At 61.0% G+C, this 57,506-nt stretch carries 49 protein-coding genes (2 of these 49 only partly in view); 19 read left to right on the forward strand and 30 right to left on the reverse strand.

All coding sequences use genetic code 11. The features are described from left to right. The 3 genes in view from RLEG4DRAFT_RS32365 to RLEG4DRAFT_RS47320 are tightly spaced (each overlapping or abutting the next) and all read right to left on the reverse strand, a layout consistent with a single transcriptional unit that may run on beyond the window. Positions 1-827: the 5' portion of an error-prone DNA polymerase gene (locus RLEG4DRAFT_RS32365; RefSeq protein ID WP_003583162.1), read on the reverse strand. It extends 2,638 nt beyond the left edge of the window; only the first 827 of its 3,465 coding nucleotides appear in the window; its start codon is at positions 825-827; its stop codon lies beyond the left edge, outside the window. Then, positions 824-2,368 carry a Y-family DNA polymerase gene (locus tag RLEG4DRAFT_RS32370; RefSeq protein WP_280805591.1) on the reverse strand — a complete coding sequence of 515 codons (1,545 nt, stop codon included), beginning with the start codon at positions 2,366-2,368 and terminating at the stop codon, positions 824-826. The genes RLEG4DRAFT_RS32365 and RLEG4DRAFT_RS32370 overlap by 4 nt, the downstream gene beginning before the upstream one ends. Further along, positions 2,280-3,224 (reverse strand): ImuA family protein, encoded by a 945-nt coding sequence (locus RLEG4DRAFT_RS47320; RefSeq protein WP_003583166.1) that lies wholly within the window; start codon positions 3,222-3,224, stop codon positions 2,280-2,282. Before RLEG4DRAFT_RS47320 ends, RLEG4DRAFT_RS32370 begins: the two co-directional genes overlap by 89 nt. 162 nt (positions 3,225-3,386) lie before the next feature. On the opposite strand from RLEG4DRAFT_RS47320, the gene RLEG4DRAFT_RS32380 reads away from it, so the two are divergent. Beyond that, positions 3,387-3,824, forward strand: a complete 438-nt coding sequence (locus RLEG4DRAFT_RS32380) for a metallopeptidase family protein (protein WP_003583167.1) — start codon at positions 3,387-3,389, stop codon at positions 3,822-3,824. 25 nt (positions 3,825-3,849) lie between these two features. Here the strand turns inward: RLEG4DRAFT_RS32380 and RLEG4DRAFT_RS32385 are convergent, their stop codons facing one another. Together RLEG4DRAFT_RS32385 and RLEG4DRAFT_RS32390 are read right to left on the reverse strand one after the other, a co-directional pair. Then, a complete protein-coding gene (locus RLEG4DRAFT_RS32385; protein ID WP_003583169.1) occupies positions 3,850-4,056 on the reverse strand; it encodes a DUF1737 domain-containing protein in 207 nt (68 codons plus the stop codon). Then, on the reverse strand, positions 4,056-4,961 hold the full coding sequence (locus tag RLEG4DRAFT_RS32390; protein ID WP_003583171.1) for an HpcH/HpaI aldolase/citrate lyase family protein: 906 nt from the start codon (positions 4,959-4,961) through the stop codon (positions 4,056-4,058). The genes RLEG4DRAFT_RS32385 and RLEG4DRAFT_RS32390 overlap by 1 nt, the downstream gene beginning before the upstream one ends. Positions 4,962-5,074: 113 nt before the next feature. Between RLEG4DRAFT_RS32390 and RLEG4DRAFT_RS32395 the strand changes: the two genes are divergently transcribed. The 3 genes from RLEG4DRAFT_RS32395 to leuD all read left to right on the forward strand — a co-directional run bounded on the left by RLEG4DRAFT_RS32395 (position 5,075) and on the right by leuD (position 6,568). Next, positions 5,075-5,308: a hypothetical protein gene (locus tag RLEG4DRAFT_RS32395; protein WP_003583172.1), complete on the forward strand. Its 234-nt coding sequence runs from the start codon at positions 5,075-5,077 to the stop codon at positions 5,306-5,308. A gap of 95 nt (positions 5,309-5,403) precedes the next feature. Continuing rightward, positions 5,404-5,826 (forward strand): VOC family protein, encoded by a 423-nt coding sequence (locus tag RLEG4DRAFT_RS32400; protein ID WP_003583173.1) that lies wholly within the window; start codon positions 5,404-5,406, stop codon positions 5,824-5,826. Positions 5,827-5,959: 133 nt separating this feature from the next. Beyond that, the gene (gene leuD, locus RLEG4DRAFT_RS32405; protein ID WP_003583174.1) at positions 5,960-6,568 is read left to right on the forward strand and encodes a 3-isopropylmalate dehydratase small subunit; all 609 of its coding nucleotides are present in this window, start codon (positions 5,960-5,962) and stop codon (positions 6,566-6,568) included. Between the two features lie 63 nt (positions 6,569-6,631). Here leuD and RLEG4DRAFT_RS32410 read toward each other — a convergent pair whose 3' ends face one another. Then, positions 6,632-7,564, reverse strand: coding sequence for a pyridoxal-phosphate dependent enzyme (locus tag RLEG4DRAFT_RS32410; protein WP_003583176.1), 933 nt, complete (start codon positions 7,562-7,564; stop codon positions 6,632-6,634). 166 nt (positions 7,565-7,730) lie between these two features. On the opposite strand from RLEG4DRAFT_RS32410, the gene leuB reads away from it, so the two are divergent. Next, complete coding sequence (leuB, locus tag RLEG4DRAFT_RS32415; protein WP_003583178.1) at positions 7,731-8,843, forward strand: 3-isopropylmalate dehydrogenase; 1,113 nt, start codon at positions 7,731-7,733, stop codon at positions 8,841-8,843. Positions 8,844-9,078: 235 nt separating this feature from the next. After that, entirely contained in the window at positions 9,079-9,831 is a 753-nt protein-coding gene (gene lpxE / locus RLEG4DRAFT_RS32420; RefSeq protein WP_210161339.1) for a lipid A 1-phosphatase LpxE, read from the forward strand. A gap of 42 nt (positions 9,832-9,873) precedes the next feature. On the opposite strand, the gene RLEG4DRAFT_RS32425 is transcribed toward lpxE, so the two are convergent. The 5 genes from RLEG4DRAFT_RS32425 to RLEG4DRAFT_RS32445 form a co-directional block, all read right to left on the reverse strand. Then, on the reverse strand, positions 9,874-11,760 hold the full coding sequence (locus tag RLEG4DRAFT_RS32425) for an MFS transporter (protein ID WP_003583181.1): 1,887 nt from the start codon (positions 11,758-11,760) through the stop codon (positions 9,874-9,876). Between the two features lie 176 nt (positions 11,761-11,936). Further along, positions 11,937-13,202 carry an FtsX-like permease family protein gene (locus tag RLEG4DRAFT_RS32430; protein WP_003583183.1) on the reverse strand — a complete coding sequence of 422 codons (1,266 nt, stop codon included), beginning with the start codon at positions 13,200-13,202 and terminating at the stop codon, positions 11,937-11,939. Then, positions 13,199-13,891: an ABC transporter ATP-binding protein gene (locus tag RLEG4DRAFT_RS32435; protein WP_003583186.1), complete on the reverse strand. Its 693-nt coding sequence runs from the start codon at positions 13,889-13,891 to the stop codon at positions 13,199-13,201. The genes RLEG4DRAFT_RS32430 and RLEG4DRAFT_RS32435 overlap by 4 nt, the downstream gene beginning before the upstream one ends. A gap of 6 nt (positions 13,892-13,897) precedes the next feature. Then, positions 13,898-14,359, reverse strand: coding sequence for a hypothetical protein (locus tag RLEG4DRAFT_RS32440; RefSeq protein WP_003583187.1), 462 nt, complete (start codon positions 14,357-14,359; stop codon positions 13,898-13,900). A gap of 99 nt (positions 14,360-14,458) precedes the next feature. Continuing rightward, positions 14,459-16,213 carry an alkaline phosphatase gene (locus RLEG4DRAFT_RS32445; protein WP_003583189.1) on the reverse strand — a complete coding sequence of 585 codons (1,755 nt, stop codon included), beginning with the start codon at positions 16,211-16,213 and terminating at the stop codon, positions 14,459-14,461. 86 nt (positions 16,214-16,299) lie between these two features. Between RLEG4DRAFT_RS32445 and RLEG4DRAFT_RS58745 the strand changes: the two genes are divergently transcribed. The 3 genes from RLEG4DRAFT_RS58745 to RLEG4DRAFT_RS32460 all read left to right on the forward strand — a co-directional run bounded on the left by RLEG4DRAFT_RS58745 (position 16,300) and on the right by RLEG4DRAFT_RS32460 (position 18,655). Continuing rightward, positions 16,300-16,515 (forward strand): hypothetical protein, encoded by a 216-nt coding sequence (locus RLEG4DRAFT_RS58745; protein ID WP_003583191.1) that lies wholly within the window; start codon positions 16,300-16,302, stop codon positions 16,513-16,515. Positions 16,516-16,626: 111 nt separating this feature from the next. Further along, positions 16,627-17,661 carry an aspartate-semialdehyde dehydrogenase gene (locus RLEG4DRAFT_RS32455; protein WP_003583192.1) on the forward strand — a complete coding sequence of 345 codons (1,035 nt, stop codon included), beginning with the start codon at positions 16,627-16,629 and terminating at the stop codon, positions 17,659-17,661. Between the two features lie 169 nt (positions 17,662-17,830). After that, positions 17,831-18,655 (forward strand): lytic murein transglycosylase, encoded by an 825-nt coding sequence (locus RLEG4DRAFT_RS32460; protein ID WP_037094971.1) that lies wholly within the window; start codon positions 17,831-17,833, stop codon positions 18,653-18,655. Positions 18,656-18,753: 98 nt separating this feature from the next. On the opposite strand, the gene RLEG4DRAFT_RS32465 is transcribed toward RLEG4DRAFT_RS32460, so the two are convergent. The 3 genes from RLEG4DRAFT_RS32465 to pdxY form a co-directional block, all read right to left on the reverse strand. After that, entirely contained in the window at positions 18,754-20,367 is a 1,614-nt protein-coding gene (locus RLEG4DRAFT_RS32465; protein WP_003583194.1) for a GGDEF domain-containing protein, read from the reverse strand. 96 nt (positions 20,368-20,463) lie between these two features. Then, complete coding sequence (locus RLEG4DRAFT_RS32470) at positions 20,464-21,105, reverse strand: carbonic anhydrase (protein ID WP_003583195.1); 642 nt, start codon at positions 21,103-21,105, stop codon at positions 20,464-20,466. A 72-nt stretch (positions 21,106-21,177) separates the two neighbouring features. After that, positions 21,178-22,053: a pyridoxal kinase PdxY gene (gene pdxY / locus RLEG4DRAFT_RS32475; protein WP_003583196.1), complete on the reverse strand. Its 876-nt coding sequence runs from the start codon at positions 22,051-22,053 to the stop codon at positions 21,178-21,180. Positions 22,054-22,328: 275 nt separating this feature from the next. Here pdxY and RLEG4DRAFT_RS32480 point away from each other — a divergent pair, with 275 nt between their 5' ends. Together RLEG4DRAFT_RS32480 and RLEG4DRAFT_RS32485 are read left to right on the forward strand one after the other, a co-directional pair. Further along, a complete protein-coding gene (locus tag RLEG4DRAFT_RS32480; RefSeq protein WP_003583197.1) occupies positions 22,329-27,104 on the forward strand; it encodes an NAD-glutamate dehydrogenase in 4,776 nt (1,591 codons plus the stop codon). 26 nt (positions 27,105-27,130) lie between these two features. Beyond that, the gene (locus RLEG4DRAFT_RS32485) at positions 27,131-28,519 is read left to right on the forward strand and encodes an MFS transporter (protein ID WP_171898254.1); all 1,389 of its coding nucleotides are present in this window, start codon (positions 27,131-27,133) and stop codon (positions 28,517-28,519) included. Positions 28,520-28,555: 36 nt separating this feature from the next. Here the strand turns inward: RLEG4DRAFT_RS32485 and purH are convergent, their stop codons facing one another. From purH to htpX, 4 genes are all read right to left on the reverse strand, one after another. Then, the gene (gene purH, locus RLEG4DRAFT_RS32490) at positions 28,556-30,172 is read right to left on the reverse strand and encodes a bifunctional phosphoribosylaminoimidazolecarboxamide formyltransferase/IMP cyclohydrolase (protein ID WP_003583199.1); all 1,617 of its coding nucleotides are present in this window, start codon (positions 30,170-30,172) and stop codon (positions 28,556-28,558) included. Positions 30,173-30,266: 94 nt separating this feature from the next. Further along, positions 30,267-31,940, reverse strand: a complete 1,674-nt coding sequence (locus RLEG4DRAFT_RS32495) for a heparinase II/III family protein (protein WP_037094464.1) — start codon at positions 31,938-31,940, stop codon at positions 30,267-30,269. Positions 31,941-32,122: 182 nt separating this feature from the next. Beyond that, complete coding sequence (locus RLEG4DRAFT_RS32500; protein ID WP_003583201.1) at positions 32,123-33,511, reverse strand: RsmB/NOP family class I SAM-dependent RNA methyltransferase; 1,389 nt, start codon at positions 33,509-33,511, stop codon at positions 32,123-32,125. Next, on the reverse strand, positions 33,502-34,464 hold the full coding sequence (htpX, locus tag RLEG4DRAFT_RS32505) for a zinc metalloprotease HtpX (protein WP_003583203.1): 963 nt from the start codon (positions 34,462-34,464) through the stop codon (positions 33,502-33,504). Before htpX ends, RLEG4DRAFT_RS32500 begins: the two co-directional genes overlap by 10 nt. Positions 34,465-34,571: 107 nt before the next feature. Between htpX and RLEG4DRAFT_RS32510 the strand changes: the two genes are divergently transcribed. Next, positions 34,572-34,796: a DUF1674 domain-containing protein gene (locus tag RLEG4DRAFT_RS32510; protein ID WP_003583205.1), complete on the forward strand. Its 225-nt coding sequence runs from the start codon at positions 34,572-34,574 to the stop codon at positions 34,794-34,796. A 108-nt stretch (positions 34,797-34,904) separates the two neighbouring features. Here RLEG4DRAFT_RS32510 and acs read toward each other — a convergent pair whose 3' ends face one another. Next, complete coding sequence (gene acs, locus RLEG4DRAFT_RS32515) at positions 34,905-36,860, reverse strand: acetate--CoA ligase (protein ID WP_003583206.1); 1,956 nt, start codon at positions 36,858-36,860, stop codon at positions 34,905-34,907. 229 nt (positions 36,861-37,089) lie between these two features. Here acs and RLEG4DRAFT_RS32520 point away from each other — a divergent pair, with 229 nt between their 5' ends. Further along, positions 37,090-37,797 (forward strand): DUF1013 domain-containing protein, encoded by a 708-nt coding sequence (locus RLEG4DRAFT_RS32520; protein WP_003583207.1) that lies wholly within the window; start codon positions 37,090-37,092, stop codon positions 37,795-37,797. Between the two features lie 79 nt (positions 37,798-37,876). On the opposite strand, the gene RLEG4DRAFT_RS32525 is transcribed toward RLEG4DRAFT_RS32520, so the two are convergent. The 3 genes from RLEG4DRAFT_RS32525 to RLEG4DRAFT_RS32535 all read right to left on the reverse strand — a co-directional run bounded on the left by RLEG4DRAFT_RS32525 (position 37,877) and on the right by RLEG4DRAFT_RS32535 (position 41,721). Then, a complete protein-coding gene (locus RLEG4DRAFT_RS32525; RefSeq protein ID WP_003583208.1) occupies positions 37,877-38,812 on the reverse strand; it encodes a flagellin in 936 nt (311 codons plus the stop codon). A gap of 256 nt (positions 38,813-39,068) precedes the next feature. Next, the gene (locus RLEG4DRAFT_RS32530) at positions 39,069-40,979 is read right to left on the reverse strand and encodes a propionyl-CoA synthetase (RefSeq protein WP_003583209.1); all 1,911 of its coding nucleotides are present in this window, start codon (positions 40,977-40,979) and stop codon (positions 39,069-39,071) included. A gap of 82 nt (positions 40,980-41,061) precedes the next feature. After that, positions 41,062-41,721: a YggS family pyridoxal phosphate-dependent enzyme gene (locus RLEG4DRAFT_RS32535; RefSeq protein WP_003583210.1), complete on the reverse strand. Its 660-nt coding sequence runs from the start codon at positions 41,719-41,721 to the stop codon at positions 41,062-41,064. Between the two features lie 200 nt (positions 41,722-41,921). On the opposite strand from RLEG4DRAFT_RS32535, the gene leuS reads away from it, so the two are divergent. The 3 genes from leuS to holA are packed head-to-tail and all read left to right on the forward strand — an operon-like array spanning position 41,922 to position 46,114. Continuing rightward, on the forward strand, positions 41,922-44,552 hold the full coding sequence (leuS, locus tag RLEG4DRAFT_RS32540) for a leucine--tRNA ligase (RefSeq protein ID WP_003583211.1): 2,631 nt from the start codon (positions 41,922-41,924) through the stop codon (positions 44,550-44,552). After that, positions 44,542-45,063 carry an LPS assembly lipoprotein LptE gene (locus RLEG4DRAFT_RS32545; protein ID WP_003583212.1) on the forward strand — a complete coding sequence of 174 codons (522 nt, stop codon included), beginning with the start codon at positions 44,542-44,544 and terminating at the stop codon, positions 45,061-45,063. The genes leuS and RLEG4DRAFT_RS32545 overlap by 11 nt, the downstream gene beginning before the upstream one ends. Before the next feature lie 10 nt (positions 45,064-45,073). Beyond that, the gene (gene holA, locus RLEG4DRAFT_RS32550) at positions 45,074-46,114 is read left to right on the forward strand and encodes a DNA polymerase III subunit delta (protein WP_003583213.1); all 1,041 of its coding nucleotides are present in this window, start codon (positions 45,074-45,076) and stop codon (positions 46,112-46,114) included. 182 nt (positions 46,115-46,296) lie between these two features. Here the strand turns inward: holA and RLEG4DRAFT_RS32555 are convergent, their stop codons facing one another. The 8 genes from RLEG4DRAFT_RS32555 to hemE all read right to left on the reverse strand — a co-directional run bounded on the left by RLEG4DRAFT_RS32555 (position 46,297) and on the right by hemE (position 55,156). Next, the gene (locus RLEG4DRAFT_RS32555) at positions 46,297-47,178 is read right to left on the reverse strand and encodes a ParB/RepB/Spo0J family partition protein (protein ID WP_003583215.1); all 882 of its coding nucleotides are present in this window, start codon (positions 47,176-47,178) and stop codon (positions 46,297-46,299) included. A gap of 27 nt (positions 47,179-47,205) precedes the next feature. Next, positions 47,206-48,000, reverse strand: a complete 795-nt coding sequence (locus RLEG4DRAFT_RS32560; protein WP_003583217.1) for a ParA family protein — start codon at positions 47,998-48,000, stop codon at positions 47,206-47,208. Positions 48,001-48,019: 19 nt separating this feature from the next. Next, positions 48,020-48,637, reverse strand: a complete 618-nt coding sequence (rsmG, locus tag RLEG4DRAFT_RS32565; protein ID WP_003583218.1) for a 16S rRNA (guanine(527)-N(7))-methyltransferase RsmG — start codon at positions 48,635-48,637, stop codon at positions 48,020-48,022. Between the two features lie 25 nt (positions 48,638-48,662). Next, positions 48,663-50,540, reverse strand: coding sequence for a tRNA uridine-5-carboxymethylaminomethyl(34) synthesis enzyme MnmG (mnmG, locus tag RLEG4DRAFT_RS32570; protein ID WP_003583220.1), 1,878 nt, complete (start codon positions 50,538-50,540; stop codon positions 48,663-48,665). 61 nt (positions 50,541-50,601) lie between these two features. Next, positions 50,602-51,921 carry a tRNA uridine-5-carboxymethylaminomethyl(34) synthesis GTPase MnmE gene (gene mnmE / locus RLEG4DRAFT_RS32575; protein WP_003583222.1) on the reverse strand — a complete coding sequence of 440 codons (1,320 nt, stop codon included), beginning with the start codon at positions 51,919-51,921 and terminating at the stop codon, positions 50,602-50,604. Positions 51,922-52,110: 189 nt separating this feature from the next. Then, positions 52,111-53,376 (reverse strand): transcription termination factor Rho, encoded by a 1,266-nt coding sequence (gene rho / locus RLEG4DRAFT_RS32580; protein WP_003571435.1) that lies wholly within the window; start codon positions 53,374-53,376, stop codon positions 52,111-52,113. Between the two features lie 197 nt (positions 53,377-53,573). Further along, positions 53,574-54,113 (reverse strand): protoporphyrinogen oxidase HemJ, encoded by a 540-nt coding sequence (gene hemJ / locus RLEG4DRAFT_RS32585; RefSeq protein WP_003583224.1) that lies wholly within the window; start codon positions 54,111-54,113, stop codon positions 53,574-53,576. Next, complete coding sequence (gene hemE / locus RLEG4DRAFT_RS32590; protein ID WP_003583226.1) at positions 54,113-55,156, reverse strand: uroporphyrinogen decarboxylase; 1,044 nt, start codon at positions 55,154-55,156, stop codon at positions 54,113-54,115. Before hemE ends, hemJ begins: the two co-directional genes overlap by 1 nt. 400 nt (positions 55,157-55,556) lie before the next feature. Here hemE and RLEG4DRAFT_RS32595 point away from each other — a divergent pair, with 400 nt between their 5' ends. The 3 genes in view from RLEG4DRAFT_RS32595 to RLEG4DRAFT_RS32605 are tightly spaced (at most 33 nt apart) and all read left to right on the forward strand, a layout consistent with a single transcriptional unit that may run on beyond the window. After that, on the forward strand, positions 55,557-56,378 hold the full coding sequence (locus tag RLEG4DRAFT_RS32595; protein ID WP_003583228.1) for a pyruvate, water dikinase regulatory protein: 822 nt from the start codon (positions 55,557-55,559) through the stop codon (positions 56,376-56,378). A gap of 33 nt (positions 56,379-56,411) precedes the next feature. Further along, positions 56,412-57,011 (forward strand): Maf-like protein, encoded by a 600-nt coding sequence (locus tag RLEG4DRAFT_RS32600; RefSeq protein ID WP_003583230.1) that lies wholly within the window; start codon positions 56,412-56,414, stop codon positions 57,009-57,011. Beyond that, positions 57,004-57,506 carry the 5' portion of a shikimate dehydrogenase gene (locus tag RLEG4DRAFT_RS32605; protein ID WP_003583232.1) on the forward strand. The gene runs 355 nt beyond the window's last position, so the window shows 503 of its 858 coding nt (coding positions 1-503); it begins with the start codon at positions 57,004-57,006; its stop codon lies off the right edge, out of view. The genes RLEG4DRAFT_RS32600 and RLEG4DRAFT_RS32605 overlap by 8 nt, the downstream gene beginning before the upstream one ends.

Here is a 57,506-nt window from a genome sequence, read left to right on the forward strand (position 1 = left end):
ATCGCACCGGGATAGTCCCGGAAGATCCGGGCCATTTCACGTGAATCCTTGAGGTAGCGTTCGGCATTCGGCGCCAGCAGGAATCCGGCTTGCGCTATCTCGACATGCTCCCGGATCGCGATCACCACATCCGAAAGCGGCCGGCGTTCAGGATGATGGTAAAGCGGCTGGTTGGTCGCAATCAGCGGCACGCGATTGCGGGCCGCAAGCATGGCAAGCACCGCAAAGACCTGCCTGTCGCGGCCGTCATAGGCTGGCGCCAGCGCCATAAAAAAATCCTTGCGGAACCGCCTGCGAAACCGTCCGAGATAATCTTCCAGCGCCGACTGCCCGGCCTGGCTTTCGACCAGAGTGCGATCGGGAACGAGGGCAAGCATCATCTCGTCCCCCCATTCCATCAATTCCGCTTCCGTCAGAATGCATGTTCCCTTGACCGCTTCTTCCTTCAGATTGCCGGCGCTGAGAAGACGGCAAAGATTTGCCCAGCCCCGCCGATTGCATGGGTAGGCGATGATATCCGGCGTAGCATCGGAAAAGACCAGGCGGGCGCCCGGCTGGATCCGGATGGGATCGAGAATTTTTTCTCTTTTCCCTTCCTTCTCCGCCTGGGCCAAGATCGCATCTCTGTTTTTGTATCGCTCCTCGAGCTGCAGCGCCTGCGCATGCGCCCTGACCACACCGGCAACCGAATTCCGGTCCGCAATGCCGAGACCGCCGAGCCTGAGATACGCGGCCTGCACGACCATCTCTTCCGGACTGGAGGCGCCTTCGAGAAACGAAAAATTCGTTCTTACGCCGATCTCGAAAAATGCGGGCCCGCTTTTCATGCAAATACCCCATGCATGAACCAGCGGGGATCGATTTCCCGGCCATAAAAACCACGACGATAGATCCAGAAGCGATGTCCGGTCTCGTCCTCGATGCGGAAATAGTCGCGCGCCTCGGCGTCATCCCCATCGATCCACCATTCCATGGCGATCCGTTCCGGCCCTTCGCTTCTTGCCACCTGATGCTGCATGCGCCGCCAGCGGAAAATCTGCGGCGGACCATCCGGCACTTCGGCAAGCATGATCTCGACCGGCTCCGGCGTCGCAAAAAGCCGCAGCGGGCGCTCTTGACGGAAAGGAAGCTGAATGTCCTGCGCGGCCTTCCGCCTGGGAAGACGATCCATCACAGGAACGGTGATGACGGCGCGTTCCGGCACATGGCTCTCGCGCAGCTGGAAGCTTTGCAGGCAATCCGCACCCAGCCGGGCCGAGACCCGATCGACGAAGGCCGAAAGCGATATCTCTCCCTGACGGTCGCCCTCGAAATCCGCCTGTGCCTCGTTGAAGGCATCATGCCGCAACACATTCAACCGCAGGATTTCGAAACCATAGCCGGCATCGAGATCGTCATAAACCGTCTGCAATCGCTCGGAAAAAAGCCCGGCAATGAATTTTGGTTCGCGAAGCGGCTGCGAAGCGCCGACGGAGATACGAAAGACCCTGCCGTCGACGCGGAACAGCACCAGTTCGAACACCCGTCCACCGATCCCCCGCGTCTCCAGCGACGGCTGCAGCGACATGGCGACCTGCCGGGTGACGGCAAGGATCTGTTCTTCCGTCCCGATGGGTTCTATCAGGCGGCTTTCGGCCGAGAGGCTGGCAACCGGGCGCCGCGGCGAGACCGGCTCCTCTTCGCGTCCCAGCGCCTGGTCGAGACGCAGAAGCAGTCCCGGGCCGAACCGCCGGGTCAGCGGCGCGCGTGGGGCATCGATGACGTCGCCGACATATTTCAGGCCGAGCTTCCTCAGCGCATCGACGGTTTGTGCTTCCAGCCGCAAGGCGGCAACCGGCAAGGACATCAGCACATGCTCCGTCTCCTCGTCTTCGATCACCCCGCCATGCCCGAAGCGCGACGCGGCCCAGGAAAGGCCTGGCGAGGATGAGATCGCCCCGCGCGCATCAATCCCCATATGAAAAAGCCGCGACAGCACATCCTTGAGAAGCGCCTTTTCCCCGCCGAAGAGATGGGCGCAGCCGCTAATGTCGAGAAACAGGCCGTCCTTGCCGTCGAAGGCCACCAGCGGCGCATAACGGTCGCACCAGTCGGCAATGGCCTCCAGCAGCCGGCGGTCGGCCGCCGGATCCTCTTCCGCGACCTCGAGCGTTGGATACATGGCCCGCGCTTCGGCAACGCCCTGCTCCTTCCTCAGCCCCAGCCTCTCGGCCAATTCGTCCAGTGCCGTCAGCCGCATGGCATTGTTGAGCTTGCCGGAACAGACGATAGGCGGTGTCTCAGGACGCCCTTTCGAACGCCAGGAGAGCCCCCATCGCCTGCGGGCGATGCGGTCCGTTGGCAGATGCGGAAAGCTGAGCGCCAGAATGCGCTGACTGCTCGCCGGGAGGACGAACGAGGTTTGGCTCGGCGACAGGGAGAAATTCGCGTTCATGGGGGTTCCACTCCAGAAAAAAGCAGAGCGGGGCCGGATTGCGGCCCTTCTCCAGCGTGAGACGGAAAATCGGATTGCCGATGCTGCCGGAAAGCTTCGAGTCCCCAGTCAATGGCCGCAGAGCCGATGGAGCCGGTTCGACATGCAGGCGGAAAGCCGCACTGCTTGCCTCCTCCGCCCCGGCCTGGCGGACGATAAAGAGCGGACGGCGGGCAGCACGCGCCCGCAGACTGAGCCTGCGGCTTTCGGTCAGGCCGAAATGGGCGGGATTGCCGCGCACTTCGAAGATGACGGCCGAGAAAGCAGCGCTTTCCACCGCGGTCTCCACCAGCCAGAGCGCCTCGTCCAGCTTGCGCGGCGCCGCATGGAGAAACCGCTCCGGGCTCAATCCATAATCGCAAAGCCCGGGAGCATAGGGACGACCGGCCTCCAGCGTGCCGACAGCATCGCCGATCCAGAGCAGCGGCAGAAGCCTGCCGGCATCGGATTCCTGTTTCTGCAGCCGCGCGGCGACAGCCATCGCCAGCCCGCTTGCCGCACCGGCATCACGCGACAGAGCCGAGCGGAATTCGGTGATCGCATCGAGCGGCAGCCCGCCTTCCAGCGCCTCATCAAGACATTCCACCCCGAACGCCAAAGGCGGCAGACTGGGTCTCCTGGGTGTCTTTCCTCCTTCCGCCAGGGCTTCCCGCTCCGCTGCCGCAAGCGCCGGCGCCGGCTTCCCTTCCAGTCTGGCGATGGTTTCGCGGAGCGCAAAAAGCCGCTCGCGCGCCAGGGCGTGCTGCGCCATGGCGTTCTCCAATTCCGTCTTGTTCCTGTTATGTTCTTATAGATTCCAGAGAGCTAATGAAGAGTCAACGGCCATTTTCTATGAATTTATTCCTGCCTTTGATTCCGCACTCGAAAATCGGCGATAAAGGTTCTATATGGGCCCGCAAAGGAAGGAATATTCATGGCCCGCATAGACCTGAGCGATGATTGGCGGGACCGCCATGCACCTGCGATCAGCACCTTCGAGTCGCTGGCCATGGAGGCCTACAGCCATCTGCCGGATGAGTTCCGCCAGCTGACGACCAACCTGACGATCGAGATCGAAGACTTCCCCGATGACGACGTTTTCGAGGACATGGCGCTGGAAACCCCTTTCGATCTGCTCGGTCTTTTCGAGGGCAGGGGCATTTCCGAACGTTTCACCGTGGAAACCGGCGAGATGCCGAACCGCATCCGCCTCTACCGGCGCCCCATTCTCGACTACTGGGCCGAGAATGACGAGACGCTCGGCGATATCATCACCCATGTCCTGATCCACGAGATCGGCCATCATTTCGGGCTGAGCGACGATGATATGGAGCGGATCGAGGCAAGCGCCGAGGAAGCCGCCGAACGCTGAAACACCGCGCGTCCGGCAGGACGCGCTATTGCTCGGAGAGCTTCATCTCGGGATGGTAATCCTTGCCTTCGACAATCTTGACGACGGCCTGGCCGCACTGCATCGCGCCGGTTGCGGCATTGAAGCCATAGGTCGGCGAGCCCTCCAGCGACCAGCCCTTGTTGAGGGCGGCGGTGACCTTGTGGCAGAAGGAAGCATCGTCGGGACCGGTCAGGAAGCGGTAGAGTTTCATCAGGCGGACTTTCTTGCAGAAATCAGGCGAGCTTTATGAACCAGAGCTTCGGCCTGGACAAGATGCAGCCGTTCGATCATCCGCCCGTTCGCGTTGATGACGTTCAGCCCCTCGGCGGCCGGATCGGCAAAAGCAGCGATGATCGCCTCCGCTTCCGCAATCGCCGCCGGATCCGGACCGAAATGCCGGTTGGCGGCCTCGATCTGCGCCGGATGGATCAGCATCTTGCCTGCAAAACCCATGGCCCGGCCCTGCAGGCATTCGGCATCGAAACCCTGCTCGTCCCTGAAATCGTTGAAGACGCTGTCGATCGCATCGAGCCCATAGGCGCTGACCGCAAGCACGACCTGCATCAGCCACGGCACGAGATAGGTTCGTCCCGGCTGCGGCAGGACGCCCGTTTCCTTGCGCAGATCATTGAGCCCGACGACGAGGCAATCGAGCCGCGAGCCCGGCGTGCGGCCGGATTCGGCGATCGCTCCGGCATTCAGCACGCCGCGCGGCGTCTCGATCATCGCCCAGATGCGCAGCTGCTCCGGCGCATCCGCATCGGCGAGCAGATCGCCCATATCGGTGATATCAAGAGGTCCGTCCACCTTGGGAAGGAGAACGGCGTCGGGCAAAAGCGCCTTGACCAGATCCAGGTCCGCCGGCCCGAATTCGGATGACAAAGAATTGATGCGGATGATGCTTTCCTTGCCCTCAAGCGGCGGGCCGGCAAAAAAGGCGCGCAGATTTTCCCGCGCTTGCTCCTTGTTCTCGGGCGAAACGGAATCCTCCAGATCGAAAATAACCGCATCGCAATCAAGCGAATGGCTTTTTTCGAGGGCCCGGAGATTGATAGCGGGCACGCTCAGCACCGAGCGGCGCAGATTTAAGGAACGGCGAGGGATGGTTTGGCTCATCGATCATTAGTGCCAAGCTTCGCAAAGCCCGGCAAGACAACAAAAAGCCATGCTTGCCTTGCAGAGAGGAAAAAGAAAGACCACATTCCTTTCCGAAGAAAGGTCTCAAACCCATGCAGAACATTCGCTCCATCTTCCTCATGCTTGCCGGCGCCACCGTTTTCGTCGCCATGCTGCTTTTCACCTTCTCGGTGACGCTTGCTGTCGGCGGCATCCTGACCGTGCTCATGGTCGGACGTGCGCTTTCGATGAAGATGAAGCCCGCTCCGGTGCGCGCCAAGGCAAACAATGGTAAGCCGGAAATGCGCATCTGGAACGACGGCCGCGGCACGATCATCGATCTCTAAAAAAATCGACCGACACTGTCGGATCATGCTTCCATGATACGTCCTTGAAGCAGCCGGGCATTCCGCCGGCGCTTCAAAACGAATGGAGGACGAGCATGGATGCGACAACGGAAAACAATCCGGTTAAATTGCCTCCGGTCAAGAATGGCCTGCTGCCCTATCTAACGGTCGGTGGCGCGGTGAAAGCCGCGGAATTCTACAAAAAAGCCTTCGGCGCCGAAGAAGCCTATATCGTGCCGGTCGACGAGAGCGGCCGGACGATGCATGTGCATCTCTACATCAACGGCAGCTCCCTCATGCTGTCGGACGCCTATCCCGAATACGGCCATCCCTTCAAAGGCCATGAAGGCTTCGCCATCCAGCTGGTGATCGACGATATCGATTTCTGGTGGGATCGCGCCGTCGCTGCCGGCGCCGAGGTTGTCATGCCGGTCGAACTGATGTTCTGGGGCGACCGCTACGGCCAGCTTCGCGACCCGTTCGGTGTCCTCTGGGGCTTAAACGCACCGACCAAATAACCCAACGCCGACAATGGCGGGCCGCGCGAAACGTCGCGTGGCCGCCAATTTTTGAAGATTCTCCTTCATTTCGGCGGAAAACTGGACTAGATGCAAATTCAGGAAGTAGATTTGCTGAAATGGAGCATGGGTCATGGATAAATTCGTGAAGCTCACGGGCGTTGCAGCGCCCCTGCCGGTCGTCAACGTCGACACCGACATGATTATTCCGAAGGATTATCTGAAGACCATCAAGCGCACCGGCCTCGGCACCGGCCTTTTCGCCGAGGCCCGTTATAACGAAGACGGCTCCGAAAATCCGGATTTCGTGCTGAACAAGCCAGCCTATCGCGATGCCAAGATCCTGGTTGCCGGCGATAATTTCGGCTGCGGTTCCTCGCGCGAGCATGCGCCATGGGCGCTGCTCGATTTCGGCATTCGCTGTGTCATCTCGACCAGCTTTGCCGACATTTTCTACAACAACTGCTTCAAGAACGGCATTCTGCCGATCAAGGTCAGCCAGGAAAATCTCGACAAGCTGATGGACGACGCCTCGCGCGGCTCCAACGCCATCCTGACCGTCGACCTTGAGAATCTCGAAATCACCGGCCCCGATGGCGGCTCGATCAAGTTCGACCTCGACGAGTTCAAGCGCCACTGCCTGCTGAACGGTCTCGACGACATCGGCCTGACGCTGGAAAAGGGCAAGGCGATCGACAGCTTCGAAAAGAAGAACGCCGCTTCACACCCCTGGGCCGCTTAAGCCCCTGGCGAATTGCCGATCGATCAAGCCGGGCTTTGGCCCGGCTTTTTCTTTGATATCAGATCAGAGAAACTTCTCTTTCCAGAGCTTCAGCTTTTCAAGCGTCACGCCGATGCCGCCGCAGACTTCGATCAGCGGATTGTCGAAACGCTGAAGCAGCCCGGCATGCACATCGGAAACGGCAAGCGCCGCCCCGCAGGCCGGCTCGACCAGAATGCGATAGGCATCGGCAAATTTCAGGCAGGCGGCAACCGCATCGGCATCGCTGACGACAATGCTTTCGATCGGATGCTGTTTCGGCAGGTCGAAGACATGCTGGGCCACGTGCCGCGCGCCAAGCGAAGTGGCAATCGAGGTGATAGCGGGGAGGGTAATGCGCTCATTCGCCTTGAGGCTGGCGTTCAGCGAGGCCGCTCCTTCCGTTTCGACGGCGATAACAGGCACATCGGAAAGCCCGTTGCGCTTCAGCCCCTCGACAATGCCGGCAAGCAGTCCGCCGCCGCCGACGCTGGTGACGACGCAATCGAATTTTGCACCCTTCGCCACCACCTCGTCGATCAGCGTCGCATGACCGTCCCACAGAAGCGGATGGTCGAAGGGGTGCACATAACTCGCCTTGTTGCTCCGGGCGAGTTCGACCGCATGGGCATTGGCTTCGTCGAAAACCGAACCATGAACGAGCACATTGGCGCCGGTTGCGGCAATCGTCTGCCGAACATCGGCCGCCGTCGTTTCCGGCACGACGATGGTGACCGGCACACCGAGCGCCCGGCCGGCATAGGCTGCGGCAATACCGGCATTGCCGCCCGACGCACAGAAGATCTCGCGCGCACCATTTTCCACCTCATGCTGGCAAAGCCGGCCGACGCCGCGCAGCTTGAAGCTGCCGGAAGGCTGCAGCGCATCGAGCTTCAGCCAGAGCGGCTTGCCGCTGACGCTGTAGCCAGCGGCTGTCTGAACCAAAGGCGTATCGAGATGGAGAGATGCTGTCGGCATGGGAACATCCAAAGTGCAAAGGGAGGCAACCGTTTTAATCCGTTTGCGGGCGCAGGAGCAACCATCCCGACTGAGAACAAAGCGTACCGATTCCCGCCTTCTGTCGCTTGAAATGCCCATTTCCGGGGTCTAAGAAACCGCAACTTGTTTTTCCCAGGAGGGTTTCATGACTGTGCGCAATCTTTTCCTGCTGCCGGGTGACGGCATCGGTCCCGAGGCTATGGGCGAGGTCCGCAAGATCATCGCCTATATGAACGAGGCGATGAATGCCGGTTTCGCCACCGACGAAGGCCTTGTCGGCGGCTCTGCCTATGATGCGCATGGCGCGGCGATCTCGGAAGCCGACATGCAGAAGGCGCTTGCCGCCGATGCCGTTCTCTTCGGCGCCGTCGGCGGCCCGAAATGGGATAGCGTGCCTTACGACGTGCGCCCGGAAGCCGGCCTGCTTCGCCTGCGCAAGGATCTGCAGCTGTTTGCCAACCTGCGCCCCGCCATCTGCTATCCGGCCCTTGCCGCGGCTTCGTCGCTGAAACCGGAACTGGTCGAAGGCCTCGATATTCTGATCATCCGCGAGCTGACCGGCGGCGTCTATTTCGGCGAGCCGAAGGAGATCATCGATCTCGGCAACGGCCAGAAGCGCGGTATCGACACGCAGGTCTACGACACCTACGAGATCGAGCGCATCGCCGGCGTCGCCTTCGAAATGGCCCGCACCCGGCAAAACCGCGTCTGCTCCATGGAAAAGCGCAACGTCATGAAGTCGGGCGTGCTCTGGAACCAGGTGGTGACCGAAACGCACAAGGCGAAATATTCCGACGTCCAGCTCGAACACATGCTGGCCGATGCCGGCGGCATGCAGCTGGTGCGCCAGCCCAAGCAGTTCGACGTCATCGTCACCGACAATCTCTTCGGCGATATGCTCTCCGACGTCGCCGCCATGCTGACCGGCTCGCTCGGCATGCTGCCCTCGGCCTCGCTCGGGGCGCCTGACGGCAAGACCGGCAAGCGCAAGGCGCTCTATGAGCCGGTACATGGCTCGGCCCCCGACATTGCCGGCAAGGGCATCGCCAATCCGATCGCCATGATCGCCTCCTTCGCCATGTGCCTGCGTTACTCCTTCAATCTGGTGAAGGAAGCCGACGACCTGGAAAAGGCGATCGCCAACGTGCTCGACAAGGGCATCCGCACCGGCGACATCATGGCCGATGGCGCAAGACAGGTCGGCACCGTCGAGATGGGCGATGCGATCCTCGCCGAGTTCAAGTCGCTTTCCGCCTGATATATTTCACGTGAAACAGTACCCGGCCCTTCGCATCGCAGATGCGGAGGGCTTTTTCATCAAGCGTCGAGAAGCCGCAACCCGCTCGGTCGAATTCTCCGAAACGGACTATTCCTAGCCACAATCTCGTGTATTTTTGCGCCGGATTGCGAGCGCATAATCCCTGTGATAAGCGCGCCCTTAACGCCTCTTTCGGGCGCGGGGCGCTGAGGGCGAATTCGAACGGACGACGGCAATGCGGGCATTTTGGGCTTCCCTGGACAGGCGCTGGCGCCGGAGCAGCATCGGCATGCCGCCTTTGCGTTGGCAGGCCTGTCTTTTCATCACGCTCAATGCGGTGATCCTTTCGATGCTGCTCTTCGATGCGCCGATCGGCGCCAGCGAAGCTCCCGCGCCGGTGAAGCACCTCGGCGAGATCATGACCGGTTTCGGCGATTCCGCCTGGCTGATCTATACCAGCATTCTACTGTTCTTTCAGGGCCGGGCCGGCTACAAGCTCGTCAAGACGGCGCGCTCCAAGGCGCAGGCTCTCTATGTCAGCTGGATCGGCGCCTATCTTTTTGCCACGGTCGTCTTCTCCGGACTTCTCGCCAACCTGCTGAAGCGGGCGATCGGCAGGGCGCGTCCCGACCACTTCCATGATTACGGCATGTTTTCCTTCACGCCTTTTTCAGGCCATGCCGCTTTCGAAAGCTTTCCGTCCGGCCATTCCACCACGGTCGGCGCCTTCTTCGCGGCCTTTGCTCTGCTGTTTCCGCGCTACCGCGTTGTCTTCATCGCCTGCGCCATCTGGCTTGGCATGACGCGTGTCATGGTCGGCGCCCATTATCCGAGCGACGTCATTGCCGGCCTTGCCTTTGGCGGCTGGTTCTCACTGCTGACGGCGATCGTCTTTGCCCGCTGCGGCCTGCTCTTCAAGCTGGCGCCGGATGGCTGGCCGCTCGCCAAACACCTTTTCCCTGACATTGAAAAGCCCGGCGCCTTGTGAGCGCCGGGCCGTTTTCTCAAGTTTTCAGACGCGAGCGCGTCATCAATCCATTGCGTGGATATCCCTGTTCTTCGTTTCCGGCAGGAAGATCAGGCCGATCACCAGCGTGATCGACGCAAACACGATCGGATACCAGAGACCATAGTAGATATCGCCTGCGGCAGCGCTCATCGCGAAGGCCGTCGCCGGCAGCAGGCCGCCGAACCAGCCATTGCCGATGTGATAGGGCAGCGACATGCCGGTATAGCGGATGCGGGTCGGGAAGAGCTCGACCAGCAGAGCGGCGATCGGGCCGTAGACCATCGTCACATAGAGGACGAGGACGAACAGGATTGCGATCGTGCCTATCCAGTTGACGCGGGCGGGATCGGCAGTCATGGCGAAAGCGCCGCCATTGGCGACGTTGTAGACCGCCATGTCGGTGACGCCAGTGGCCTCATCTGCCGTCAGCAGCTTGGTTTCAACAAGCTTGGCCGCCGGCACGGTTTCCTTTTCGCCGGCGCGGACGGTGTCCGCATTGAGCGCCAGTTCCGGATTGGCGGCGATGAAGGCATCGAGCTTGGCATCCGGCACCTTGGCGGCACCGCGCTTCAGCGGATAGCCGGCATCGTGAAGGGCAATGTTGACGCCCTTTTCGAAGGCGGCGGTCATGCCCTTGGCCTTGTCGCCGGCAGCAACTACGTCGAAGCTCGGGATCGTCGCGTTGCCGACCTTAACGGTTGCCGGCTGTCCGGCAGTACCGGGCACGACGTCATAAGGCACCGAGTTCTTCGTCAGGAACGCCGTCGCCACATCGCAGGAGCTGGTGAACTTCGACGTGCCCGTCGGGTTGAACTGGAATTTGCAATCCGCCGGATCGGCCGTCACCGTCGCGCGGATCGAGGCCTGCGCTTCGGCAAGCGCCGGGTTCGCCGTCCAGGTCATCGCCTTGAACAGCGGATTATACGTCACCGCCGCGATGAGCAGACCCGCCATGATGATCGGCTTGCGCCCGATCTTGTCGGAGAGGCCGCCGAAGATGACGAAGAACGGCGTGGCGAGGAAAAGCGCGATGGCGACCATGATGTTGGCCGACTGCAGATCCACCTTCAGCACGTTCTGAAGGAAGAAGAGCGCATAGAACTGGCCGCCATACCAGACGACCGCCTGGCCCATGGTGGCGCCGAGAAGCGCGATGATCGCAATCTTGGCATTTCTCCATGTTCCGAAGGCTTCGGTCAGCGGCGCCTTGGAGCCTTTGCCCTCCGCCTTCATGCGCTGGAACGCCGGCGATTCGTTCATCTTCAACCGGATCCAGACGGAAATGCCGAGCAGGACGACCGACACCAGGAACGGAATGCGCCAGCCCCAGGCGGCGAACTGAACCGCACCCATCAGATATTGAACCAGGACGATGACGATCAGCGACAGGAACAGACCGAGTGTCGCCGTCGTCTGGATCCACGAGGTGAAGTAACCGCGACGCCCGTTCGGCGCATGTTCGGCGACATAGGTTGCCGCACCGCCATATTCACCACCGAGCGCCAGGCCCTGCAGCAACCGAAGGCCGATCAGAATGATCGGGGCTGCGATGCCGATTGTGGCGGCACCCGGCAGGATGCCGACGAGGAAGGTCGACAGACCCATGATCATGATCGTCACAAGGAAGGTATACTTGCGGCCGACGAGGTCGCCGAGACGGCCGAACACCAGCGCGCCGAAGGGGCGCACCAGGAAGCCGGCGGCGAAGGCAAGCAGCGTGAAGATGTTGCGCGTCGCCTCGGGATATTGGGTGAAATAGGTCGCGCCGATATAGGTGGCGAGCGAACCGTAGAGATAGAAATCATACCATTCGAAAACGGTGCCGAGCGAAGAGGCGAAGATCACCTTCTTCTCTTCGCCCGTCATCGGACCGGCCTTTGCGCCGTCGATGCTTGCGACATTTGCCATTGTCTGTCCTCCACAGAGTGATGAGCAACGCGCGCGACCCACTCTCCTCAAAGCAGACCCCTGGCCGCGACACGCCTGACAAGAGTGTGCCAGAAACGCCGGATCAAAAAGAGAGAGGCTTTGGGATTATGACTTTAGTCTAAGAAAGACATGATTATCCGGGAACGATCAACGCGCTATGCCCTCAGCGCCTGCGCCGGCGATTGCCGGTAGGCGAGCACCGCCGGCAGTGTGGCCAGAAGTGTGGCGAAGGCCAGCAGCAACGCCGCGAGCCCGGCGTCTTCGCGGGCGAAGCCGACCGGCATGGCGATCCCGCTCGTCTCAGAGAACATGCCTGAAAAGGTCAGTGCCGCGGCATAACCGAAGGTGAATCCAAGCCCGATGCCGACTGCTACCAGGAAGAAGAATTCCAGCCAGACAATGCCGAAGATCGCGCCGCGCGGCGCGCCGAAGGCCCTCAGCGCGCCGATCTGGCGGCGGCGCTGACCGATATGGATCACCGTGACCAGCACGAGCGAGGCTGCGACGAGAGCTTGCGCCCCGGCGGCGACCGCGACGAGGATCTGTTTGGCGTCGCCGAGCGTGGCGTAGAGATTGGTCAGTACCTCGCCGGGAAAAACCGCGACGGTATTGCCGCTGCGATAGTCCTGCCGCAGCTTGTAGGCGTCAGCGATCGTCTTCGGCTTGACGAGGATGGCTGGAAGGCCTGGTGAATCCGCAGTCCAGGTCTCGTCGAGCGCGGCATCCGGATCGGCTTCGCCATGATGCTCATGCGCATCATGAGCGGCACCGGCCTGCTGATGATCGTGCTCGGCGCCCTCCGTCGCATGCTCCTCCGCCACCATGCCGTGGATATGCCAGACGGCCTGGATCGGAACCAGAATGGCCCGATCCCAGGCGGTGCCGGTCGGCCGCAGGCGGCCGGCGATATGGTAGACGAGTTCGGTATGCGTCTCGCCGCCTTCTTCCGCCAGGCCGTGCATCGGCTTAATCTCGCCGCCGAGCGAAAGCTTGACGGCGGAGCCGATCACCGCCTCCCCCTCGCGCGCGAAAACCTTGCCCTCGGCAAGGCCGCCGGACAGGCTATGGGCCAGCACAGCTGTCGTGCCGACGATCGGGTAGCCGGAAAAGGAATCGCCGATGCCGATCGGAGCGGCCCAATCGACGCGGGGATCGGCGACAAGCCTGGCCAGCACCTCGCCCGGCATCAGCGGCAAAGGCGAGGGCTGCAGAAAAACGGAGGACAGCACCAGCTGCGTCTCGCTGCCGCCGGCGCCGATGACGAGATCGAACTTATCGGCGGCGCGTGCGCTGCCGAGACGAAGGGCCCGCTCCTGCAGCACGACGGAAACGCCGAGCGCGGTCGCAAGCGCCACCAGGAGCACAACCACCAGCGACCCCGCCCAGAGGCGACGAAGATCGGAAAGGATGAAGCGGATCATGCGGCCTCACCCGCCATTGTCGCGGAATCGTCGCTGATCCGGCCGGAACCGAAGGTGATGCGCCGTTCAAGCCGGCTGGCCAGGCGCTGATCGTGTGAAACGACGATCAGCGTGCTGCCTTCGGCAATGGCAAGATCGAGGATAAGATCGCCGACAGCCTCACCGCTTTCGGCATCGAGGCTCGCGGTCGGTTCGTCGGCGATGATGACGCCGGGCTTGCGAAGCAGCGCTCGGCCGATTGCCACGCGCTGCATCTCGCCGCGCGACATGGTTTCGATCTTCTGGCCGGGGCGGGAAAGACCAACGCTGCTCAAAAGCGCATGCGCCCGCTCGATGACATCCGCCGTGGCAGCCCTAGCAAGCCGCGCCGGCAGCAGCACGTTTTCCAGCGCCGACAGGCCGGGGAAGAGATGAAATTCCTGCATGACGAGGCCAATATTGGCGGCACGGAACCGGTCGCGCCGGCTTTCGGAAAAACTCGAAATATCCTCGCCGTTCCAACGGATGCGGCCTTGCCGTGTCCGTTCCAGCCCGGCAATGATATTGACGAAGGTGCTCTTGCCGGAGCCGGAGGCGCCGGTGATCGCGACCCTGCTGCCGGCATCGATCGACAGGCGGCCGATCGCCAGCGCCGGCGAGGACAGGCCCGGAAAGGTGACTGAGAGATTTTCGATATTAAGAGCGAGCATAGCGGTTCAGACGGCGAAATATTCGGCCTGGCGGATGCGCAACAGGCTGACGAAGCCGGTTTCCGGATCCGTCCACGAGCCGTATTCCAGCGTGCCGCGCACTTCGATCGTCTGGCGCGGCTGCACGAAGGTCTGCTTCTCCGAGAGATAGACGACGACGATATTGTCCGGCCAGTCCGCATCCGAGGAGCAGAAGGGGCAGAGCGACATCGGTATTTCTGTGAGTACGAAAAACTGCGCTTCGGCCTTCAGCGGCGGCGCCATGAAGCCCTTCATGCTGATTTCCTGGCCCGCGAGGCGCTTCACCTTGTCGGAGAATTCGAGGCCGAGAACACTGAACTTGCCGTAGAGCTCGTCGAAGGAGAGCGAAGGATCGGCAGCGCGAACCGCAGAAACGCTAAAGGGTAACGCAACCGCGGCGCCGATCAGCCGACGGCGGCTGAGATACAGCGAAGAGAATATGTCCATGGCGACCTCCAGGAAACAAATCCCGGCCGCTGAACGGCCGGGATCATGATCGACGAAAGAGGCAAGGCCGGCAAGCGCCCTTGGCGGATTGGCTTCAGATCAGTTCGTCTGCTTGGCGCCGAGAGCGAAAGTATCGGCGAGTACGCGGTAAACGTCGCTCTGTTCCAGGTAGCCATGGAAGCCTTCGGCGCCCGGACCGGCCGATTGCATGACGACGTCGTCGACTGCATGGACGCCGCTCTCGCTGCTCTTCGGAAGATTGCCCTGAACGAAGACGGCGCCGGGAACATCCTTATACTGTTCGTTGGCGACATATTCCTTCTTTTCGTTCTGGACAGCCGGAACGAAGGGGCCGTCGAGCTTCGGACGGAAGGTCTCGTAGTGGTCAGGGCCGTTATTGGCGCTGAGAAACAGGCGGCGGCTGACGTCGATCTTATCGGGATAACCGTCGCCGTTTTCGTCCTTGTAGTTCGGGAAGCCGGCCTCGGCATAGGTGCCGACCTTTTCGCGCATTTCCGTGCCGGGCTTCTCATCATCGACGGTGCCGATGATCGATACGCCATGCGTATGATCGCCGGTGACGACAATCAGCGTATCCGGATGCGCCTTCTGGAATTCGCGCGCAACGCCGATCGCCTTATCGAATTCGATGGTTTCGACGACGGCGCGATCCCAATCGAGCGGATGGGACATCTTGTCGATCGAGGAGCCTTCAACCATCAGGAAGAAACCGTCAGGATTCTTGGACAGGCGGTCGAGCGCGGCCTTGGTCATGTCGACGAGACCCGGCTGGTTCGGGAACTTGTCGACCGTGCCCTTCTTCAGGAATTCGCGGTCGAGCGTGACGTCCATATTGCCGGTGTGGAACAGGCCGAGGAGATTGCCGTCAGCCGATGCATTGGCTGCGAGCTCGTTCTTGTCGGTCACAAGCTTGTAGCCGGCATCCTGGAACTGTTTGATGTAATCCTGATTGTCCTTGCGCTTCGAACCCGCGACCTCTTTGCCGAGGAAATAGGCCGAGCCGCCGCCAAGCAGGACTTCCGGCTTGACCTCGAGCAGCATGCCGACGATGTCGGCCTTGTCGTTGCGGTTGCGGGTATGGGACACGACCGCAGCCGGCGTGGCATCCTCGACCTCGGCCGTTGCAACGATGCCGATCGACTTCTTGGTCGTGCGGCGAACGGCTTCCGCGAAGGTTTCGACACGCGGGTCATCGAGCGAGGCCGGCGTACGGTCCGCGTAGACGCCGATCGCGTTGACCGCCGTCTTGTGGCCCGTCATGTAGGCCGACATGGTGTTGGCCGAATCCGTGGCAACGGCATTCGTCGCCGACGTGCCGATGAAAGCCATGCGATCGAGATCGTCCATGTTCAGGCGGCCGTTCGCCTTACCTTCGGTCATGCCCTTGGACATGATGCGGGCGGCGGTGCGATGCGCAACCGAAAGCCCGTCGCCGAGCAGGAAGATGATGTTCTTGGCCTTCGGCTGAGCGGCGGTTTCGTAGACATTCCAGGTAACCGACTTCGTTTCGTCGCCGGCGGCGACCTCGACCTTGTAGTCGCCCGGAGTTGAGATCTTCAGGCCGCGCAACAGCAGAGCGGAGCCGAGAGCCTTGTCATCCTTGCCTTTTTCCAGCTCGATAAACTGCGCCTCGCCACCGAGGACCGTCTTGTAATCCTGGCCGTTGACGGTGATCTTCACGTCTTCAGGCTTGACCTGCTTGTTGAGCTCGACCTTGAAATCGAACGGCGAACCGACAAGAATCGTCGCGCGATCGAGCGGATAGACCGTCGTCGCCTGAGCGGCGCCTGCAAGCATGGTGGTGGCCGCAAAGGCGGCGAGAAGCGTACGCATGGAAAACCCCCGTTTTCGTTTGCAGAGAATAGAGAACCGGGCCGGGATATCTGCCGGCGATGACAACGGCATGACAAAAGGTCGCAGTGTCGCGACCACTCTCTCCGGCCATGGGCTTTCAGCGCAAAAACCTTGACTCCTGTGGAAAACCTTCTAAGAGCAACAGCGGAAAAGGAATCTCCATGGTTCGCGACGAACACGCCATTGCTGAGTGCAATGACCGGGCACGGGTTGCCGGGGTGGATATTGCCGTTCCGGTTTCTGCCAAAACCAAGGCCAAAACGACGACGAAAACCGTCTGACGTCTCTGGCCTGCCGCTCTCTCCCCGGCTCGGCTGGGGACAGGAAGACGCGATCCGTCGCGCCTTTCCCCTCACCGGACAAGAGGAGAGAAGAGAAAGAGAGCTTGAGAAATGGGTTTCAAAGTAGCAATTGCGGGAGCCACCGGGAATGTCGGCCGGGAGATGCTCAACATCCTCTCCGAACGCGGCTTCCCCGCCGATGAGGTCGTGGCGCTCGCCTCCTCGCGTTCGCAGGGCACCGAGGTTTCCTATGGTGACCGGACACTGAAGGTCTCCAATCTGGAGAATTACGATTTCTCCGATACCGATATCTGCCTGATGTCGGCCGGCGGCGAGGTTTCCAAGAAGTACTCGCCGAAGATCGGCCAGCAGGGCTGCATCGTCATCGACAATTCGTCGGCCTGGCGTTACGACGCCGACGTGCCGCTGATCGTGCCGGAAGTGAACCCGGACGCGATCACGCAGTTCACCAAGCGCAACATCATCGCCAATCCGAATTGCTCGACCGCCCAGCTGGTGGTGGCGCTGAAGCCGCTGCACGATTTCGCCAAGATCAAGCGTGTCGTCGTCTCGACCTATCAGTCGGTCTCCGGCGCCGGCAAGGACGGCATGGACGAGCTGTTCAATCAGACGCGCGCCGTCTTCGTCGCCGATCCGATCGAGAACAAGAAGTTCACCAAGCGTATCGCCTTCAACGTCATTCCGCACATCGATAGCTTCATGGAAGACGGCTATACCAAGGAAGAGTGGAAGGTGCTGGCCGAGACGAAGAAGATGCTGGATCCAAAGATCAAGGTGACCTGCACGGCAGTGCGCGTTCCCGTCTTCATCGGCCATTCGGAATCGGTCAACATCGAATTCGAAAACGAGATCACAGCCGACCAGGCCCGCGACATCCTGCGCGACGCGCCGGGCTGCCTCGTCATCGACAAGCGCGAGAACGGCGGCTACATCACGCCTTATGAATCCGCTGGCGAAGATGCGACCTACATCTCGCGCATCCGCGAGGATGCGACGGTCGAAAACGGCCTCAACATCTGGGTGGTCTCCGACAATCTGCGCAAGGGTGCGGCATTGAACGCCATCCAGATCGCCGAGCTGCTTGTCAATCGAGGCCTGGTCAAGCCGCGCAAGCAAGCAGCCTGATACCATTTGTAAACCATAAGATGTTAAGCCCTGCTCAGCGAGCGGGGCTTTTCCGGGGCAAATCCAACTGCATAAGCGCTCGCCAAAAGGTGATCGTGACAAAATCGCGAGCGGCTGGCATTCTCTTGCCCGCCTAAAATCTATGCAGATCGAGAGCGGGGTTTTCTCAATGCGCATGACAAAGTTGTTTCTGGCGGCCGTTGCGGCAATCGGCGTCCTCCATGCGGTGCCGGCGTTCGCGCAAGGACCGCAATGTGGCAATACCAGCGCCGGCTTCGACGCCTGGGTCGCCGATTTCAAACAGACGGCAGCGGCCAATGGCGTCAGCCAATCGGTGCTCAGCCGCGCCTTCGCCAACGTCAACTACAACAAGCCGACAATCGCCGCAGACCGCGGCCAGAAAAGCTTCAAGCTCTCCTTTGACGCCTTCATGCAGAAACGCGGCGGTGCCACCGTCATTTCCCGCGGCCGCAGCATGAAGGCTGCCAACCAGGCGCTTTTTGCCTCGATCGAACGCCGCTTCGGCGTTCCGGCCGGCCCGCTGATCGCGATCTGGGGCATGGAGACCGGTTTTGGCAGCTATATGGGCAACCAGCATACGCTGTCGGCCGTTTCGACGCTCGCCTATGACTGCCGCCGTTCGGACTATTTCACCGACCAGCTCTATGCCGCGCTCCAGCTCGTCTCCGAGGGGTATCTGAGCCCGCAGGCCAAGGGTGCTGCCCATGGTGAAATCGGCCAGACGCAGTTCCTGCCGCGCAACGTCGTGCGCTTCGGCGCCGACGGCGATGGCGACGGCCGCGTCGACATGGTCGGTTCCCGCGCCGATGCGCTGGCCTCGACGGCGAATTTCCTCAAGGGCCATGGCTGGCGCGCCGGCGCCGGTTATCAGCCGGGAGAGCCGAATTTCGTCGCCATCCAGGGCTGGAACGCCGCCAGCGTCTACCAGCAGGCGATCGCCTATATCGGCCAGCAGATCGACGCCGGCAGATAATGCATGTCGCCCGGTACAGCGGTTCCGGGATAACGTACAGAGCTTTAAGCCTTCATCGGCAATGATATTCGAAAACGCGCTGCGACATGCGGCGTTTTTCATATGCGCGAATCAAAGCCGCCGCCGGACGCCGTCTTACGGCGCTCCTCCTGTGCCGGCACGATCGGCCCCGAAACGACGCAATTGCGGCCGGAGGCCTTGGCGGCGTAGAGCGCCAGATCGGCGCGTTTGACCAGATCTTCGAAGTTCCGGTTAGCGGCTTCATTTGCCCGGCCGGCGCATCCGAAACTTGCCGTCGCCTTGAGAATATCGCCGTTCTCCAAGGGGATTTCCGCCGCCTCGATCGCCAGCCGCACGCGCTCGGCAACGATTGCCGCATCGTCGGGCGTCGAATCCGGCAGAAGTGCCAGGAACTCCTCGCCGCCATGGCGCACCAGCAGATCGAAGGAGCGGAAATTCTCGCGCGCGACGCCTGCGACATGCCGGAGCACAACATCGCCGGCGTCATGGCCGTTGATATCATTGATCTTCTTGAAATGATCGAGGTCGAAGAGCACGACGGAAATCCAGCGTGATCCGTGCTCGGCCTGCGTCAGTAGGGCCGATGCTGCGAACTCGAAGCCGCGCCGGTTGTAAAGACCGGTCAGGAGATCGGTCTGGGCGGCATTGCGCAACTCGCCGACCAGCGTCTCCCGGTCCCGCGTCAGCCGGTCGATCAGGCGCAGACCCCTTGCCGCGAGCACCATCACCAATGTCGCGAGAATGAGCAGGCCGGCGCACAGCGCCAGGATCCGCGTCAGATGTAAATGCGAGAGCGTCGAAAAGTTTTCGCCGGTCTCGTGAATATCTCTCGCCGCCTCGATCATCTTCTGCTGCAGGAAACTCATGCGTTCGCTTTGTGCAGTGGCCCAGACGTCGCGCACCGCGCGCGTCGGCCGCGATCCGGCGAGGATGGCATCGGTGATCGCATTCGCCTTTATCTGGTCGCGGCGATCGAGATAGGTGACGATGTCGCGCACGATCGGTGCCGCCGAATGAAAGACCATGTGGTCCATGCCCTCACCGAGCATGACCTTGCCCTGTATGAACAGCTCCACCGGAAATCGGGCGGAAACGCCATGATCGAGGTATCGGGTGCCGACACCGGTAATCAGCCTTTCGCCGTAATAGGTCAGCATGATGCCCATCAGCTGGTTGGATTTCTCGAGCAGCACCGGATCGCTGATCAGCGGTGAAAGCGCATCGACGACGGCAAGCTGCTTCAGAGCTGCATACCAGTAGATCGACCCGGGATCGCTGCCGACATAACGGCCCTGGTCGACGCCGCTGCGCGCAGCGACGATGCGGCTGTAAGCAAGGCTGAGCATCGACAATTCTTCCACAAGCCCGTCGTCGAGCGTATCGCGGGAGGGCAGGCTGGCATAGAAGGCAAGGCGTTCGCGATCGAGCGTCAACCGGCTTTGCTGCATATCGGCGGCAGTCTTGCTGCCGGGATGCGCGAGATAAAGCCGAGTGGCGCCGATTTCACTGAGGATCTCCGTGGCGGCGATGGAGCCGCCGCGGGCGAGCACGTCGGCGAACTGCCGGTCTTTCTCGAGATCCCTGTATTGCTTGACCGAAGTCCGTATGACGACGACGCCTTCAATGAGCATGAAGACAAAGGGCAGCATGATGGCGGCCAGGATAACCCTTTTTATGGTCTCGAACTTCATCGCCAATCGTCACGGTGATCAAAACGTCGGTCGTGCGCGACCAATTGCCGGCAATCTTAGCAGCAATTCTTAATAAACTGATAAAGCGGCAGATCCCTAGATTTCGGGACGAATAAAGTCGCGTGTCTCGGCGTCCATCACCCAGAGTTCACCGGTCGAGATGTCGAACCAGGCGCCGTGAAGATGCACTTTTCCCGCTTCTTCGAGCGCCTTGATGTCGGGAAAGCTTCTGAGATTGTCTATCGAATTGCGGATCGAGACACGCTCCAGCGCCGTCTGACGCTCGGCGGCCGTCATCACGTCATTGCTCTGGATCTGCTCGGCGGCGGGCTTGACCAGCGACATCCAGCGGCCGATGAAATCGCCGGGCGACAGCGGCTCGGCATTCGGATCGAGCGCCGCGCGGATGCCGCCGCAGCGGCCATGGCCCATCACGACGATATCCGAGACCTTCAGTGCCTGCACCGCAAATTCGAGCGCGGCCGACGTCGAATGGAAATGACCGTCCGGCTCGTAGGGCGGCACCATGTTGGCGACATTGCGGATGACGAAGAGCTCACCCGGGCCGGCATCGAAGATCAGCTCCGGTGCCGCACGGGAATCCGAACAGGCAATCACCAGCGTGCTGGGACTCTGGCCGTTTTCGGCAAGCAGCCGATACCGGTCGCGGGCGTCGGCATAACGCCCGTTCATGAAGTTGCGGTAACCGTCCAGAAGGGAATGTGGAAAACGCTGCATGCTTTCTGGATTAGCGCGCGCCGAAGACAAGATCAACTGCTGCACCGCAAAATGAACGCATCAGCGAATGCGTCATTTTTTCCGCCGCTGCGCCGGATGTACGAGCCGCCGCATCTGCACCATGGCCATCGGCGTCGAAAGGCTGGAAGCATCGCTCGCCAGCATCAGCTCGTTGCTGCCGCGCTTGACCGCGCGCGCCAGCACCTCGAAGACGCTTGCCGTGGCAAGCTGCAGCGCCTTTTCGTCCTCGAGACCGGAAAGCAGGCGCGACAGGAAGACGGCGGCAAGCAGGTCGCCGAGACCGTTCGGCGGGTTTTCGACGACACGGTGCTCGGCAAGAAGCGCGTGACGGCCGGAAAGATAGAGATTGCCGGTACCGCCTGCCATCATCGGCACGGCCGAGGTGACGAGCATGCGCGACGGCCCGAGCGCCAGCGCCGCCTCCATGATCGCGCTGTTGTCTTCGAGGGCTGCCCCGGACAGCCATGCGAGTTCGTAGCGGTTCGGTGTCGCCAGCGAAGCGAGCGGGATGAGATGGTCGCGAATGGCCTCCGCGGTTGCTTCCGGCACGTAGAGACCGCCGAGATCGCCCATGACCGGATCGCAGACATAAAGCAGCTCGGGATTATCTTGCCTGAGCGCAGCAATCAGCCGGGCGACGGAGCGCGCCTGGGCGGCATTGCCAAAATAGCCGGAAAGCACTGCCCTCACTTCGCCGATCCACGGCGCCCGGATCAGATCGTCGATCGCCGCGTCGAAATCGGCTTCGGCAAACGTCAGCCGCGTCGAGCGGCCGTGGCCGGGATGCCAAGGCAGGACGATGGTCGGCAGCGCCCAGACCGGATGACCAAGCGTCTCCAGCGCAAAGACGGCCGCCCGGTTTCCAACCGAGCCGCGCACCACATGACTCGAAATGACGATGACTGCGCCCGCTGCATTTTCCGACATGATACAAGATCCGAATGATGATCGCGTTTGATGATCTTTTTGACGCCACGCTGTCAACCATTCTTCATGGGAGCATGGAAATGTGCGGCGCAACGAAAAACAAAAAGGGGATCCACCCGTTCGTTTTGGCCACGAAATCGGAAAATTCTCTGACAATTTCCCATTTCCAGCCTCAAAAAAGCGTCGAAACGGTCCCTCAAGGCCGCATTTTAGAGATTTTTTCGCGAAATCTTCTGCTAGCTTGCAGAAAACCAGTTCATTGCGGGAGGCGATTCATGGCTGCCAGAAACAATCCGAAACGAGAAAAGCAGATCGAAAGCGCGCGCAAGATCGCCAAGGCGACGGGCGAAGCGCATCTCGATCCGGAAATTCTCTTCGGACGGGCCAGCAATGACGATCTCGAACTCTATACGCCTGAGATGCTGGCGCTCTCCGCCCTGCATTCGGCAAAGGAACTCGCAGCCTGGAACGGCAAGGCGCCCCGCGTCAGCATCGACACCATCGCCGATGTGACGCCCGATGGCATTGCCGTTTCGGTGCTTTCGGTCACCGACCGGAACATGCCTTTCCTGTTTGAATCGGTCATGGGTGAAGTGACGAGCACTTATCGCGACCTATTCATGGCCGTGCATCCCATCGTGGTCATGGAGAAGGGCAAGGCGCCTGCGCTCTATTCGGCCGATCACCCGAGCGACCCGGCCAATCGCGTCAGCCATATCCAGCTCCATATTGCGCCGCTCAATTCCGCCCAGGCCGCAGATCTCGTGAAACGCGTCGAAACCGTGCTCGAACAGGTCCGCCTGTCTGTGTCCGACTGGAAGCCGATGCTTTCCAAGATCGACGGGGTGATCGCCGAACTCTCAGCCAATGGCGCCAGCCGGAAGAAAGTCGATCGCGATGAAGCCGTCGCCTTCCTGACATGGCTGCGCGACGAGAATTTCACCTTCCTCGGGATGCGTGAATATGTCTATTCCGGCAAGGGTTCGGATGCCAAGGTCGAACGCGACAAGGGCGCCGGCCTCGGCATCCTCTCCAACCCCGATGTTCTGGTGCTGCGCACCGGCAAGGACGCTGTGACGACGACGCCTGAGATCCTGGCCTTCCTCGACGGCCCCGACTTCCTGATCGTCACCAAGGCGAATGTGAAATCCATCGTCCACCGCCGGGCCTATATGGACTATGTCGGCGTCAAACGCTTCGATGCTGAGGGCAACGTCACCGGCGAACTGCGCATCGTCGGGCTTTTCACTTCGACGGCCTATACCTCGCTCGCCTCCGAAATCCCGTTGCTGCGTTCCAAGATCGAGAAGGTGAAGGAACATTTCGGCTTCGACCCGATGAGCCATTCCGGCCGCATGCTCGACAACACGCTGGAATCCTATCCGCGCGATGACCTTTTCCAGATCGACACGACGCTGCTGGCCAATTTTGCCGAGCAGATCAACGACCTGGCCGACCGTCCGCGCGTGCGCGTCCTCCCGCGCATCGACCATTTCGACCGCTTCGTCTCGGTGATCGTCTACGTGCCGCGCGAGGAATATGACTCGATCGTCCGCGAGCGGATCGGCACCTATCTGAAGACCGTCTATGACGGTCGTGTCTCCGCCTATTACCCGGCTTTCCCGGAAGGCGGCGTTGCGCGCGTGCATTTCATCATCGGCCGCTCCGGCGGCAAAACGCCGCGCATTCCGCAGGCAAAGCTGGAGCAAGTCATCCGCGAGATCACCGCCCGCTGGGACGACCGTTTCGAGGCGCTGGCCGGCGCCAAGGCGCCGAAGATATCGGTCGATCAGGCCTTCCAGGATAGCTTCACGCCTGAGGAAACCGTGGCCGACCTCGCCGATATCGGCGCCTGCGCCGCCGGCGAGCCGCTTCGCATCCAGTTCTACCATCGTCAGGAAGAGCAGGGCCGTACGCTTTCGCTGAAGATCTTCCACGCCGGCGGCCAGCTGGCGCTCTCGCGCCGCGTGCCGCTTCTTGAGAATCTCGGCTTCAATGTCGTCAGCGAACGCACCTTCGACATCGGGGTGCCGGTCGCCGATGGCGAAACGAAACTCGTCGTGCTGCATGATATGGAGCTTGAGTCCCGCAACGGCGGCGACATCGATCTGCAGCGTTACGGCGCCCCCCTTGAGGAAGCCTTCGTCGCCGCCTTTGCCGGCACGATCGACAATGACAGTTTCAACCGGCTGATCCTCTCGGCCGGGCTCTCGGCCCGCGAGACGAATGTGCTGCGCGCCTATGCACGTTATCTCCGCCAGGCCGGCATTGCCTATTCGCAGGACTATATCGCAACGACACTCGACAAATATCCGGCTGTTGCCGCCGCCATTTTCCGGCTGTTCCATAGCACGCTCGACACCAGCCTTTCGGAAAAGGCGCGCGTCAAGAAGCTTGCCGAACTGCACCAGGCGATCGAAGCCGAGCTTGCCGACGTGCCGAGCCTCGATGACGACCGTATCCTGCGCCGCTACGTCAATATCGTCGACGCGACGCTGCGCACCAATTATTTCCAGAAGAATGCCGATGGTTCGCCGAAGCCGATGCTGGCCTTCAAGCTCGATCCGCACCTGGTCGACGGGCTGCCGCAGCCGAGACCCTTCCGCGAGATGTTCGTCTATGGCGTCGAAGTCGAAGGCGTGCACCTGCGCTTCGGCAAGGTGGCGCGTGGTGGCCTGCGCTGGTCGGACCGCGCCGAGGATTACCGCACCGAGGTGCTCGGCCTCGTCAAGGCACAACAGGTGAAGAACGCGGTCATCGTGCCGGTCGGCGCCAAGGGCGGCTTCTATCCGAAGAAGCTTCCCGTCGGCGGCAGCCGCGACGAGATCTTCAATGCCGGCCGCGAGGCTTACAAGACCTATATCCGCACGCTGCTGTCGATCACCGACAATATATCGGGCGCCGAGATCGTGCCGCCGAAGGATACCGTCAGGCTCGACGGCGACGACCCCTATTTCGTGGTCGCCGCCGACAAGGGCACCGCGACCTTCTCCGACACCGCCAATGCGCTAGCGCAGGAAGCCGGCTTCTGGCTGGACGACGCCTTCGCCTCCGGCGGCTCGGCCGGTTACGACCACAAGAAGATGGGCATCACCGCCCGCGGCGCATGGGAAACCGTCAAACGCCATTTCCGTGAAATGGATATCGACATACAGACGACGCCCTTTACCGTCGCCGGTGTCGGCGACATGTCCGGCGACGTTTTCGGCAACGGCATGCTGCTCTCTCCGAAGATCCGGCTGATAGCTGCCTTCGATCACCGCGATATCGTCATCGATCCCGATCCCGATATGGCAAAGACGCTCGCCGAACGCCAGCGGCTCTTCGACCTGCCGCGCTCGAGCTGGCAGGATTTCGACAAAAGCGTGCTCTCCAAGGGTGCGATGATCATTTCCCGTGCGATGAAATCGGTCACGCTGACGCCGGAAGCGGTAGCCGCGATCGGCATCGACAAGGCCGTCGCCACGCCCTTCGAAATCATCACGGCGATCCTGAAGAGCCCGGTCGACCTGCTCTGGTTCGGCGGCATCGGCACCTATGTGAAGGCGCCGTCCGAATCCGACGCCGAAGTCGGCGACCGCGCCAACGACCCGATCCGCGTCACGGCGGCGGAGGTGCGCGCCAAGGTGATCGGCGAGGGCGCAAACCTCGGCGTCACCCAGAAGGGCCGCATCGCCTATGGTCTCAAGGGCGGGCGCTGCAATTCCGACGCCATCGACAATTCGGCCGGCGTCAACACCTCGGACGTCGAGGTCAACATCAAGATCGCGCTGGCCGCCGCCATGCATGATGGGCGCCTGACACGCGCCAAACGCGACCAGCTTCTGTCGTCGATGACCAGCGAAGTGGCGAGCCTGGTGCTACGCAACAATTACCTGCAATCGCTGGCGATCTCGCTGACGGAACGCAAGGGCACGGCCAACGGCCTGGAGCTTGGCCGTTTCATGAGCGTGCTGGAGGGCGCCGGCCAGCTGAACCGCAAGGTCGAGACGCTGCCGGACGAACAGACCTTTGCCGAACGTTATGCCGCCGCTAAGCCGCTGACGCGGCCGGAAATCGGCGTGCTGGTATCCTATGCCAAGATCGTGCTCTTCGATGCGCTGGCCGCCGGCGATCTGCCGGACGATCCCTATTTTGCCGCGACGCTTTCGAATTATTTCCCCGTCAAGATGCAGAAGTCGAACGCCGGCGATATATCAGGTCACCGCCTGAAGCGCGAAATTGTCGCGACAGTGCTGGCCAACGAAGCGATCAACCGCGGCGGGCCGAGCTTCACCGTTGCCATGATGGACGCGACGGCGGCTTCGGCACCGGAAGTGGTGCGCGCCGCGATCGTCGCCCGCGACGGTTTTGACCTGACCCGGCTCTGGTCCGAGACGGACGCTCTGGACGGCAAGATTTCCGGTGAGATGCAGAACCGCATCTACGAGGAAATCAGCCATAGCTTTACCGTATTGACGCGGCTGCTGTTGAAGACCGGGATGACCAAGGCGGATATGGCGGAGGTGATTAGCCGGCTGCAGGCAGCCCTGAAGAAGCTGAAGCCTGCCTTCGCCGAGCAGTCGGCCGGCGATGCCGCCGCACGTCAGGCGGAGTATAGCCAGGCGGGCGTGCCGGAAAAGCTCGCAGCCGAGATCGCCAACCTCCAGAGTTTCTCGCTGGTGCCTGAGATCATGCAGATTGCCGAGCGCACCGGCGAACCCCTGGTGCGTGCCGCCGAAAACTACTTCGCGGTGTCGCAGACTTTCCGTATTGCCCGGCTGCTGGCAGCCGGCGGACGGATTCTCACCTCGGATCATTATGAGAACCTGGCGCTTGCCCGCAGCATCGACCAGATCGCCAGCGCCAGACGCGATATCGTCATCTCGGCCCTGTCCGATCACGGCAAGGAGAAGCTTCCTGTTCAGGCCTGGCATGCACAGGACCGCATCCGCATCAACCGCATCGTCGAAGAGCTTTCGAGCCTCAGCGACAGCGGCGATCCCAACCTTGCGCGTATTACCGTTGCTGCAGGTATCCTGACCGATCTTGCGCGCGACCGGGGGAGGTGAGACAGTCCGCTGCAAAAGAGGAGCGGGTGTTGAATCGCATTGACTGGACTGGTACGCAACCGCCGAAAGCCACGGAGAAGGGCATCTGGGGGTGGATGTTCTTCGATTGGGCAGCCCAGCCCTTCTTCACTGTGGTCACCACCTTCATCTTCGGTCCCTATTTCGTTTCCCGCCTGACCGATGACCCGGTGTCCGCGCAGACGACGTGGAGCAACATGGCGACGATCTCCTCGGTGATCATCGCCCTGCTCTCGCCCATTCTCGGCTCGATCGCCGACCAGTCGGGCGCGCGCAAACCCTGGATCGGATTCTTCGCGATCATCAAGATCGTCAGTCTCTTCTGCCTGTGGTTCGCAGCCCCCGGATCGCCGGTGCTTTATCCGGTCATTTTCATGATCCTCGCCTCGATCTCGGCCGAGTTTTCGATCGTCTTCAACGATTCGATGATGCCGCGCCTGGTCGCCAAGCACGAGGTCGGCAAGCTCTCCAACACCGCCTGGGGGCTCGGTTATCTCGGCGGCATGATCGTGCTCATCGCCGTTGTGACGCTTCTGGCAGCGAGCCCTGAGAGCGGCAAGACCATCCTCGGCCTCGATCCGCTGTTCGGCCTCGATCCGAAGACCGGTCAGGATGCCCGCATCACCGGGCCGATCTCGGCCGCCTGGTATCTGATCTTCATCCTGCCGATGTTCTTCTTCACGCCGGATGTCGGTAGAGGCCTTCCCTTCGGCACCGCCGTCCGCTCAGGCCTGCGGGAACTGAAAAACACGCTTGGCGAACTCAAGGAGCGCCGCGGCATCCTGACATTCCTCGTCGCCCGCATGATCTACCAGGACGGCGTCAACGGCCTGCTAATCCTTGGCGGCATCTTCGCCGCCGGCATGTTCGGCTGGGCGACGATCGAGATCGGCATCTACGGCATCATCCTGAACGTCGTCGCGATCTTCGGCTGCCTGATCGCCGGCCGCATCGACAAGGGTGTCGGTTCGAAGGTGACCGTCGTCATCAGCCTCACCATGCTGCTTCTCGCCACCATCGGCATCATCTCGACAGGGCCGGGTTACACCCTGTTCGGCCTGCTGCCGCTGCCGACGGCGGATTCCGGCGGCCTCTTCGGCACCGCGGCGGAGAAGGCCTATATCCTCTACGGCCTGCTGATCGGGCTCGCCTTCGGGCCGGTGCAGGCCTCGTCGCGCTCCTATCTCGCCCGCAGCGTCAGCCCCGAGGAAGCCGGCCGCTACTTTGGCATCTACGCGCTGTCCGGGCGCGCCACGAGTTTCATGGCGACGCTGCTCTTTTCGCTGGTGACCTATCTGAGCGGATCACCGCGGCTTGGAATGGCAATGCTGATCCTGTTCCTCGCCGGCGGGCTGGCGCTGCTAGTCCGCACGCCCTATCCGGCCGATCGGGCATGACAACCGCCCCCGTCGGGGCCGGTCGTCGCTGTCACGTCAGTGACGGAAATGACGCATGCCGGTGAAGACCATCGCGACACCATGTTCGTTGGCGGCATCGATCACTTCCTGGTCGCGCATCGAGCCGCCCGGCTGGATGACCGCCGTCGCCCCTGCGGCGATCATCGACAGAAGACCGTCGGCAAACGGCAGGAAAGCTTCAGAGGCGACCGCCGACCCATGCGTCATCGGCACTGCAAGGCCGAGCGCCTTGGCCGCCTCTTCGGCCTTCAGCGCGGCGATGCGGGCGGAATCGACCCGGCTCATCTGGCCGGCGCCGATACCGGCCGTCTGGCCGTCCTTGGCGTAAACGACGGCATTCGATTTCACATGTTTGCCAACCTTGAAGGCGAACTTCATGTCATCGAGCTCCTGCGCCGTCGGCGCCCGCTTGGTGACGACCTTGAGCTCCAGATCCTCGACCATGCCGTTGTCGCGGCTCTGGACCAGCAGGCCGCCGGAAACCGTCTTTGCCGTCAGTCCCGCGGCGCGCGGATCGGGCAGGCCGCCGGCAGACAGCAGCCGCAGGTTCGGCTTGCGGGCGACGATCGCCTTCGCCTCGTCCGTCACATCGGGTGCGATGATCACTTCGGTGAAGAGCTTGACGATCTCCTCGGCGGTTTCGGCATCCAGTGTCCGGTTGAGCGCGATGATGCCGCCGAAGGCGGAAACGCTGTCGCAGGCAAGCGCCCGCCGATAGGCCTCGACCAGGCTCGATCCGGTGGCGACGCCGCAGGGATTGGCATGTTTGATGATGGCACAGGCCGGCGCCTTCTCAGGCAGGAATTCGGCGACCAGCTCATAGGCGGCATCGGTATCGTTGATGTTGTTGTAGGAGAGCTGCTTGCCCTGGAGAAGGGCAGCCGTCGACACCCCCGGGCGCTTCTCGCCGGTGACGTAGAAGGCAGCCTTCTGGTGCGGGTTTTCGCCGTAACGCATCTCTTCCTTCAGTGCGCCGCCGATGACCCGGTGGCCCGGCGTATCGATCGACAGCGCTTCTGCAAACCAGTTGGAAATCATCGCGTCATAGGCGGCGGTCCGGGCATAGGCCTTGGCGGCCATGCGCTGGCGGAAGGCATAGGCGGTCTTGCCGTCATCTGCGGAGAGCTGCTCAATGAGCTCGGCATAATCGTTGGGATCGGTCAGGGTCGTCACATAGGCATGGTTCTTGGCCGATGCGCGGATCATCGCCGGGCCGCCGATATCGATATTCTCGACGGTGGTCGGATAGTCGCCGCCGGCCGCACGCACTTCTTCGAAGGGGTAGAGGTTGATGACGGCGAGGTCGATACCCTCGATGCCGTGCTTCTTCATCGCCTCCTGGTGTTCGCTATCGTCGCGGATCGCCAGCAGGCCGCCATGCACCGTCGGATGCAGCGTCTTGACTCGCCCGTCCATGATCTCGGGAAAGCCGGTGATTTCGGAGACATCGGTAACGGCAAGGCCGGCAGCGGCGATCGCTTTGTAGGTGCCGCCGGTCGACAGCAGGCGCACACCTCTTTGAGACAGGGCTTGGGCGAGCTCGACGATCCCGGTCTTGTCGAAGACGGAAAGCAGCGCGGTCTTGATTTCGACCTTGTCGGGGGCGGGGATCTTCTTGGAAATGACGGCCATGAACCTTCTCCGTTCGGGCTTCGGGAGACATCCGCGAGGGACGTTCGCATTCTGAGGCCGCGTTAGCACAGCTTCGCCGCCGCGCAAACAGGTGCTATCCCTTGCGGGACAAAAACCAGCGGATTTCCGTCTTCTCGGCGAGATCGAAGTCGATCTCGATCTGGTCGGAGCCGCAAATGCCGGAGCTGTCGGCAAAGAAGATGTCCTCGGCGATCAGCACCTCATTGCCGGGTGCGGAAAACAGCCAGCTTTCGCCATCCGGCGCCGTCAGCAGCACGGACTCGCTGTCGCTCTGATGCAGGACGATCGAGGGATGGATATGAAAACGGGCGACGGCCTTCAGCGGCTCGTCATGCTCATATCCTTCCCGGACGACGAGCCGGTCGTGGCCGGTCACGATCGAGCCGGCGGCATTGAGCGTCAGTTCACGCTCGTGCAGCACCCCGAACGCCCTGATATAACCGTCATGGCTGAGCTTGATGCCGTCGCGTCCATCCTCGGTTTCGGCACGCTCGACGGTGACGGTTCGCACCGGTTCGGTAATCGCATGATTGAGGAAGGGCGAGGGCGAAAAACGGCTGGACGAGGTGTCGTTGAGGATGACGGTCGAATGCGCCGCCGACGTCCGCGCCATCTGGACATAGCGGTGCCCGGCAAATTTCGGTGAACCGGAATTGACGATGAAGCGGTGGCGGCCGGACGACATCTCGAAGGACAGGCTGCCGGCATGCACGGTCCGCAGCGCGCCTCCCGAAGGCGGCGTGCCGGCATCGGCAATGATCACCGTTTTTCCGCCGGAAAGCCGCTGATAGCGCGACTGCGGCAAAGCCTTGAAGGGCTGGCCGGCGGTCTCGTCATACCGCAGCACCGAGATCAGCTCGTTTGCCAGGGTCGAGGTCGCCCCGTTGAACAGCGCCAGGTCGCCGTCCTGATGGCGAAAGAACCGCAGAGCCGGATAAATGCGGTCGATGCCGGAGATCAGCTTCTGCGGCAGGTCATGGCCGAGATTGACATAGGTTTGCCTGAGCGGCAGCAGATCGAGCAGCAATTCCAGCCCGACGCGCGGATTGCGCGAGATATGACCGCCATCCGGAAGAATCTGGCTATCGAATTCGCGGTCGAGCGCCTGCGCCGCCCTTTTGAGGGTAGAGGCGCGAGCAGGCATGGCGACGGAGGCCATGGCGAGCGCGATCCGCAGCCGAAACAGTTCCAGGCCGCCAAGCGTATAGGGCGCCATGCGATGCAGGAACCTCACCTGGAACGCCAGCGACTTCATGAAGCGGCGATAGAAGCCGCGGTCGGCATTCTGCAGCACGACCGGTGAATGCGACAGCCAGGCGATGACGCGCTGGGCGGTAACGTCGACCTCCCAGGCAATGCCCTCCATGCGGCCGGCATGGATGGAAAGCCAGCTGTCGACGATCGCGCGCGCTGCGGTCGAACTGCGCTCGGTCTTGTTCGCCCGCATGTGCCGCAGCCAGCCGAAGCTGTGAAGGCGGATCGCGAAGGGGCGCGAGGGCAGGGTGAAGGTGAAGGGTGACTTTCCACCCGTTTCCAGCATGCGCCCGGCCAACAGAAACCGTCCGTTGAGGATCTCGTCGGCCACATGCGAATCGATGCTGCGGAGATCGGTCGGCGCGACGATCAGACGCTCGGGCACCTTGATCGAATGGCGGAAGAGTTTTAGGCGCAGCAACGCGACGCGGCGCAAGGCGCGCCGCCAAGCCTCCCGAACATACATGCTCGCAAAACGCCGACCGGACTGCATATTCTATTGTCTATTGACCCTCGTGGTTAAGAATAGGTGAAAAGCGGCCGATTTCATCGCCCACAATGAATTGATTCGTAACAATGTTCGAATATACGCAATTAACAGGCTTCATCCGAGGCCATGCGCGGATGTGAAGCGTCTTGCAAGGGGAGATTTGCCGCCCGCCCGTGAGCCCGCAATCAGACCACCCGCCGCAGCACGGCGGCATAAAAGCCATCGAGGCCGGAGGCGATGCCATCCGGCATTTTCAGCATGGTGGGAAGCGTGCGGAATTCGCCGAGCGGGGTGATCGCCGCTTCGAGGCCGGGCCAATCGCCGGCATCGATCCGAACGCGCTCGATCCCAGCGGTATCGGCCAGAACACGGGCGACGACCTCCTCGCCTTCGGCAGGATCAAGCGAGCAATTCGAAAAAACCAGCGTTCCATCCGGCATCAGCAAGGTCAGCGCGTGACGCAGCAGCCGTTCCTGCAGCGCCGCCAGCCTGGCGATATCCTCAGCTCCCTTGGTCCATAGCACATCGGGGTGCCGGCGTGTCGTGCCGGTGGAAGAGCAGGGGGCATCGAGCAGGATCGCATCGAAACGCTCCGCTGGCTCGAATGTCGTCAGATCCGCGGCAATCGTCTCCGCTTTTAGGCTGAGCCGGTCGAGATTCGACCGCAGCCGTCTCAGCCGGCTTTCCGACTGGTCGAGGGCGGTGACCGCGCCGCCGGCAAGGATGAGCTGCGCCGTCTTGCCGCCAGGCGCGGCGCAGAGATCGGCGGCACGTTTGCCCGAGAGATCGCCGAAAAGCTTCGCCGGGATGCTCGCGGCCGCATCCTGCACCCACCACGCGCCCTCGTCGAAGCCTTCGAGCGAAGGGATGCCGCCATCAAAGGCGGCAAGCCGCACGCCGCCCGTCGGCAGGGCCACGCCGTTCAGCCGCTTTGCCCAGCCTTCGGGGTCTGACTTGACCGTCAGATCAATCGCGGCCGGCTCGAGCTGCGATTCCGAAATCGCCAGCGCCGCGTCCCGGCCATAGGCCTTTTCCAGCCTGGCGATGAACCAGGCCGGCATCGGCGCGACCTTGGCGATCTCTTCGAGCACCTCAGCCTTCTCACGGCCGAGCCGGCGAAGAATGGCATTGACCAGCTTGGCGAAACGCCGGTTACGCGGATCTTGATTGGCCTGCTCGACGGCAAGATCGACAGCCGAATGATCCGGCACGTCGAGATAGAGGATCTGCGCCGCCCCGATGGCGAGCACATGGTGCAGGGCGCGTGCCCCTTCCGGCAGCGGCGAGTCCAGCAGCGCTGCAATCGCGGCATCGATACGCGGCAGATGGCGCAGCGTCGTGTTCAGGATGGCGCGGACCAGCGCCCGGTCGTTTTCGCCGAGCGCCTTGTAGGCGGGATTGCCATGTTCATGATCGAGGGCGCCGTCGAGCGGCAGTTTGCGATCGACGACGGCGGCGAGAATTTTTGCCGCTGCCGCCCGGGCCTGCATGCCGGGTTTTGCCGGCGCGGATCGCTCAGTGGAGGGCTGATGCTTGCGGAATGGTTTCTTCGTGCCGTCTGAATTCAAGACCATGGACCTTTTGGCGGTTGTGAACCACCGCGACCAAGACCCGTATCCGGAACAGAGCGCGATTTGCGCGACGGATTAGCAGCCCGAACCGGCGGCGTCGAGACGTTGATGCCGCCCTGCGCCATGTGCTGCAGCGCAGCGATGCGGTTTTCCGTGTTCGGATGCGTCGAAAACAGATTGTCCATACGCTCGCCGGAGAGCGGATTGATGATGAACATATGCGCGGTCGCAGGATTCCGCTCGGCATCCTCGTTCGGCACGTGGGCTGCGCCGCGGGCAATCTTGCCGAGTGCGGAAGCAAGCCACAGCGGATTGCCGCAGATCTCGGCGCCGCGACGGTCGGCCGAATATTCGCGTGTGCGGCTGATCGCCATCTGCACCAGCATGGCGGCAAGCGGCGCCACGATCATCGCGACGAGGACGCCGACGAAGCCGAGCGGATTGTTGTTGTTTCCACGGTTGCCGCCGAAGAAGAAGGCGAAGTTGCCGAGCATCGAGATCGCGCCGGCAAGCGTGGCGGTGATCGTCATCGTCAGCGTGTCGCGGTTCTGAATATGGGCGAGCTCATGCGCCATTACACCGGCGACTTCCTCCGGAGACAATGCCTGGAGCAGGCCCGTCGACGCAGCGACGGCGGCATTTTCAGGGTTGCGGCCGGTGGCAAACGCATTCGGCTGCGGGCTGTCGTAGAGGTAGACCTTCGGCATCGGCAAGCCGGCATTGCCGGCGAGATCGCGGATGATCGCAAAGAATTCCGGCGCGTTGCGCTCATCGACTTGCTGGGCGCGATAGGCCGAAAGCACCATGCGGTCGGAATTCCAATAGGAGAAGAAATTCATGCCGGCGGCGATGACGAAGGCGATCATCATGCCAGCCCGACCGCCGATCAGAAAACCGACAAACATGAAAAGCGCCGTCATGAAGGCAAGCAACATGGCAGTGCGAACGAGGTTCATTGCGAATCTCCATCTCCGATTGCCGTCACAAGCTTTCAATCGCGGCACCGGCGCATTATGATTTGGTTATTCACCAGCCATTTTCAATATTTCCGGCAGGAGAAGCCATGCAGGACGCCGATAACGACAATAGCGAAACACCGACGGCCGACGGATCGGAGCCGCCGCGCAAGGTGCTGTCCCCGGCTGCGAAGCGCGCCCTTGCCGAAGCCGAGGAGCGACGCAGGAACCAGAAGCCGCTGGAGCTGCCGCCGGAGAGCGGCGGCCGCGGCGGCGCCGAGCCGGCCCGCTTCGGCGATTACGAGATCAATGGCCGGGCGATCGATTTTTAGGCGGATCGAAAAACTGGCCGCCAGCTACGTCCGACTATGACGAGACCGTAAGCCGCAATGGGTGAAAGTGAGCCGCTCCAGGAAAGGAACCCGGAGCGGCTCGCTCTATCAGGCGGTCGGCTTGTTCTGCCGGTTGGCGATCAGATCGTCGACGACGGCCGGATCGGCGAGCGTCGAAGTATCGCCGAGAGCGCCGAAATCGTCTTCGGCGATCTTGCGGAGAATACGGCGCATGATCTTGCCGGAGCGGGTCTTCGGCAGGCCGGGCGCGAACTGGATCTTGTCGGGTGCGGCGATCGGGCCGATTTCGGCACGCACGTGTTTCACCAGTTCCTGGCGAAGCGTATCCGTTCCTTCGTGACCGGCCATCAGCGTCACATAGCAATAAATGCCTTGGCCCTTGATCGGATGCGGATAACCAACAACCGCGGCTTCCGAAACCAGGTGGTGTGAGACAAGTGCCGATTCGACCTCTGCGGTGCCCAGCCGATGGCCAGAGACGTTCAACACATCGTCGACACGGCCGGTGATCCAGTAATAGCCGTCCGCATCGCGCCGGCAGCCGTCGCCGGTGAAATACTTCCCCTTATAGGTGGAGAAATAGGTCTGGATGAAACGTTCGTGATCGCCGTAGACCGTGCGCATCTGGCCGGGCCAGCTGTCGGTGATGCAGAGATTGCCGTCGGCCGCCCCTTCCAGCACCTTGCCCTCATTGTCGACCAGCTGCGGTTTGATGCCGAAGAACGGCACCGTCGCCGAACCGGGTTTCAGATCGATGGCGCCGGGCAGCGGCGTGATCATGTGACCGCCGGTTTCCGTCTGCCACCAGGTATCGATGACCGGGCAGCGCTTGTCGCCGACGACATTGTAATACCATTCCCAGGCTTCCGGGTTGATCGGCTCGCCGACGGTACCGAGCAGGCGCAGCGAAGAACGCGAGGAACGGGTGACGAAGTCGTCGCCGGCCCCCATCAGCGAGCGGATCGCTGTCGGCGCCGTATAGAAGATATTGACCTTGTGTTTGTCGATGACTTCCCAGAAGCGGCCCTGGTCGGGGAAATTCGGCACGCCCTCAAACATCAGCGTCGTCGCGCAGTTGGCGAGCGGCCCATAGACGATATAGGAGTGGCCGGTGACCCAGCCGACATCGGCGGTGCACCAGTAGACGTCGCCGTCATGATAGTCGAAGACATATTCATGCGTCATCGCCGCATAGACGAGATAACCGCCGGTTGTGTGCAGCACGCCCTTCGGCTTGCCGGTCGAGCCTGAGGTATAGAGAATGAACAGCGGATCTTCCGCCTTCATCTTCACCGGCGGGCATTCCGCCTTCACCGTGGCAAGTTCCTGGTGATACCAGAGGTCGCGGCCCGGCGCCCAGCCGGTCTTGCCGCCGGTGCGGCGCACCACCAGCACCTTGGTGACATGAACATGCTGGCGGGCGGCGATATGGATCGCGGTATCGGTATTATCCTTCAGCGGCACCGGCTTGCCGCCGCGCAGACCTTCGTCACAGGTGATGACGAAGGTGGATTCGCAGTCGACGATGCGTCCGGCCAGGGCCTCGGGCGAGAAACCGCCGAAGACCACCGAATGCACCGCACCGATGCGGGCGCAGGCAAGCATCGCATAGGCCGCTTCCGGGATCATCGGCATGTAGATGGTGACGCGATCGCCCTTCTTGACGCCGTGTTTCTTCAGCACATTCGCCGTCCGGCAGACATGCTCGTAGAGCTCGCTATAGGTGACCTTCTTGTCGATATAGGGATTGTCGCCTTCCCAGATGATCGCCACCTGGTCGCCATTGGTTTTCAAATGGCGGTCGATGCAATTGTAGGAGACGTTGGTCTGGCCGTCTTCGAACCACTTGATCGCAACCTTGCCGGTAAAGGACGTATTCTTGACCTTGCTATAGGGCTTGAACCAGTCGATCCGCTTGCCGTGTTTACCCCAGAACTTGTCCGGGTTCTCGACGCTTTCCTCGTACCATTTCAGGTACTTCTCCTTATCGATCAGGGCGCGCGCCTTCACCGGCTTCGTGACCGGATAGATCTTCTCCGACATGCAACTCCTCCTCATGGGACATGCGACGGGCCGCGTCTGCTTAGGGCCCGGATTTCAAATCAAGGCAATTCATAGCAGCTCGCATCGTGGCGGCAATTAGACGAAGGTCATTTCATTTCGGAAGAATTGCAATTCTGCGACAGTGCGGTTATATAGCGCCATATTTCCCGGACATTGTGGTGACAATCCACGGACCGCGACCGGCGCGGACGATAGAAGGACTATATCCATGGCTCAAACACTGCTCATGCCGAAGGCGACCGCCATCTGGCTCGTCGACAACACGGCACTGTCTTTCGATCAGATCGCGCAGTTCTGCAAGCTGCACCCGCTCGAGGTCAAGGCGATCGCCGATGGTGAAGCGGCGCAGGGCATCAAGGGCCTCGACCCGATCTCGACCGGACAGCTGTCGCGCGACGAGATCGCCCGCGCCGAAGCCAATCCGAACCACAAGCTGAAGCTTTCCGAGCCGAAGGTGCGGGTGCCGGAATCCAAGCGCCGCGGCCCGCGTTACACGCCGGTTTCCAAGCGTCAGGACCGTCCGAACGCCATTCTCTGGCTCGTTCGCAACCATCCGGAACTGAAGGACGCGCAGATTTCCCGGCTCGTCGGCACCACGAAATCCACCATCGAGCAGATCCGCGAGCGCACCCACTGGAACTCCGCCAACCTGGCGCCGATGGATCCGGTCACGCTCGGCCTCTGCAGCCAGATCGATCTCGATATGGAAGTGGAAAAGGCTTCCAAGGGCCGTCCGCTGCCGACCGCCGCCGAGCTTGGCGCGACGCTGCAATCGGCCCAGGAAACCGAGCGCCTGAGCCCGAGCTACGAGCGCGAGGAAGAAAAGGAAAAGGAGATCGACGCCGACGCCGTCTTCCGCAAGCTGAGCTCGCTGCGCTCGGCGCCGAAGGATGAAGACGACGACGATCAGTACTGAGAGATCGACGATCTCATGAAAAACCCCGCCGGTATGAGCTGACCGGCGGGGTTTTTTGTTGCGGATTGCCTGTTTCCAATTAGCTGCGGAACAGGGTGAGGATGTTCTGCGCCGAGCTGTTGGCGATCGACAGCGCCTGGACGGCCAGCTGCTGCTGTGTCTGCAATGCCGAGAGCTTGCTCGATTCCTCTTCCATATCGGCATCGACCAGGCGGCCGACGCCGGAGTCGATCGAATCGTGAAGACCGCTGACGAAATTTTCCTGCAGCTGGATCCGGGTCGAGATCGAGCCGAGCGCCGAGCCGGCGGCGGTCATGGCACCGAGAACCAGTTCGACACCGGTCAAGGCTCCATCGAGCTGGCCCTGGGTGAAACCGGTAATGTCGAGATCATAGATCGACGCCATGACGATGACGGTGCCGCCATAGGTTCCGTTGAACGCCGTGCCGAGAATGCCGCTGGTCGTCTCGATCGCCCCGGTGCTCGTCATGCCGAAGAGCACGTTTCCAAGCGTGCCGGAATCGAGCACGTAATCCGTCATCTTGACGGAGACGGCATTGCTGCCATCGCGGACGAAGGACGAGACGACGCTCTTCGTGCCGGAAGCCCCGGCAACCCAGTTTTCACCGGAGAAAGACGCCGATTGGGCGATGCTGAGCAGCTGTTCCTGCAGCTGGTCGAGCTCCTGCTGGATCTTCGTCTTGTCGACGCCTTTTTCCGTGGCGGCGACGATCTTCGCCTTGATGTCGCTGACGATGTCGAGCGCGCTGTCCATGGCCGAATAAGCGGTGTCGACCTTGGCCGCGCCGAGGCCGAGGGCATCGGAGACGGCTGAAAGTGCTTTATTATCCGAACGCATGGTCGTTGCGATCGACCAGTAAGCGGCATTGTCGGCCGCCTTTTCGACGCGATAACCCGAGGAAACGCGACCCTGAGTGTCCTGGAGGCTGTCGTTTACGCCGCGCAAAGTCTGCAGCGCTGCCATGGCAGCGTTGTTGGTAAGGATGCTTGTCATGATCCGTTCCACAATCGTTGAGAATGGGGCAATCCGGACTGCAGCGCCGCGCGTCTTTCAGACGCGCAAAGGACGCTGTAGCGCTTCAACTGCTGCATAATTTGTCCATCAATCGATGCCGATTTAAGACATTATGCAGTAGGCCGGTAACGGCGGTCGCATCATGCAAAGCCTGCTATGCAAGCCATTGCCGTTAACAAATGCTTGCCGCAACATGGTTAACAATTCCTCAATGAGGCTTACCGAACGTTTAATTTCACATCGGCAGCGAGCCCAGGCCGCGCCGGCGCAGCGCCTCGGCAATTTCCTCCAAAACCGTTGGATCATCGATAGTTGCCGGCATTTTCCAGGGTATGCCGTCGACAATCTTCTGCATCGTGCCGCGCAGGATTTTGCCGGAGCGTGTCTTCGGCAATCGGTTAACGGTGATGGCCATCTTGAAGGCAGCGACGGGCCCGATCTGATCGCGAATCATCGCAACGACTTCTGATTCGATGGCTGTCACCTCGCGCGAAACATTCCGCTTCAACACCAGGAAACCGCACGGGGCCTGGCCCTTCAGCGCATCGATGACACCGATGACCGCGCATTCGGCGACATCGGGATGGCGGGCGCAGACTTCCTCCATCGCCCCGGTCGAGAGCCGATGACCGGCGCAATTGATGATGTCGTCGGTGCGCGACATGATGAAGAGATATCCGTCCTCGTCGACATAGCCGGCATCGGCGGTTTTGTAGTAACCAGGAAACTCGTCGAGATAGGCCGACTGGAAACGGTCGTCCGCATTCCAGAGGGTCGGCAGGCAGCCCGGTGGCAAGGGAAGCTTTATGACGATATTGCCGAGCGTTCCCGCCTCGATCGGATGGCCGGCATCGTCGAGCACGGCGATGTCGTAGCCGGGCATCGGCAGCGCCGGAGAACCGTGCTTGACGGGAAGGGCGCCGAGGCCGAGCGGATTGGCGGCGATCGGCCAGCCGGTCTCCGTCTGCCACCAGTGATCGATGACGGGTATGGCGAGCATGCGTTCCGCCCATTTCAGCGTCTCCGGATCCGCCCTCTCGCCGGCAAGAAACAGCGCCCGCAGATCCGGCATCGGATATTTGCGCATCAGTTCGCCGTCGCCATCCTCCCGGCGGATGGCTCGGAACGCCGTCGGCGCCGTGAACAGCACGCGGACCTTGTGCTCCGAGACAACGCGCCAGAATGCGCCGGCATCCGGCGTGCCGACCGGTTTTCCCTCGAAGATCACGGTGGTGACGCCTGAGATCAGCGGCGCATAGACGATATAGGAATGTCCGACGACCCAGCCGATATCCGAAGCCGTCCAGAAGACCTCGCCCGGCTTCAAGCCGTAAATGTTCCGCATCGACCAGTGGAGCGCGACCAAGTGGCCGCCATTGTCGCGTACCACGCCCTTCGGCTGGCCGGTGGTGCCGGAGGTATAGAGGATATAGAGCGGATCTGTCGCCTTGACCGAGACGCAGGCGATCTCGGCACCGCGATGCTGCGCCACCGCCGCCTCGAAATCCTGATCGCGGCCGCTGACCAGATCGGCCCGAAGCTCCGGCCGCTGCAGCACCAGACAGCGCGCCGGCTTCGAACGCGCGATCTCGATCGCCTGGTCGACCAGAGGTTTATAGGCGACGATGCGACCGGGCTCGAGCCCGCAACTCGCAGTGATCACCAGCTTCGCCCCGCAATCGTCGATGCGGGCAGCAAGCTCGCTGGCGGCAAAGCCTCCGAAGACGACGGAATGGACAGCACCGATGCGGGCGCAGGCGAGCATCGAAAACACCGCCTGCGGAACCATCGGCATATAGAGGATCACACGATCGCCTCTGCCGATGCCGAGATCGACCAGCGCTGCTGCGATGGCCTTCACCTCGTCAAGCACCTCGCTATAGGTGAAACGGCGCTTCTCGCCGGTCATCGCGCTGTCGAAGATGACCGCCGTCTCGCCGCCGCGCCCGGCGGTCACATGCCGGTCCAGGCAATTGTGACAGGTATTGGTTTCCGCCCCCTCGAACCAGCGGCCGTAGACGCCGGCATCCGGTGAAAAAACCCGCTCCGGCGGTTTGAACCAGTCGATATCGGCGGCGGCTTCACGCCAGAAGGCTTCTGGATCGCGTTTCCAGGCCGCGTAGACCTGATGATAGCCGTTCTGCATCTGCTCCTCCCCAGGATGTGCAAGCCTCGATATCAATCTAGGCAGCAGCGGGGAGAACGGGAAGCCCGACCAAAGCAGAGTATCAGCGCGCCCCGAAAATCGCCGATCCGACGCGCACGCTGGTGGCGCCGAAGGCGATCGCCGTTTCGTAGTCGCCCGACATGCCCATGGAGAGTTTTTCGACGCCGCATTTGAGCGCCAGCTTCGCCAGCAGGGCAAAATGCGGCCCGGGATTTTCTTCCGCCGGCGGAATGCACATCAGACCCTCGATGGAAAGGCCGAGCTCGTCGCGGCAGAGGGCTGCGAAGGCTGGCGTGTCGTCAGGCGCGATGCCGGCCTTCTGCGGTTCGAGCCCGGTATTGACCTGGACGTAGAGCCGCGGGCTCTTGTCTTGCCGTTTCATCTCCTCGGCAAGCGCGCGGGCGATCTTTTCCCGGTCCACCGTCTCGATGACGTCGAACAGCGCCACCGCATCCGCCGCCTTGTTCGATTGCAGCGGTCCGATCAGATGCAATTCGACATCCGGCCATTCGGTCTTCAGCGCCGGCCATTTGCCCTGGCTTTCCTGCACCCGGTTCTCACCGAAGACGCGCTGGCCGGCCTCGATGGCCGGGCGGATTGCTTCCGCCTCGAAGGTCTTCGACACCGCGACGAGCCGAACGGAGCCGGCCGGACGACCCGCCTGACGTTCCCCGGCGGCAATCCGCGACCGCACGTCATCCAAGCGCTCTTGAAGTTCCATCGTTCTGCCTCGACATTCAGCATGAGAGTGTTGGCAATGAACTAGCCAGCCATTCTGTGCTTGCCAAGACCCGTTGCCGCGAAATCGCCCGGCCGGGATGAAGATCAAGCGCTTGCAGCGGCGCGCAAAACTTGACGCTACGGTGGTTTCATGGTGAAGGTCTCGACCAACCTCCCTGATTTTCCGGAATTTCGAATACCATGGCCACCGAACGTTATAATCCGCGCGATGCCGAGCCCCGCTGGCAGCAGAAATGGAATGAAGACAAGGTCTTCGAGACCGACAATTCAGATCCGCGCGAAAAATACTACGTCCTGGAAATGTTCCCCTATCCGTCGGGGCGCATCCATATGGGCCATGTTCGAAATTACGCCATGGGCGATGTCGTCGCCCGCTACAAGCGCGCCCGCGGTTACAACGTGCTGCACCCGATGGGCTGGGACGCCTTCGGCATGCCGGCGGAGAACGCCGCCATGGAGCGCGGCGTACACCCCGCCTCCTGGACCTATCAGAACATCGGTTCGATGAAGGCACAGCTGAAGGCCATGGGGCTTTCGCTGGATTGGAGCCGCGAATTCGCCACCTGCGACGTCGAATATTACCAGCATCAGCAGCATCTCTTCCTGGATTTCCTGGAGAAGGGCCTGGTCTACCGCAAGCAGTCGAAGGTCAACTGGGACCCCGTCGACAACACCGTGCTCGCCAATGAGCAGGTGATCGACGGCCGCGGCTGGCGTTCCGGCGCACTGGTCGAACAGCGCGAACTGACGCAATGGTTCTTCAAGATCACCGATTTCAGCCAGGATCTGCTCGACGCTCTGGATACGCTCGACCAGTGGCCGGAAAAAGTGCGGCTGATGCAGAAGAACTGGATCGGCCGCTCTGAAGGCCTGACGGTTCGCTGGGAGATCGTGGCGGAAACGGCCCCCGCCGGTGAAACCGAGATCACGGTTTACACCACCCGCCCGGACACGCTGTTCGGCGCCTCCTTCCTGGCGATTGCCGCCGATCATCCGCTGGCAAAGGATGCCGCCGCAAAGAACGCCGATATCGAGGCTTTCTGCGAGGAGTGCCGCCGCGCCGGCACCTCGCTTGCCGCGCTCGAGACCGCCGAAAAGAAGGGCATGGACACCGGCATCCGCGTCCGCCATCCGCTCGATCCCTCCTGGGAGCTGCCGGTCTATGTCGCCAATTTCGTGCTGATGGATTACGGCACCGGCGCGATCTTCGGCTGCCCCTCGGGCGACCAGCGCGACCTTGATTTTGCCCGGAAATATGACCTGCCGGTCGTGGCCGTCGTTATGCCCAGGGATGGCGATGCAGCGAGCTTTTCCGTCGGCGACACGGCCTATGACGGCGATGGCGTGATGATCAATTCACGCTTCCTCGACGGCAAGACGACGGAAGAAGCCTTCAATATCGTTGCCGACCAGCTGTCGGCCGCTTCGCTCGGTAATACGCCGCAGGGCGAGCGCAAGGTCAATTTCCGTCTGCGCGACTGGGGTATTTCGAGGCAGCGTTATTGGGGCTGCCCGATCCCGGTCATCCATTGCGATGATTGCGGCGTCGTCCCTGTGCCGAAGAAGGACCTGCCGGTCAAGCTGCCCGACGACGTCACCTTCGACCAGCCCGGCAATCCGCTCGACCGTCACCCGACCTGGCGGCATGTCTCCTGCCCGAGCTGCGGCAAGGACGCCCGCCGCGAGACGGATACGATGGACACGTTCGTCGATTCGAGCTGGTACTTCACCCGCTTCACCGCACCTTGGGAAGGCCGGCCGACCGATCCTGAGGCGGCTAACCGTTGGCTGCCGGTCGACCAATATATCGGCGGCATCGAGCACGCGATCCTGCACCTGCTCTATTCCCGCTTCTTCACCCGCGCCATGCGCGAGACCGGCCATGTCGCCGCCAGCGAACCCTTCAAGGGTCTCTTTACCCAGGGCATGGTGGTGCATGAAACCTATAGCCGTGGTGCCGGCGGCAGCCGGGAGTGGGTGGCGCCGGCCGATATCCGCATCGACGAACTTGACGGCAAACGCCGGGCTTTCCTGCTGACATCAGGCGAGGAAGTCGCGATCGGCTCGATCGAGAAGATGTCGAAATCGAAGAAGAACGTCGTCGACCCCGACGATATCATCGCCTCCTACGGCGCCGATACCGCCCGTTTCTTCGTTCTCTCCGACTCTCCGCCGGAGCGTGACGTCATCTGGTCCGAGGCGGGCGTCGAAGGCGCCCATCGTTTCACCCAGCGTCTGTGGCGGTTGATTTCCGAAGCCGCAGAGGCGCTCTCCACCGTCGCGCCGGCGCCGGCAACGGAGGGGGAAGCACTGTCGATCTCGCAGGCCGCCCACAGGACGCTGAAGGCCGTCGAGAACGATTACGACAAGCTCTGGTTCAACAAGGCCGTCGCCCGGATCTATGAACTGGTCAACGCACTGGCCGCGCCGATGACCAGGGTTGCGGCGGGCGAGGGGGATGTCCGCTATCGCGCCGCCGTGCGCGATGCCGCCGAAATCCTGATCCAGCTGGTTGCGCCGATGACGCCGCATCTGGCTGAGGAATGCTGGACGGTCCTCGGCAATCAAGGGCTGCTTGCCCGGACCGACTGGCCGCGATACGCCGAAACGCTGGTCATCGAAAATGATGTCGTCCTGCCGGTGCAGATCAACGGCAAGAAGCGTGCTGAATTGACAATTTCTCGCGATGCAGATCAGAATGCCGTCACCGACGCCGTGCTGGATCTCGATGCGGTGAAGAACGCGCTGAACGGACAGGCACCGAAGAAGATCATCGTGGTTCCCCAAAGGATTGTAAACATTGTCGTCTGATATCGCTTGCAAGCTGGCCCGCAATGCCGGCATCGCCATGATCCTTGCCGCCACGGCTTTTCTCTCTGCCTGCCAGGTTCGGCCGCTTTATTCCGAGAGCTCCGGTGTCGTTGAGAAGCTTTCCTCGGTCGGCTTTTCCGAGGCAGGCAGCCGGGTTGAGCAGCAGGTGCGCAATCGCCTTATCTTCCTTGCCTCTCGCGGTGCCGGCGAAGCGGTAAATCCCCAATATCGGGTCGAGATGCACGCCACCTCGAGCGTTGCCAGCACACTGCTCCAGGAATCCGACGATACATCGAAAGCCGGCCGCGTAACTGTCAACGTCGCGTACACGCTGAGCGCCACGGCCGACAGCCATGTCATCAAGGCCGGCAGCCGCCAGGTCACATCGCTGGTGGATTTCCCCGAACAGGAATTCGCCAAGCAAAGGGCGATCCGCGATGCGGAAAACCGTGCGGCGGATCAGGTTGCGGAATTCGTAGGAGCCGATATCGCCGCTGCGCTCAGCCGTTGAGGGCGGAGATGTGGCGGAGATAAAATCCCACGAATTCGAAACCTTCCTGCAGAAATCCGCGCGGAATTATCGGATCTTCGTTATTTACGGGCCCGACCGCGGTCTCGTTTCTGAACGTGCCGGTCAGCTTGCCGGCAAGACCGGTGTTGCGCTTGATGATCCCTTCTCGCTGACCAAACTCGATATTGGCGACCTGCAGAAGGATCCCGGACGGTTGGTCGACGAAGCCCAGTCTATCGGACTGTTCGGTGGTGAGAAGCTGATCTGGATCCGCGGCGCCGCCAATGAAAAATATCTTGTCGATCCCTTGGCACAGCTGGCCGAAAAGCCGCTCGAAGCCGCCCACCTGATCGTGGAAGCCGGTGACCTGAAAAAGGGCTCCCTGCTGCGCAAGACGGCCGAGGCCGCGCGATCGATCATGACGATCCCGTCTTATGCTGATGACAGCCGCGCCTTGAATGCGCTGATCGATACCGAATTAAGTGGAGAGAAGCTCGGCATCACGCCGGCCGCCCGCCAGGCGCTGATCGCTTTGATTGGCGGTGACCGCATCGCTTCACGCAACGAGGTGCGCAAGCTTGCCCTCTATTGCCGCGGCCTTCAGACGGTGGAAGAACATCACGTTACCGAAATAATCGGTGACGCCAGCGCGATCTCCGTTGACGATGCGGTCGACGCCATCCTGAGTGGCGATCTCAACGGTTTTCTCCACGCCATGCAAAAGATCAGCAGCTCCAAAACCGCGATCTTTCTCGTCCTGCAGGCATGCCTGAAGCAGTTTCAGCTTCTGGATACAATGCGCGCAGAAATGGATGAAAAACGCCTGCAGGCGCCCCAGATCATGCAGACGATGGGTCGTCATCTGCATTTCCGCCGCAAGCCGATTATCGAACAGGCGCTGCGCCAATGGAGCGCGGAAAGCATCGCTCGTGAGTCCAATCGTCTGCAGGCCGCCATTCTGCAAAGCCGGCGGCGACAGGTGCTGGAAGACAGCGTTGCGATGCAGACGCTGCTCGCTACCACCCTTCAATCCGGCCGGAAATCCGCCTAGGGCAATTCCAGGAAAGTGCGAAGCGGCTTTCCGTCCGGGATTGCGTAAAAACAAAAGGTTAGAGCGGTTCGGCTTCCGTGAAAACCTGAACCGATCTAACGCATGTGCCCAGAGTTGATCGGGATCGCATGAAGCAATTCGCGGGCGATCCTATCAATCACGTTTGAAGCGCTAGGCTTCGGCTACCGCCTCTCAAGCAAGCGGCAGATTTCCTCGAGCTGCTCTAGAGACTTGTAGGAAATTTTGATCTGGCCGCCGCTGGTCTTGTGATTGATCGCGACATCGAGGCCGAGTGCGTCGGAAAGCGTTCGCTCTAAGGCGAGCGTATCGGAATCCTTCTGATCGCGTCGCGAGGCGGCCAGCTGCGGCTCGGATTGCGCTTTGATATTGTTTTGCGCCAGTCTTTCCGCATCGCGCACCGACATGCCTTTGGCAACGATGGTGCGGGCAAGGCTTGCCGGGTCGGGGGTGGAAACAAGGGCGCGGGCGTGACCCGCCGACAGGCTTCCGGCGGCCAGCAGATCGCGCACCGGATCGGGCAGTTTCAGCAGGCGCAAGGAGTTGGCGACATGGCTGCGGCTTTTGCCGATGATCTCACCGAGGTCGTTCTGGGTGTAGCCATACTCGGCAATCAACTGCTCATAACCCAGAGCTTCTTCAAGCGCATTGAGATCCGCTCGTTGGACGTTTTCGACAATGGCGATCTCCAATGCCGTCTTGTCATCGACGTCACGGATAATGACGGGAATTTCAATCAACCCGGCCAGCTGGGCGGCGCGCCAACGGCGTTCGCCGGCAATGATTTCGTATCGATCCCGTTCCATCGTTCGCACGACGATCGGCTGCACGATGCCATGCTGACGAATGGAACTGGCAAGATCATGCAGCTCGGCGTCATCGAAAAAACGGCGAGGATTGCGGGGATTGCGGCTGACGAACTCGATCGGGATCAATCTGTCGGCACTGATCGTCCGCTCGGCTTCCACCGGGACAGGCTGATCCATCTCGCCAATCAGCGCCGCAAGGCCACGGCCCAATCGCCTTTTCGATACATCGTCATTCATGATCCAAACTCACCCCTGCAATGATAGTTACGCGGCCAGTCTCTGGCGCTCGCGTTGGATGACCTCCGAGGCAAGCTGCAGATAGGCCTGGCTGCCCGCGCATTTCAAATCATAGAGAATGGCCGGCTTGCCGTAGGACGGCGCTTCCGAGACCCGGACGTTGCGCGGGATTAACGTGTGGTAAACCTTTTCGCCAAGATGCGTACGCACATCATTGACCACTTGTTGGGCAAGATTGTTGCGCGCATCGAACATCGTCAAAACGATCCCCTGAATATCCAGGCGCGGGTTAACCGTTCGACGAACCTGGCTGACGGTCTCGAGCAATTGGCTCAGCCCCTCCAGTGCAAAAAATTCACACTGCAGCGGCACCAGCACCGAATGCGCTGCCGCCATCGCGTTCATCGTCAGCAGATTGAACGAGGGCGGGCAATCCAGAAGAATATAGGAAAATGCCGTGGCCTCGGGTGAGGACAGGGCTTTGCGCAATTTGAATACCCGATCGCTCTGCTGCGAGATCTCCATCTCGACGCCGAGCAGATCCATCGTCGAAGGGACGATAAAGAGATTGGGCACCGCTGTTTCGAGCGTCACCTCTGTAATACCGCGCTCGCCGACCATCAGGTCATAAGAGGAGAGCTTGCGATCTCGACGGTCGATACCGAGGCCGGTGCTGGCATTGCCCTGCGGATCGAGATCGACGATCAGGACACGCTCGCCAATGGCAGCCAGCGCCGTTGCCAGATTGATTGCTGTGGTGGTTTTGCCAACGCCACCCTTCTGATTTGCGATGGTGATAATCCGATGTCGTTCGCCAGCCATTGCCGCAATATCCGATCTGTTAAACCAAGCGCCGGAGATTCGATACTTCCAAAATAACAGATTCCTGCTCGACGGCGCTTCTATGTTCTAACAGATCGAATTCCCAGCGACCACGTGCTTTGTCGATTTCCCTCAGGTAATCCCGGCCTTTATGAAAGAGGCCGCGGCAATTTTCGTTGCCGAGCATCCAGGCGGCCGAATATGCGATCAATCCGTCGAGATCCGCCAGGGCCCGGGCAGAGACGGCGTTGCATTCGCCAATCTCGGTAGGCGCATCCTCGATTCGAATAGCGTGCACGCTGCCGCGCGCATTGGTCTCCCGCAGCGCCGTTCGCAGAAACGCGGCCTTCTTGTGATTGCTCTCGACCAAATGGACCCACCCGTCCTGCAATTCGGCCAGATAAATCGCCGTGATCACCCCGGGGAAGCCACCGCCGCTGCCCAAGTCGACCCAGGTGACTGGCTCCGGATGAATTTGAAAAATCTGGCTGCTATCGGCAATATGCCGACGCCAGAGATCGTCGAGCGTCGACGGCGCCACCAGATTGATGGTTTTAGCCCACTTCTGAAAGAGCGTTGCGAAATGCTGGAGCCGTTCCTGTGTTTCACGTGAAACACGCAAGCCGTTTAATTCCATTCTAAAAGACTCTCAAATCGGGTAATCAGGCGGTATGACGCTCGGAAGAATTCAGGCGACGCAGGTGCACGAGCAGCAACGCGATGGCCGCCGGCGTCATGCCCTCGACAACGGCGGCTTGGGCAATGCTGAATGGCCGCGCCGAATTCAGCTTCGCCTTGAGTTCGTTCGACAGGCCGGAGAGGGCGCTGTAATTGAAATCGAGCGGAATTTGCCGTTCCTCGTCGCGCTGCTGATCGACGATGGCGGATGCCTGCCTATCAAGATAGACCGAGTAGCCCGCTTCGATTTCCAGTGCATCCACAACCTTCGGCGCTATCTCGGCCAATCTCTCCGGCCAAACTTGCCGAAGTGCGGCGAAATCGTAATTCGGATAAGACAGAAGATCATAGGCCGTACGGCGCTGACCATCCAGATTGATATTCAAACCGGCGCGCCGAGCCTCGTTCGGCGTCACCGCCAGGGACTGCAACAGCTCGCGTCCGGCGTCGAGATCCGTCTGATAGGCCGTGAAGCGCAGTGTGCGTTCGCTGCTGATACAGCCCAGCTGCATCGCCAGCGGGGTCAAGCGCATATCGGCATTGTCGGCGCGAAGAGTCAGGCGGTATTCCGCCCGCGATGTAAACATCCGGTACGGCTCCGTAACGCCATGCGAAGTCAAATCGTCGATCATCACGCCGATATAGGAGCTGGTCCGGCTGAAATGGAACGGTTCCGAATCGGTGCTTCGCAATGCAGCATTCAACCCGGCCGCCAAGCCTTGCGCCGCCGCCTCTTCGTAGCCGGTGGTGCCGTTGATCTGTCCGGCGAGGAACAGCCCCCTCAGCCGCTTGACCTCCAATGATGGCATCAGCTCCCGCGGGTCGACATGATCATATTCGATTGCATAACCCGGTTGCAGTATCCGCGCCGTTTCAAGACCCGGAATGGTCTTGATAAAGGCGGCTTGGACCTCTGCGGGGAGAGAGGTCGAGATCCCGTTCGGATAGACCGTATCATCGTCGAGGCCTTCTGGTTCCAGAAAGACCTGATGGCCATCGCGCTCTCCGAATTTCACCAGCTTGTCTTCGATCGAAGGGCAGTACCGCGGCCCGACACCCTCGATCTGTCCGGAATACATCGCCGATCGCATGATGTTGTCGACGATGATGCGGTGTGTTGCTTCGGTCGTCCTGGTGACGCCGCATTCGATCTGCGGCGTGGTGATCGCATCCGTCATGAACGAGAAGGGGACAAGGTCTTCATCCGCTCCCTGACGCCCCACGGCCTGCCAGTCGATCGTCTTTCCATCCAACCGCGCCGGCGTTCCGGTTTTCAGCCGCCCCAGCTGCAGGCCGAGCCGAGCCAGGGTGGCCGACAGCCCGATCGACGGGGCCTCACCAACACGGCCGGCAGGTGTCTTCTCTGAACCGATGTGTATGAGGCCGCGCAGGAAGGTGCCGGTCGTCAAAACCACCGCCGGCGCCCTCAGGGTACGGCCATCCTTCATGATGACGCCGGTGACCTGTCCATGAGCAATGTCCAGATCGAAGGCATCGCCCTCGACGATATCAAGGCCGGCTGTCGCTTCGATCGCCGCCAGCATGGCCAGACGGTAGAGTTTTCGATCGGCCTGCGTCCGTGGACCGCGCACCGCGGCGCCCTTCTTCTTGTTCAACATCCGGAACTGAATGCCTGCGGCATCGGCCACACGACCCATCAGCCCGTCCATCGCATCGATCTCGCGAACCAGATGGCCTTTGCCAAGCCCGCCGATCGCCGGATTGCAGGACATCACCCCGATCGTATCCCGTTTATGTGTCACCAGCGCGGTTTTCGCACCAAGACGCGCAGCCGCATTGGCCGCCTCCGAGCCAGCATGGCCGCCGCCGATGACAATCACATCGTAGACATTATCAGTCATATCAAACTCCACTCCGGCAGACGTTTCACGTGAAACCGGAAGGGTGATGGTTTCACGTGAATCATTTCCCGATACAAAACTCCGAGAAGATCACTCCGAGCAACTGCTCGACATCGACTCTTCCGGTAATCCTACCCAGATAGTCGGCCGCACTTCGAAGCTGTTCGGTCCGCAACTCAAGATCAACGTCCGGTTTCGAGATCGCCGCGTCTAGCGCCGATAAACATTTCGCTAGCGAATCCTTATGCCGCTGCCGGCTGGGGATGGCCATGGAAAGACCCCCGAAACGCCTGGCGACAATATCGCCGATCAGCCGACGCAATTCCGGCAAACCATCGCCTGTCGCGGTCGAGATTTGCAGATCATATTGATCCGTGCCGACATCTACGAGATCTTTTTTCGTGCCGACAGTAACATGCGTAGAGGACGGGTCCAAGTCGTCCGGGATCAACGGATTGACCATGTCGACCAGCAATAAAACCAGATCGGCGTCACGCAGCGCCACGCGGGCGCGACGCACACCTTCCATTTCGACCCGATCTTCGGCGTCACGAAGCCCCGCAGTGTCGTAGAGCTTGACGAGGTAACCCTCGATATCGAGATCAACCTGGAGAACATCGCGGGTCGTTCCGGCGATCTCCGTCACGATCGCCACCTCACGACGTGCCAGCGCATTCAGCAGGCTCGATTTCCCGGCATTCGGCGCACCGGCAATGACAATCTTGAAGCCGTCTCTGATGATCTCGCCTGCCGAAGCCGCGGCCAGGTGATCTTCGATCTCGCTGCGAAGCGTCTCGATATCGGTCCAGACCATGTCCGACACCGAGCCGGGAACATCGTCTTCATCGGGAAAATCAAGTTCTGCTTCGATCAGCGCCCGGGCACGCGTTAATCGTTCCGCCCACGAATCGTAAATCTTTGACAGACCGCCGGCGCTTTGTTCGATCGCAAGACGTCGCTGCATCTCGGTTTCAGCGCCGATGAGATCGGCCAAGCCTTCGACCTCGAGGAGATCAAGTTTGCCGTTTTCAAAGGCCCGACGCGAGAACTCGCCTTCGACTGCCATCCGCACACCTGGAATATCCTCCAGTGCGTGAAACAAAGCCGCCAACACGGCTCTGCTGCCATGGACCTGCAACTCGGCAACATCCTCGCCGGTAAACGAGTTCGGCGCCGGAAAAAACAGCACAAGACCATTGTCGACCGGTTGATCGTTACGAGTCCGAATCGTTCGGTAGGCGGCATACCGGTCGGCCGGAACCGACCCGACAAGCCTGGTCAACAGCTCCCGGGTCAACGGGCCGCTGATGCGCACGATCGAAACGCCCGAGGGCGGCGACCCGCTCGAGAGCGCATAGATGGTATCAGTCAACATGGCCATGTCATTGGTCCGTGGGTTGGATCCGAATCGATCCCTCTCAAATAGAAAAAGCTGGCGACATCGTGGCGATGTCTCCAGCTCTCATTTGCATGCCGCCTGGAAAATCCACACGGCATGTTTAAAACAAAGAGCCAAAGCGCGCCGGATGGATCGAATTGGCGAGGCGCTTAGGCTGAATCCGGCTAAGGATTATGTATTCATCGAGTCGAAGAAGTCGGAATTGTTCTTCGTCTGCTTGAGCTTGTCGATGAGGAATTCGATCGCATCGGTGGTGCCCATCGGCGCCAGAATGCGGCGGAGTACGAAGATCTTCTGCAGATCTTGGCGCGGAACCAGCAAGTCTTCCTTACGCGTTCCGGACTTCAGGATGTCCATCGCCGGGAAGATACGCTTATCGGCGACCTTGCGGTCGAGCACGATTTCCGAGTTGCCGGTACCCTTGAACTCTTCGAAGATGACTTCGTCCATGCGGCTGCCGGTATCGATCAGCGCCGTCGCGATAATCGTCAGCGAACCGCCTTCCTCGATATTACGGGCGGCACCGAAGAAACGCTTCGGGCGCTGCAGGGCATTGGCATCGACACCGCCGGTCAGGACCTTACCGGAGGAGGGAACGACCGTGTTGTAGGCGCGGCCGAGACGGGTGATCGAATCGAGCAGGATGACGACGTCGCGGCCATGCTCGACAAGGCGCTTGGCCTTTTCGATGACCATTTCCGCCACCTGGACGTGACGCACTGCCGGTTCGTCGAAGGTCGAGGAGATGACCTCGCCGCGGACCGAACGCTGCATGTCGGTCACTTCCTCGGGGCGTTCGTCGATCAGCAGGACGATAAGATAGCATTCCGGATGGTTTGCCGTGATCGAATGCGCGATGTTCTGCAGCAGCACGGTCTTACCGGTGCGCGGCGGCGCGACGATCAATCCGCGCTGGCCCTTGCCGAGCGGTGCCACCAGGTCGATCACCCGCGGCGACAGATCCTTGGAGGTCGGAATATCGAGTTCCATCTTGAAGCGCTCGTTCGGATAGAGCGGCGTCAGATTGTCGAAGTGAACCTTGTGACGGATCTTTTCCGGATCGTCGAAATTGATGGTGTTGACCTTCAGCAGCGCGAAATAGCGCTCGCCTTCCTTCGGTCCACGGATCGGTCCCTCAACGGTATCGCCGGTTTTCAGCGAGAAACGGCGGATCTGCGACGGGGAGATATAAATATCGTCAGGACCCGGCAGGTAGTTTGCATTGGCGGAACGCAGGAAGCCAAACCCGTCCTGCAGCACCTCGACGACACCTTCGCCGATAATCTCGACATCCTGGCTGGCGAGCATCTTGAGGATGGCAAACATCAGCTCCTGCTTGCGCATCGTGCTGGCATTCTCGACCTCGAGCGATTCGGCAAAAGCCAGAAGATCGGTCGGGGATTTGCTCTTAAGTTCCTGAAGCTTCATTTCAGCCATGAAGTGACCAATACTCTTTTCAATTTCGAAGGGGAAAGGCGATGTTGGGTCGTTTTCGGTACTGCGAAGGGCTCGCAGACGACTGAACTCTACACACATGCCACGTAGATGAGATGCGCGGAAAATAGCGACTCGTGATCGCCGCCGCAAGGGGGCTGCTTAAAATGAAGCAAATTTAACCTGAGGGCGATTCCGCCTCAGAAAGGCTTCACCACGACGAGGATCACGATGACGATCATCAGCAAGGTTGGCGCCTCGTTCATGAACCGCCAATAGCGCGCGGAACGGCGATTTTCATCCCGTTCGAAGGCTCTGACTGCGCGGCTGAAGAACATATGAACACCGGTCAAGAGCACGACGAGGCCGATCTTCGCATGCAGCCAGCCGCCCTGGAATCCATAGACCGACCAGGCGAGATAGAGGCCGAAAATCCAGGTCAGCATCATCGCCGGCGTCATGATGATTCGCAGCAGCCGGCGCTCCATCACCTTAAAGGTTTCCGATTGCACCGAACCCGGTTCGGCATCGGTGTGGTAGATGAACAGCCGCGGCATATAGAACAACCCGGCCATCCAGGAAATCACCGCGATGATGTGCAGCGCCTTGATCCAGAGATAGAGATTATCGGGGTTCCAGACAAAAAGCCCGACCGCCATCAGCGCAAAGAAGGCCACCGCAAAATGCGCGCGGCGTCGGGCGTAGACGCCCGTTCGTCGATCGGTCTGCTTTTCCGTCATCACTCGCCGCCCACGCGTCCGCCGCGTACCCGATCGACCAGCAGGTGCACATGCTCGGGGTCGGCCTGCGGCGTGATGCCGTGGCCGAGATTGAAGATCAGCGGTCCACGGCCGAGATGCTGCAGAATATCGTCAATACCCTCTTCCAGCGCCCGGCCGCCGGCAACGACGCGCATCGGATCGAGATTGCCCTGAACCGGCCCGTCCTTCTGAAGTTCGGCGGCAAAGGCTAACGGCACCGACCAGTCGAGGCCGATCGCATCGGCGCCGGTCTTCTGACGATAGTTTTTCAGCTGGTAACCGGCGCCCTTGGCGAAGGCGATGATCCGCGCCTGCGGCCGCTGCGATTTGACCGAAGCGATCATTCGGGCAACCGGCCGGATCGCGAACGCCTCGAACTCCCTCTCACCGAGAACGCCCGCCCAGGAATCGAAGATCTGCACGGCATCCGCGCCGGCATCGATCTGAGCGACGAGATAATCGGCCGAGACATCAGCAAGCAGCATCAGCAGATGTTCGAAGGCGCGGGGATAGCGATAGGCGAACAGACGGGCGGGGGCCTGATCCGGCGTGCCGTGTCCGGCGATCATATAGGTCGCAACCGTCCAGGGCGCGCCGCAGAAGCCGAGCAGCGTGGTTTCGGTCGGCAGCTCCTGGCGCAACCGTCGGACCGTCTCCAGAACCGGTCTGAGATAATCGACAACCTCTTCCCCGTTCAATCGCCCGATACCAGCTTCATCGATCGGATCCATTTCCGGTCCATGCCCCTCGGTGAACCGGACGTTCCGCTTCATCGCGTCGGGAATGACAAGGATATCGGAAAACAGGATGGCTGCGTCAAAGCGATAACGGCGGATCGGCTGCAATGTCACTTCGACGGCGTAATCGGGTGTGTAGCAGAGATCGAGGAAACTTCCGGCCTTTGCCCGCGTCTCTCGATATTCCGGAAGGTAGCGTCCCGCCTGTCTCATCAGCCAGAGAGGAGGAGGGGAGAGGCTTTCGCCATCGAGAACCCTCATGATCTTTCGGCGCGTGTCGCTCAAGCGCTTCTTCCCTATAAAAAATCAAAGATATTTTAAAAGGTTTCTATTTCTTAGAGTCGGTGTCTATCAAGGATTAAAATCCATCCACCACCGATGCCATTTGTCGCGTGCCCGCAAAAAATATCGGAAGGATTTCGCTATTCTGTCGAAAGTTTGGGGAGAAGCCGAATCTGAAAATGATTCCAGATCCTTCCGGACGGACGATTTTTTCCGCCGCTGTGGATAAGCTGTGGACCTCGTCTCGACAAATCGACCTGCTCCACATTGTCCACAGGGCATGCCGAAACCGATCGGCAAAATTCGAAATGTGGATAAGGGGGCATGTTTTCCCTTGCCGGGACCTGCCTCGCCGCCTTAGCTCTGTTTCATCCAGTGTTTTCAACAGGCAGCGGAAAATAGCGTGGAGAACAGAACGAACTTCTTTCATCTGCATCTGATTTCTGACTCAACCGGAGAGACTCTGATCTCCGCCGGTCGCGCCGCATCGGCGCAGTTCAGAGCCGCACAGCCGATCGAACATGTCTATCCGCTGATCCGCAACCGCAAGCAGCTGCTGCCGGTTCTGCAGGCGATCGATGACGCCCCCGGTATCGTGCTTTATACGATCGTCGACCGGGAGCTTGCGAGCCTGATCGATGAGCGCTGCGTCGAGATGGGCGTTGCCTCGGTGAACGTGCTGGAGCCGGTCATGAATGCGTTCCAGATCTATCTCGGCGCCCCGTCGCGCCGTCGGGTCGGTGCCCAGCATGTGATGAATGCCGGCTACTTCGCCCGAATCGAAGCGCTGAATTTCACCATGGATCATGACGACGGCCAGATGCCGGACGGTTATAATGACGCCGATGTCGTCATCATCGGCATCAGCCGCACGTCGAAAACACCGACCAGCATCTACCTCGCCAACCGCGGCATCAAGACGGCGAACATTCCGATCGTTTACGGCGTGCCGTTGCCGGAGAGCCTGTTCACTGCGACCAAACCGCTGATCGTCTGCCTGATCGCCACCACCGACCGAATCTCCCAGGTGCGGGAAAATCGCATACTCGGCGCAACGCATGGCTTCGATCGTGAACACTATACCGATCGTGCCGCGATTTCCGAGGAGCTGAAATATGCCCGCTCGCTCTGCGCCCGCCACAACTGGCCGCTGATCGACGTGACCCGCCGCTCCATCGAGGAAACCGCCGCGGCAATCGTTGCCCTGCGCCCGAAGCTGCGCTAAGCGCTGACCGGCAGCCGGAGCTTCGAGGAACCCATGACGCAGAAACTCATCCTTGCATCGTCGAGCCCTTTTCGGCGAATGCTGATGGAAAACGCCGGTTTATCCTTCGAGGCGCATGCCGCAAGGATCGATGAACGGACAATCGAGGCGCCGTTGGAAAACGCCGGCGCAACGCCGGATGCCGTCGCCCTTGTCCTCGCCATGGCCAAGGCCGAAGATGTCAGCAGCCGTTTTCCGGAAAGCCTGGTCATCGGTTCGGATCAGACGATGTCGCTCGCCGACCGCGTCTTCCACAAGCCGCGCGATATGACCGACGCCGCCAACCATCTTCAGGCCCTTTCCGGCGTGACACACCGGTTGAACAGCGCCGTTGCGATCGTCAGCAACGGCGTCGTCCTGTGGCAACATCTCGCCCATGCGGAACTGACCATGCGGCCGTTGACGGCCGAGTTCATTGCCGGGCACCTGGCGCGGGTCGGCGACAAAGCGCTTTCGAGCGTCGGCGCCTATCAGTTGGAGGGGGAGGGCATTCAGCTCTTCGAGAAAATCGAGGGTGATTATTTCACCATTCTCGGCCTGCCGATGCTGCCTCTTCTGGAAAAATTGCGCGACCTCGGAGCGATCGATGGGTGATTCACGTGAAACATTCGGGCCGAAAGCGTTTGTCACGGGCTTTCCGGTTAAGCATTCGCGCTCGCCGTTGATCCATGGATATTGGCTGAAGACGCTTGGCCTGCCGGGCAGCTACCGCGCCCACGAAGTCGCACCCGAGGCCTTTGCCGATTTCATCGCTTCGATGAAGGACGGTAGTTCCGGCTTTACCGGCGGCAATGTCACCATTCCCCACAAGGAACTGGCGTTCCGCCTCGCCGACAAGCCGGACGAACTGTCGCGCGAACTCGGCGCCGCGAACACGCTCTGGCTGGAAGACGGTATCCTGCATGCGACGAATACCGACGGCCGCGGCTTTACCGCCAATCTCGACGAACGCCATCCGGGCTGGGACCGGCACGACACCGCGGTCGTCTTTGGCGCCGGCGGTGCCAGCCGGGCGATCATCCAGGCGGTCCGTGACCGCGGTTTCCAGACGATCCACGTCGTCAACCGCACCGTCGAACGCGCCCGTGA

It is taken from the genome of Rhizobium leguminosarum bv. trifolii WSM2297 (assembly GCF_000271845.1).

Bases quoted from the DNA above. Each gene is read 5' to 3' on its own strand.
- RLEG4DRAFT_RS47320 (WP_003583166.1), bottom strand. From the start codon at position 3,224: ATGGCGCAGCACGCCCTGGCGCGCGAGCGGCTTTTTGCGCTCCGCGAA.
- RLEG4DRAFT_RS32380 (WP_003583167.1), top strand. From the start codon at position 3,387: ATGGCCCGCATAGACCTGAGCGATGATTGGCGGGACCGCCATGCACCT.
- RLEG4DRAFT_RS32385 (WP_003583169.1), bottom strand. From the start codon at position 4,056: ATGAAACTCTACCGCTTCCTGACCGGTCCCGACGATGCTTCCTTCTGC.
- RLEG4DRAFT_RS32390 (WP_003583171.1), bottom strand. From the start codon at position 4,961: ATGAGCCAAACCATCCCTCGCCGTTCCTTAAATCTGCGCCGCTCGGTG.
- RLEG4DRAFT_RS32395 (WP_003583172.1), top strand. From the start codon at position 5,075: ATGCAGAACATTCGCTCCATCTTCCTCATGCTTGCCGGCGCCACCGTT.
- RLEG4DRAFT_RS32400 (WP_003583173.1), top strand. From the start codon at position 5,404: ATGGATGCGACAACGGAAAACAATCCGGTTAAATTGCCTCCGGTCAAG.
- leuD (WP_003583174.1), top strand. From the start codon at position 5,960: ATGGATAAATTCGTGAAGCTCACGGGCGTTGCAGCGCCCCTGCCGGTC.
- RLEG4DRAFT_RS32410 (WP_003583176.1), bottom strand. From the start codon at position 7,564: ATGCCGACAGCATCTCTCCATCTCGATACGCCTTTGGTTCAGACAGCC.
- leuB (WP_003583178.1), top strand. From the start codon at position 7,731: ATGACTGTGCGCAATCTTTTCCTGCTGCCGGGTGACGGCATCGGTCCC.
- lpxE (WP_210161339.1), top strand. From the start codon at position 9,079: ATGCGGGCATTTTGGGCTTCCCTGGACAGGCGCTGGCGCCGGAGCAGC.
- RLEG4DRAFT_RS32425 (WP_003583181.1), bottom strand. From the start codon at position 11,760: ATGGCAAATGTCGCAAGCATCGACGGCGCAAAGGCCGGTCCGATGACG.
- RLEG4DRAFT_RS32430 (WP_003583183.1), bottom strand. From the start codon at position 13,202: ATGATCCGCTTCATCCTTTCCGATCTTCGTCGCCTCTGGGCGGGGTCG.
- RLEG4DRAFT_RS32435 (WP_003583186.1), bottom strand. From the start codon at position 13,891: ATGCTCGCTCTTAATATCGAAAATCTCTCAGTCACCTTTCCGGGCCTG.
- RLEG4DRAFT_RS32440 (WP_003583187.1), bottom strand. From the start codon at position 14,359: ATGGACATATTCTCTTCGCTGTATCTCAGCCGCCGTCGGCTGATCGGC.
- RLEG4DRAFT_RS32445 (WP_003583189.1), bottom strand. From the start codon at position 16,213: ATGCGTACGCTTCTCGCCGCCTTTGCGGCCACCACCATGCTTGCAGGC.
- RLEG4DRAFT_RS32455 (WP_003583192.1), top strand. From the start codon at position 16,627: ATGGGTTTCAAAGTAGCAATTGCGGGAGCCACCGGGAATGTCGGCCGG.
- RLEG4DRAFT_RS32460 (WP_037094971.1), top strand. From the start codon at position 17,831: ATGCGCATGACAAAGTTGTTTCTGGCGGCCGTTGCGGCAATCGGCGTC.
- RLEG4DRAFT_RS32465 (WP_003583194.1), bottom strand. From the start codon at position 20,367: ATGAAGTTCGAGACCATAAAAAGGGTTATCCTGGCCGCCATCATGCTG.
- RLEG4DRAFT_RS32470 (WP_003583195.1), bottom strand. From the start codon at position 21,105: ATGCAGCGTTTTCCACATTCCCTTCTGGACGGTTACCGCAACTTCATG.
- pdxY (WP_003583196.1), bottom strand. From the start codon at position 22,053: ATGTCGGAAAATGCAGCGGGCGCAGTCATCGTCATTTCGAGTCATGTG.
- RLEG4DRAFT_RS32480 (WP_003583197.1), top strand. From the start codon at position 22,329: ATGGCTGCCAGAAACAATCCGAAACGAGAAAAGCAGATCGAAAGCGCG.
- purH (WP_003583199.1), bottom strand. From the start codon at position 30,172: ATGGCCGTCATTTCCAAGAAGATCCCCGCCCCCGACAAGGTCGAAATC.
- RLEG4DRAFT_RS32495 (WP_037094464.1), bottom strand. From the start codon at position 31,940: ATGCAGTCCGGTCGGCGTTTTGCGAGCATGTATGTTCGGGAGGCTTGG.
- RLEG4DRAFT_RS32500 (WP_003583201.1), bottom strand. From the start codon at position 33,511: ATGGTCTTGAATTCAGACGGCACGAAGAAACCATTCCGCAAGCATCAG.
- htpX (WP_003583203.1), bottom strand. From the start codon at position 34,464: ATGAACCTCGTTCGCACTGCCATGTTGCTTGCCTTCATGACGGCGCTT.
- RLEG4DRAFT_RS32510 (WP_003583205.1), top strand. From the start codon at position 34,572: ATGCAGGACGCCGATAACGACAATAGCGAAACACCGACGGCCGACGGA.
- acs (WP_003583206.1), bottom strand. From the start codon at position 36,860: ATGTCGGAGAAGATCTATCCGGTCACGAAGCCGGTGAAGGCGCGCGCC.
- RLEG4DRAFT_RS32520 (WP_003583207.1), top strand. From the start codon at position 37,090: ATGGCTCAAACACTGCTCATGCCGAAGGCGACCGCCATCTGGCTCGTC.
- RLEG4DRAFT_RS32525 (WP_003583208.1), bottom strand. From the start codon at position 38,812: ATGACAAGCATCCTTACCAACAACGCTGCCATGGCAGCGCTGCAGACT.
- RLEG4DRAFT_RS32530 (WP_003583209.1), bottom strand. From the start codon at position 40,979: ATGCAGAACGGCTATCATCAGGTCTACGCGGCCTGGAAACGCGATCCA.
- RLEG4DRAFT_RS32535 (WP_003583210.1), bottom strand. From the start codon at position 41,721: ATGGAACTTCAAGAGCGCTTGGATGACGTGCGGTCGCGGATTGCCGCC.
- leuS (WP_003583211.1), top strand. From the start codon at position 41,922: ATGGCCACCGAACGTTATAATCCGCGCGATGCCGAGCCCCGCTGGCAG.
- RLEG4DRAFT_RS32555 (WP_003583215.1), bottom strand. From the start codon at position 47,178: ATGAATGACGATGTATCGAAAAGGCGATTGGGCCGTGGCCTTGCGGCG.
- RLEG4DRAFT_RS32560 (WP_003583217.1), bottom strand. From the start codon at position 48,000: ATGGCTGGCGAACGACATCGGATTATCACCATCGCAAATCAGAAGGGT.
- rsmG (WP_003583218.1), bottom strand. From the start codon at position 48,637: ATGGAATTAAACGGCTTGCGTGTTTCACGTGAAACACAGGAACGGCTC.
- mnmG (WP_003583220.1), bottom strand. From the start codon at position 50,540: ATGACTGATAATGTCTACGATGTGATTGTCATCGGCGGCGGCCATGCT.
- mnmE (WP_003583222.1), bottom strand. From the start codon at position 51,921: ATGGCCATGTTGACTGATACCATCTATGCGCTCTCGAGCGGGTCGCCG.
- rho (WP_003571435.1), bottom strand. From the start codon at position 53,376: ATGGCTGAAATGAAGCTTCAGGAACTTAAGAGCAAATCCCCGACCGAT.
- hemJ (WP_003583224.1), bottom strand. From the start codon at position 54,113: ATGACGGAAAAGCAGACCGATCGACGAACGGGCGTCTACGCCCGACGC.
- RLEG4DRAFT_RS32600 (WP_003583230.1), top strand. From the start codon at position 56,412: ATGACGCAGAAACTCATCCTTGCATCGTCGAGCCCTTTTCGGCGAATG.